The 44,521-nt window shown below is 50.6% G+C and carries 36 protein-coding genes, 2 tRNA genes and 1 pseudogene; 3 read left to right on the forward strand and 36 right to left on the reverse strand.

Annotated elements, in window-relative coordinates; translation table 11 throughout:
- Positions 1-9: 9 nt before the first annotated feature.
- The 9 genes from V7D78_RS05835 to V7D78_RS05875 all read right to left on the reverse strand — a co-directional run bounded on the left by V7D78_RS05835 (position 10) and on the right by V7D78_RS05875 (position 8,303).
- Complete coding sequence (locus tag V7D78_RS05835; protein ID WP_333607499.1) at positions 10-567, reverse strand: PqiC family protein; 558 nt, start codon at positions 565-567, stop codon at positions 10-12.
- Positions 564-2,222 (reverse strand): intermembrane transport protein PqiB, encoded by a 1,659-nt coding sequence (gene pqiB, locus V7D78_RS05840; protein ID WP_333607534.1) that lies wholly within the window; start codon positions 2,220-2,222, stop codon positions 564-566. The genes V7D78_RS05835 and pqiB overlap by 4 nt, the downstream gene beginning before the upstream one ends.
- A 5-nt stretch (positions 2,223-2,227) precedes the next feature.
- The gene (locus tag V7D78_RS05845) at positions 2,228-3,529 is read right to left on the reverse strand and encodes a PqiA/YebS family transporter subunit (RefSeq protein WP_333607500.1); all 1,302 of its coding nucleotides are present in this window, start codon (positions 3,527-3,529) and stop codon (positions 2,228-2,230) included.
- A gap of 180 nt (positions 3,530-3,709) precedes the next feature.
- Positions 3,710-3,786 (reverse strand) — tRNA-Arg (locus V7D78_RS05850).
- A gap of 12 nt (positions 3,787-3,798) precedes the next feature.
- Positions 3,799-3,888: transfer RNA gene (locus tag V7D78_RS05855), tRNA-Ser, on the reverse strand.
- Positions 3,889-4,049: 161 nt separating this feature from the next.
- A complete protein-coding gene (gene csrA, locus V7D78_RS05860) occupies positions 4,050-4,250 on the reverse strand; it encodes a carbon storage regulator CsrA (protein ID WP_333607501.1) in 201 nt (66 codons plus the stop codon).
- A 234-nt stretch (positions 4,251-4,484) separates the two neighbouring features.
- On the reverse strand, positions 4,485-7,103 hold the full coding sequence (alaS, locus tag V7D78_RS05865; RefSeq protein WP_442886503.1) for an alanine--tRNA ligase: 2,619 nt from the start codon (positions 7,101-7,103) through the stop codon (positions 4,485-4,487).
- A gap of 34 nt (positions 7,104-7,137) precedes the next feature.
- Positions 7,138-7,578, reverse strand: a complete 441-nt coding sequence (locus V7D78_RS05870; protein WP_333607503.1) for a regulatory protein RecX — start codon at positions 7,576-7,578, stop codon at positions 7,138-7,140.
- 2 nt (positions 7,579-7,580) lie between these two features.
- Positions 7,581-8,303 (reverse strand): hypothetical protein, encoded by a 723-nt coding sequence (locus V7D78_RS05875; RefSeq protein ID WP_333607504.1) that lies wholly within the window; start codon positions 8,301-8,303, stop codon positions 7,581-7,583.
- Positions 8,304-8,504: 201 nt separating this feature from the next.
- Between V7D78_RS05875 and V7D78_RS05880 the strand changes: the two genes are divergently transcribed.
- A complete protein-coding gene (locus V7D78_RS05880; RefSeq protein WP_333607505.1) occupies positions 8,505-12,065 on the forward strand; it encodes a hybrid sensor histidine kinase/response regulator in 3,561 nt (1,186 codons plus the stop codon).
- Between the two features lie 33 nt (positions 12,066-12,098).
- Here the strand turns inward: V7D78_RS05880 and metH are convergent, their stop codons facing one another.
- The 5 genes from metH to V7D78_RS05905 form a co-directional block, all read right to left on the reverse strand.
- Positions 12,099-14,720 (reverse strand): methionine synthase, encoded by a 2,622-nt coding sequence (gene metH, locus V7D78_RS05885; RefSeq protein WP_333607506.1) that lies wholly within the window; start codon positions 14,718-14,720, stop codon positions 12,099-12,101.
- On the reverse strand, positions 14,720-15,784 hold the full coding sequence (locus V7D78_RS05890) for a homocysteine S-methyltransferase family protein (RefSeq protein WP_333607507.1): 1,065 nt from the start codon (positions 15,782-15,784) through the stop codon (positions 14,720-14,722). Before V7D78_RS05890 ends, metH begins: the two co-directional genes overlap by 1 nt.
- Before the next feature lie 33 nt (positions 15,785-15,817).
- Complete coding sequence (locus tag V7D78_RS05895) at positions 15,818-16,744, reverse strand: homoserine O-succinyltransferase (protein ID WP_333607508.1); 927 nt, start codon at positions 16,742-16,744, stop codon at positions 15,818-15,820.
- Positions 16,745-16,968: 224 nt separating this feature from the next.
- Positions 16,969-18,333 carry a HipA domain-containing protein gene (locus V7D78_RS05900; RefSeq protein WP_333607509.1) on the reverse strand — a complete coding sequence of 455 codons (1,365 nt, stop codon included), beginning with the start codon at positions 18,331-18,333 and terminating at the stop codon, positions 16,969-16,971.
- Positions 18,333-18,617, reverse strand: coding sequence for a helix-turn-helix domain-containing protein (locus V7D78_RS05905; RefSeq protein ID WP_333607510.1), 285 nt, complete (start codon positions 18,615-18,617; stop codon positions 18,333-18,335). Before V7D78_RS05905 ends, V7D78_RS05900 begins: the two co-directional genes overlap by 1 nt.
- A gap of 414 nt (positions 18,618-19,031) precedes the next feature.
- Between V7D78_RS05905 and V7D78_RS05910 the strand changes: the two genes are divergently transcribed.
- Positions 19,032-20,021, forward strand: a complete 990-nt coding sequence (locus tag V7D78_RS05910) for an FAD:protein FMN transferase (protein WP_333607511.1) — start codon at positions 19,032-19,034, stop codon at positions 20,019-20,021.
- Between the two features lie 16 nt (positions 20,022-20,037).
- On the opposite strand, the gene V7D78_RS05915 is transcribed toward V7D78_RS05910, so the two are convergent.
- The 22 genes from V7D78_RS05915 to V7D78_RS06020 all read right to left on the reverse strand — a co-directional run bounded on the left by V7D78_RS05915 (position 20,038) and on the right by V7D78_RS06020 (position 43,698).
- On the reverse strand, positions 20,038-21,588 hold the full coding sequence (locus V7D78_RS05915) for a hypothetical protein (protein ID WP_333607512.1): 1,551 nt from the start codon (positions 21,586-21,588) through the stop codon (positions 20,038-20,040).
- Between the two features lie 11 nt (positions 21,589-21,599).
- Positions 21,600-24,029, reverse strand: coding sequence for a LamG domain-containing protein (locus V7D78_RS05920; RefSeq protein WP_333607513.1), 2,430 nt, complete (start codon positions 24,027-24,029; stop codon positions 21,600-21,602).
- A 2-nt stretch (positions 24,030-24,031) separates the two neighbouring features.
- A complete protein-coding gene (locus V7D78_RS05925) occupies positions 24,032-25,219 on the reverse strand; it encodes a hypothetical protein (protein WP_333607514.1) in 1,188 nt (395 codons plus the stop codon).
- A gap of 17 nt (positions 25,220-25,236) precedes the next feature.
- On the reverse strand, positions 25,237-26,163 hold the full coding sequence (locus V7D78_RS05930) for an AgmX/PglI C-terminal domain-containing protein (protein WP_333607515.1): 927 nt from the start codon (positions 26,161-26,163) through the stop codon (positions 25,237-25,239).
- An 11-nt stretch (positions 26,164-26,174) separates the two neighbouring features.
- On the reverse strand, positions 26,175-26,711 hold the full coding sequence (locus V7D78_RS05935; RefSeq protein WP_333607516.1) for an ExbD/TolR family protein: 537 nt from the start codon (positions 26,709-26,711) through the stop codon (positions 26,175-26,177).
- A complete protein-coding gene (locus tag V7D78_RS05940) occupies positions 26,708-27,229 on the reverse strand; it encodes a biopolymer transporter ExbD (protein ID WP_333607517.1) in 522 nt (173 codons plus the stop codon). The genes V7D78_RS05935 and V7D78_RS05940 overlap by 4 nt, the downstream gene beginning before the upstream one ends.
- Complete coding sequence (locus V7D78_RS05945; protein WP_333607518.1) at positions 27,213-27,884, reverse strand: MotA/TolQ/ExbB proton channel family protein; 672 nt, start codon at positions 27,882-27,884, stop codon at positions 27,213-27,215. The genes V7D78_RS05940 and V7D78_RS05945 overlap by 17 nt, the downstream gene beginning before the upstream one ends.
- A gap of 3 nt (positions 27,885-27,887) precedes the next feature.
- A complete protein-coding gene (locus tag V7D78_RS05950) occupies positions 27,888-28,241 on the reverse strand; it encodes a hypothetical protein (protein ID WP_333607519.1) in 354 nt (117 codons plus the stop codon).
- Positions 28,238-28,966, reverse strand: a complete 729-nt coding sequence (locus tag V7D78_RS05955) for a hypothetical protein (protein ID WP_333607520.1) — start codon at positions 28,964-28,966, stop codon at positions 28,238-28,240. Before V7D78_RS05955 ends, V7D78_RS05950 begins: the two co-directional genes overlap by 4 nt.
- Positions 28,953-31,892, reverse strand: a complete 2,940-nt coding sequence (locus V7D78_RS05960; RefSeq protein ID WP_333607521.1) for a tetratricopeptide repeat protein — start codon at positions 31,890-31,892, stop codon at positions 28,953-28,955. The genes V7D78_RS05955 and V7D78_RS05960 overlap by 14 nt, the downstream gene beginning before the upstream one ends.
- Complete coding sequence (locus tag V7D78_RS05965) at positions 31,889-33,763, reverse strand: hypothetical protein (RefSeq protein ID WP_333607522.1); 1,875 nt, start codon at positions 33,761-33,763, stop codon at positions 31,889-31,891. Before V7D78_RS05965 ends, V7D78_RS05960 begins: the two co-directional genes overlap by 4 nt.
- Complete coding sequence (locus tag V7D78_RS05970; RefSeq protein WP_333607523.1) at positions 33,748-34,251, reverse strand: AraC family transcriptional regulator; 504 nt, start codon at positions 34,249-34,251, stop codon at positions 33,748-33,750. The genes V7D78_RS05965 and V7D78_RS05970 overlap by 16 nt, the downstream gene beginning before the upstream one ends.
- A gap of 12 nt (positions 34,252-34,263) precedes the next feature.
- Positions 34,264-35,400, reverse strand: a complete 1,137-nt coding sequence (locus V7D78_RS05975) for a DUF3570 domain-containing protein (protein ID WP_333607524.1) — start codon at positions 35,398-35,400, stop codon at positions 34,264-34,266.
- Positions 35,387-35,647 carry a DUF4266 domain-containing protein gene (locus V7D78_RS05980; RefSeq protein ID WP_333607525.1) on the reverse strand — a complete coding sequence of 87 codons (261 nt, stop codon included), beginning with the start codon at positions 35,645-35,647 and terminating at the stop codon, positions 35,387-35,389. Before V7D78_RS05980 ends, V7D78_RS05975 begins: the two co-directional genes overlap by 14 nt.
- Positions 35,613-36,095 (reverse strand): TlpA disulfide reductase family protein, encoded by a 483-nt coding sequence (locus V7D78_RS05985; RefSeq protein ID WP_333607526.1) that lies wholly within the window; start codon positions 36,093-36,095, stop codon positions 35,613-35,615. Before V7D78_RS05985 ends, V7D78_RS05980 begins: the two co-directional genes overlap by 35 nt.
- A gap of 18 nt (positions 36,096-36,113) precedes the next feature.
- Positions 36,114-36,743 carry an outer membrane beta-barrel domain-containing protein gene (locus V7D78_RS05990; RefSeq protein ID WP_333607527.1) on the reverse strand — a complete coding sequence of 210 codons (630 nt, stop codon included), beginning with the start codon at positions 36,741-36,743 and terminating at the stop codon, positions 36,114-36,116.
- Positions 36,713-37,405: a hypothetical protein gene (locus V7D78_RS05995; RefSeq protein WP_333607528.1), complete on the reverse strand. Its 693-nt coding sequence runs from the start codon at positions 37,403-37,405 to the stop codon at positions 36,713-36,715. Before V7D78_RS05995 ends, V7D78_RS05990 begins: the two co-directional genes overlap by 31 nt.
- 23 nt (positions 37,406-37,428) lie before the next feature.
- Entirely contained in the window at positions 37,429-40,041 is a 2,613-nt protein-coding gene (locus V7D78_RS06000) for a hypothetical protein (protein WP_333607529.1), read from the reverse strand.
- Positions 40,042-40,340: 299 nt separating this feature from the next.
- Complete coding sequence (gene recA, locus V7D78_RS06005; protein WP_333607530.1) at positions 40,341-41,384, reverse strand: recombinase RecA; 1,044 nt, start codon at positions 41,382-41,384, stop codon at positions 40,341-40,343.
- A 53-nt stretch (positions 41,385-41,437) separates the two neighbouring features.
- Positions 41,438-41,938 (reverse strand): CinA family protein, encoded by a 501-nt coding sequence (locus V7D78_RS06010; protein WP_333607531.1) that lies wholly within the window; start codon positions 41,936-41,938, stop codon positions 41,438-41,440.
- A 105-nt stretch (positions 41,939-42,043) separates the two neighbouring features.
- Positions 42,044-42,964 (reverse strand): nucleotidyl transferase AbiEii/AbiGii toxin family protein, encoded by a 921-nt coding sequence (locus tag V7D78_RS06015; protein ID WP_333607532.1) that lies wholly within the window; start codon positions 42,962-42,964, stop codon positions 42,044-42,046.
- Positions 42,961-43,698: a type IV toxin-antitoxin system AbiEi family antitoxin domain-containing protein gene (locus V7D78_RS06020; protein ID WP_333607533.1), complete on the reverse strand. Its 738-nt coding sequence runs from the start codon at positions 43,696-43,698 to the stop codon at positions 42,961-42,963. Before V7D78_RS06020 ends, V7D78_RS06015 begins: the two co-directional genes overlap by 4 nt.
- A 185-nt stretch (positions 43,699-43,883) precedes the next feature.
- Here V7D78_RS06020 and V7D78_RS06025 point away from each other — a divergent pair.
- Positions 43,884-44,521, forward strand: a pseudogene (locus V7D78_RS06025) (DNA mismatch repair protein MutS); the annotation flags it as partial.

The following is a 44,521-nucleotide window of genomic DNA, read 5'->3' on the forward strand; positions in this document are numbered from 1 at the left end:
CTAGCCAGCTTAAATTGATAGTGTCAAAATTTCTTCGCTTAAATCCGTTACCAATTGCTGCCAGGCCAGACTTAATGCCTGCACCATGGCCGCATAACCATGTTCTGGCAACGGCTGACGATAACTAAAAGCCTGGGCTTTAGGCGCAGCATCATGGCCCAGCTGGTAAAAGCCACTGATCACTGCCTCACCCTGCTCGGTCGCATAAAACTGCGACAGCTGAATAGATAAGCTTAAGCTGCCAGCCGGTAGTTGTTGAAACTGTATCGCTGGCAGGGCGGCCCTTAGTTGTTGTTGCAATAACCGATTTAACTGCAGCTCCAGTGGCTCTGCCCATAAATGTTGGCGGGCAATATTCAGCTCAACCGCCGATTGCCGAAGTACCAGGCCAGTTCCATTTAGAAATGGGGCGACCTGCACCTGTTTTAGCTGGAGCGTTATTGGTGCCTGGCTTAACTCAGCTAATGGCTCGGTTAAGGCCAGCTGATAATAACGGACCTGATTTGTCGGGGCAGAACTGCAGCCGCTGAGCAGCACAGTACACAAAAATACAGACAGCAGTTTCATTGTTTCGCTTTCCTTGGCTCTGGATCGGATTGTTGGCTGGCATTAAAAATCAATGCATTGCTTTGTTGGTTTAACAGTTTGAGCAAAGGCTGCACATCTCGAAGCACCTGATCCAAAGATTGCAGGTTTTGATTCACCTGATTATAGGCCGCAGAGCCCGGGCTTAATCCCTGCATCATGGTTTGCATTTCTGCCAGACTAGCCTGCAGATTTTGCGGCAACTGTTGCAACGCCGGTTGCTGCATAAAATGCTGTACATCATTTAGCAGTAATTGGCTTTGCTGCACCAATTGATCGGTGGCGGCTAAGGTTTGCTGACCTTGTTGTAACACTTCGGCTAATGGCAACTGGTTAATTTTATCCAGTGCCAACAGAATTTTTTGTTCGATATTGCTAAAACCACTGCGCGCTGAAGGTAAACCAGGATAACCCGCCGCTAAACTTAAGCGTTGCTGCTCGGCAAACAACGCTTGATGCCGTTCTTCCTGCTGCCAATCCGGGTTAATGTCTAAATCGATAAAAAGCCCACCCGTTAACAGATTGCCGGTTTTTAAAATGGCATGCAAACCTTGCTCTACCGCCTGATCTAACTCAGAGCGTAGCTGGGCTAAACTCAGGTTTTCATACAAGCGGCCAGATTCAATGCGGATCAGTACCGGAATACCTTGATTTAACGACACTTCAAACGGCCGCTCCATGCTAAAGAAAAACGGCACGCTGGCCACAGTACCCACCCTGACACCGCGGTATTCTACCGGCGCACCGGCTTTTAACCCTCGTACCGATTCATCAAAAAACACCAGGTATTCGACATATTGGTTGTACATCCCATCCTGAATGCTTTGCTTATCGGCAAATAACTGAAATACCGTGCCATCTGCTGCCGGTTGCCCTTGCGGCCAGCCATCCATCAAGTCAAAACTGACGCCACCACTGAGTAAGGTGGCGGCAGAGCCAATATTGACCTTAAGCCCCTCAGCAGATAAATCTAACGACAAACCACTGCTGCGCCAAAAACGAATGTTTTCAGTCACCATGGCATCAAAAGGTTGGCGGATAAATAATTGATAACGGGTGCGCCGTTCGACTAAATCAAACTCACTGAGTTCAACAGTACCTACTTCATAGCCACGATACAACACAGGGTCGCCAATACTTAACCCTGAAGAATCGGCCGCGTCCAGCTTTATACGGATACCAGCTGCATCTGCTGAGGCTATGGGCGGGTTACTCAGAAGCGTATGCCTTAACTGCGTTTGCGCGCTATCTCCAGGTTTTAACTCAATATAGGCACCAGATAGCAAAGTATTTAAGCCTGTTACGCCACCACGACCAATTTGCGGTTTTACCACCCAAAATTGCGAACCTTCATTAACCAGAGGGGTGACGGCGGGTTTCATGCGGGCGGTAATCAGTACCTGCTTTAAGTCATCACTGAGCTCAACCGAAACCACCTGTCCCACATCGACACTACGGTTTTTAATTTGGGTTTTACCGGCAATAATGCCTTCGGCATCTTCGGCAATCAGCAGTAACATCGCGCCTTGTTGCGAAAAATGATTAAACAGCATCCACAGACCAATTAAAATAGCGGCCAGTGGTACTATCCAAATCGGTGACCACTGCCGAATTGGCGTCACCTTAGCTGTTAACACCTCACTCAACGACGTTCTCCTTCCTCGGTTACTGATGTATCCCATAATAATCTTGGATCAAAACTCACCGCTGCTAACATAGTGGTGATGACCACAGCAGCAAATAGTAAGGCACCCACGCCCGGATAGACACTCATTAACAAGTCAAACCTGACTAACGCTGCCATAATCGCCACCACCAGCACATCCACCATAGACCAGCGTCCGACCCAGTCTACCAGACGGAATACCCGGGTACTCAGATGACTTTTACGGGCTAAAGGTTGACTGGCCAGATAACAGAGCCAGAACATGATGATAATTTTCAGCACCGGTATCACCACACTGGCCAGTAAAATGATCAGAGCAACCGGGTAGGCGCCATCCTGCCACATTAAGATAACACCACTGATAATAGTCGAGTCCGTAATATTGCCAAAGGACACTGTGCGCATAATAGGCAACAAATTGGCTGGTATATATAAAATACAGGCGGTGACCAGCAGCGCCAGTGTCCGTTGCAGGCTGGCAGGAAAACGGGCATTGACCTTTGTATGACAGCGGCTGCAATGTGTTTGTTGCACGGGAACAAGCGCAGTACAACAAGGGCAGAGTTTTAACTGCTGCTGCAGACCATTTTGTCCGGCTTTTGCTAAAAACTGTGGTTGTGGGTTAGCGGCGATTCTGGCCCATAGTGCATGGCGATCTAATACCTGAAAAGTACGCAAATGAAATAAGCAAAACAGGCAAAAGGCCCAAAAACTTGCCCCCAGTGAAATATCGGCACTGCTGACTAACTTGACAAAACTTATCAGCAGGCCCATTAAAAAAATATCGACCATGCTCCAGGGTTTAAGCATATAGAGCACCCTGGCAAACCACATCCGAAACGGTAACGCATAGCGCATGCCAAGGTGCAGGTAAATCACTGCCGCCATACAAAATGCCGGAATAGCCTGAATAAACAGCCATACCAGAATAGCTAAGCCTTGCTGAAATTCACCAAAGAGTACCGCAGAAGTATCAAAAAAATGGATTTCGCTACGGTTACCCGCCACCCCCATACTCACAAAGGGAAATAAATTAGCCAGTAATAACATTAACAGCGCTGAGCTGGCATACAGCATAGGTCGCAGCATTGGCTCTGGCTGGCGGGCATCCAGTTTTAAATCACAGCGCTGGCAATGGGCTTCTTGCCCCATTTGCAATGGCGGCAGGTATTGCAGTAAATCGCAGTGTCGGCAAAGCACCAGTTCATTCGTTGGCGCTGAGCTGGGCGTCTTTACCTTGCCTTGAAAATCAAGAATATAGTTGCTACTGACAGACACCTGACACCCTAAGTTGTTGTGTTAGTAAGCCTGAATAGAATAATACTGTTATAGCATAATGAAGCTGCACTGGCGATGAATGAAAAAACAAATCGCTTCTCACCCTGCCTGCGTCAAGTAGCATCTGGATATCATAAAAAAACCCGCTTAGAGTTGCCTCTTAGCGGGTGTCTTCGTATATGGCGGACGCAGGAGGATTCGAACCTCCGACCGCTCGGTTCGTAGCCGAGTACTCTATCCAGCTGAGCTATGCGTCCGGTCTAAAAAAATGGCGGAGAAAGAGGGATTCGAACCCTCGATAGAGTTTCCCCTATACACCCTTAGCAGGGGTGCGCCTTCAGCCACTCGGCCATTTCTCCGCGCTATGTTGCGGCGTGTATATTAATGTCTCAGGAAAATAAGTCAAACAATTTTTGGAACCGAGCCGGCTGTTTGCCGACCTTTTAAGCAATTCGTACAATAATTAGCAGCTAACCGCTAATATTAGCAGAAAACCAGAAAAGTCCAGATAACAACAGTATTATGAATTGTCGCCGAAATCGCCACCGCCGCTGTCTTTCTCAGCTTGAATACGCATGTAGATTTCTTCACGGTGGACTGACACTTCTTTAGGAGCATTAACGCCAATCCGAACCTGATTGCCTTTAACGCCTAATACAGTCACGGTGACTTCATCACCTATCATCAGTGTCTCTCCAACACGACGAGTAAGAATTAGCATTGGTTTGCTCCTTTTCCTTTAACTAACAGCATTTTTTTGCTGTCGCAGATGTTTTAGCGCCGTATCATACCTCAGCCAATGCCAGCTTGAAAAGCCAGCAATAGGCTTTTACCGATATAACGCGTTGAACTGTATACAGTGTAGCTCGAATGTAGCACCTTTAGGCAAAGTTTTGCGCCCTACTTCGTTAAATTCAGTAAAGGCCAGGTTAACTGGCCTTTTGTACTAGCCTGTTCAGGCCAGTTTATCGGCAATATATTGCTCAGCTGCCACTAATACAGCGGCTAAATCGGCACTATTGCTGGCGCCGGCCTGAGCCATATCTGGCCGACCACCACCTTTACCACCCAACTGAGCTGCCGCCCAGGCGACCAGCTGCCCGGCATGCACTTTATCTGTCAGCGTTTGACTGACACCAGCAATCAGGCTGACTTTGTCATCATTTACCGTACTTAGTAAAATAACCGACTCGCCCAGCTTATTTTTAAGCTCGTCTAACATAGTACGTAAGGCTTTGGGATCCGTTGCTGGCAACTGCTGAATAAGCACTTGTACGCCGTTAACGTCTTGCGCCTGGCCACTGAGCGAGGCCCCTGCCTGACTAGCAAGCTTGGCTTTTAATTGCTCCAGCTCTTTCTCCAAGCTTCGGCTTCGCTCCAGGCTTTGTTGTACTTTGTCACTTAAGCTAAACAGATCGCCTTTTAACAAGGCTGCGGCTTGTAAGGCCTGCTGCTCGACCTGCTGAATAAAGTGAATAGCCGGCTCACCGGCGACCGCCTCAATACGGCGCACACCAGAGGCAATGCCACCCTCGCTGATAATTTTAAATACGCCAATATCGCCGCTACGGCTCACATGAGTACCGCCACATAATTCTACCGAGAAGTCGCCCATCGATAACACCCGAACTTCGTCGTCGTATTTTTCCCCAAACAACGCCATAGCGCCAGCAGCCTTAGCTTGTTCAATTGGCATTAGCCGGGTTTGCAGCTGATGGTTTAATTGAATTTGCTGGTTGACCAACTGCTCAATTTGGTTAAGTTCCCCCGGGTTTACCGCCTCATGATGACTAAAGTCAAAACGTAACCGTTCCGGGCCGACTAAAGAGCCTTTTTGCGTAACATGCTCACCTAACACCTGGCGCAATGCGGCATGCAACAAGTGCGTGGCTGAGTGGTTGCGTTTTATGGCAGCACGACGTGGCGCATTAATCTGTGCGGCTACAGCATCACCTACAGCAATGTCGGCAGTCGCCACGCCTTTATGGCCAAAGGCTTTGGCAATCTTTACCGTATCATTGACAGTAAAACCTTCACCTGTTGCCAGTAAGAGTTGGCCACTATCCCCGACCTGGCCACCTGACTCGGCATAAAAGGGGGTTTGATCTAAAATCACTACACCCGTTTCGCCGGTCGCCAAACGATTCACTGCTTTACCTTCAGCCAGAATCTCTACAATTCTGGCATTGCCAAATTCATTCTGATAACCGGTAAACTCGGTGAGCTGAGCTGAAGTTAACGCAGCATTATAATCGGTGCCAAAATGTGATGCCTGCTGCGCACGTTTGCGCTGCTCGGCCATAGCGGCATCGAAGCCAGCCTGATCAATGGTCAGGCCGCGCTCACGCGCCACATCATTGGTTAAATCCACCGGAAAACCATAGGTATCATAGAGTTTAAATACCACATCACCAGGAATCACCTGAGTGCTGAGGTTAGCCAGGCTGTCAGCTAAAATAGTCAGACCGCGCTCCAGTGTTTTGCCAAATTGCTCTTCTTCCTGTTTTATCGCTCTTTCAATGATGGCTTGTTTCGCTAGCAGTTCAGGATAGGCATCGCCCATCTGACGCACCAGCTCTGCCACTAACCGGTAAAAAAACGCACCCTGAGCCCCTAGTTTATGGCCATGACGCACTGCCCGGCGAATAATCCGCCTTAATACATAACCGCGGCCTTCATTAGCGGGCATCACCCCGTCGCTGATTAAAAAGGCACAACTGCGGATATGATCTGCCACCACTCGCAGCGACTTATCGGATAGATCGCTGGCACCGGTGATCTGAGCGGCGGCATTGATCAAGCCCACAAAGGTATCAATTTCATAGTTGCTGTGGACATGTTGCAATATCGCCGCAATCCGCTCCAGCCCCATACCAGTGTCAACACTGGGTTTAGGTAAGGGCTGCATCTCGCCATTGGCCTGACGGTTAAATTGCATAAAGACGATATTCCAGATCTCGATAAAGCGATCGCCGTCTTCTTCGGCTGAGCCTGGTGGCCCACCCCAGATATGCTCACCATGATCATAAAAAATTTCGGTGCAAGGGCCACATGGCCCGGTATCGCCCATGGCCCAGAAGTTGTCTGACGCATAGGGCGCACCCTTGTTGTCGCCAATACGCACAATACGCTCAGCCGGCACGCCAATTTCCGTTAACCAGATATCGTAGGCTTCATCATCGCTGGCGTATACCGTAACCAGCAGCTTCTCTTTGGGCAGTTTTACCACTTCCGTTAAAAACTGCCAGGCGTAAGCAATGGCTTCGCGCTTAAAATAATCGCCAAAACTAAAGTTGCCCAGCATCTCAAAAAAAGTATGGTGGCGCGCGGTATAACCGACGTTTTCCAGATCGTTATGCTTACCGCCTGCCCGCACACAGCGTTGAGCCGACACGGCACGGCTGTATGGCCGTTGATCCTGTCCTAAAAAGACATCTTTAAACTGCACCATGCCGGCATTGGTAAAGAGTAAGGTGGCATCATTGCCGGGGATCAGCGAGCTGCTGGGCACCACGCTATGTTGCTTACTGGCAAAGTAGTCAAAAAAAGCCTGCCTGATGTCGGCTGAAGTCATGCTCATGAAAATATCCGTCCGGTTAATGCTCAATCTAAGGGTTAAAAATGGCGTTTATTTGCTCGTAACTAAAGCCACGCCGTTGTAAATAGGCCATGCGCTTTTGTTTATCTTTAAAGTCAGCGCAGGGTTTATCGCCAAATTTTTTGTTATAACACTGTGCTGCCAGCTGCCACCAATCTAATTGCTGCTCGGCCACCGCTGCCGAAAGCAACTGCTCATCCAGTTGATGCTGACGGCATTCTTGCTGCAAGTAACGGTAACCGTAGCCCTGGCGACTGCGGGTACGCACCAGCATGGTTAAAAACCGCTGCTCATCCAGATAGCCCGCCTTCATACTCCAATCAACCACTGCCGTTAATTGCTCAGGGCTGGCACCTTTTTCCTGCAATTTCTGCCGTAACTGCGCTGCGCTGTGATCGCGCCGGCTTAACCACTGCAAAGCCTGCTGCTGTAAGTCTTTAAGCTCTGGCATGGCTAGACTTCAAGTATATCATCGCGCTCATTACTCACTTGCAACGCAAACAATTGCTGAAATGACATAAAAAAAGCAATTTTTAACAGCGGCATCACCACCAGTAACGCCAGCAACATGGTGGGAATACTTAACAATGTCAGGGCAATCGCTATTAACGCAAAAAGCACCAGTGGCTGAATATTACGCCAACAGGCGGTAAAACTCGCCTGTAAGATAGGCAGTAAGCGTTGCTGCTTTAAAAAGTAAGCGATGGCGACAGCGTAGGCAAACAACATCCAAATCATTAATTGATACACCACCAGTAGCAATACGGTAACACCACTTACCGCCTCATTACCGATTTGCGCCTGTAGCTCATTTAGCAACAATACACCGGGCATTGAGGCCAATAAGTGCAACGCCGCAAGGCGCAATAATACTGCCCGGCAAACCGTGTCGCTCAAGGGTTTAAACAGCGTAGCCAGATTAATGCTCTGCTCTTGCTGCTTTAACGCCACGGCCTGGTAAAAGCCCGCAGTTAAAAAATAATTTAAAAAGAAAAACGCTATCATAGTCAACTGATGTATTTGCGCCAGCAAGCCCATTAAAGCAATGGTAACAAACATCTGGATCCACACCAGTGGTGCCTGCTTAAACAACTGCCACGCTTGCTGCAGCCAAGTTAATGCGGCCTGTACCGGCACCCGGCGAATGATAAGATCTAACTGATACGGCTTATTCACGCAATCTCCAGCCAACAACGGCCATTTGAGCCTACTCTACAGGTTAAGTGCGGCTATGATACTGCAAATACAAGCCGATTAAGAGCCCAGAGCCGAAAAAAGCAAGACTGCCATCACCAGAATGCTTGGCTCCACTGCAGACTCCAGCTAAGATAGTCTGCTAGTCAGTCTGCCGGCACCGGCAAAGAAATGGAGTTCACTGTGCCTGACCTTATTCTGTCACGCTATCACTGGCATGGCTTGCTGAGCCTGGTCATTGGTTTTTTTGCCATGTTGACTCCGCTGTCACCCGCGCAAGCCGCAGCCTTCGAGCAGGGTATGCCGATGCTGCATAACCTTAAACCGAAAGATTATCACGCCGGCACTCAAAACTGGGCTGTAGTGCAAGATCAACGCGGTCTGCTCTATGTCGGTAATAATGTGGGGGTGCTGGAATACGATGGCCAGGTTTGGCGTACTTTGCAAACCGGTAATAAATCGGTTGCCCGCTCCCTGGCGATGTCGCCAGATGGTCGGGTATATGTGGGTGCCAAAGGCGATATTGGCTATATCGATCATAGTGATGGCCAATCCCGTTATCAGTCTTTATTGCATTTAGTACCGCCCAGTTTCCGCGATTTTCAGGATGTAAGACAAACTTTTGCCAGTGCTGACAGTGTCTACTTTACCAGCCGAGATTATGTATTCCGCCTGCGAGACGACAAAATAGATGTCTGGCGCACTAACAGCAGCTTTTTAAAAGCCTTTTGGGTTAACCAACAGCTGTATATACGCGAAGAAGGCACTGGCTTGTTGAAAATGCAGCAGGACAACTTTCAGTTAGTGCCAGGCGGCGATCACTTTGCCCAGGAAAGCCTGTTTGTGCTGGAAGCCTTTGACGACAACACCCTGCTGGCAGGCAGTCGTGAACAAGGGCTGTATTTAATCAACGACCAAGGGTTACAACGCTTTACTACCGCTTTTGATCAGCAATTGAAAGACGCTGTATTATACAGTGGCCTGACACTGAACAACGGTGATGTTGCCTTAGGTACAGTGCAAAACGGTGTCTTTATTATTAATAAACAAGGTGAGCTCTCCGGCCATTTTAACAGCAACTCAGGTTTACTTGATCATAATGTCAGAGCCTTGTATCAGGACCATCAAGGTGGTCTCTGGCTGGCGCTGGATCATGGCTTATCCAGGGTGGCCTTAAATACCGCCATTACCGGACATCATGGCATTAGCGGCCCGGCTGGCAATGTGCTGGCATTAACCCGTTATCAGCAACAACTGTATGCCGGTACCAGCCTGGGCTTATTCCGCTTAGCGCCGCGCGAAGATGGCGCGGGTCACTTTGAACAGTTAGCGCCACTGCAAAAGCAAACCTGGGGCTTTGCCGAATTTAACCAACGTTTATTAATTGCTAATAATGATGGAGTCTATCAATTAATCGATGAGCAATTAACGCTGGTCCGCCCCTCAGCTCAGGCCAGCAAAATTTTGCAGGTGTCCCGTTTACAACCCGATAGGGTTTATGTTGGCTTACAGGATGGTTTAGCCACCATGCGCTTTGTCGATGGTGCCTGGCAAGACGAAGGCCGGTTACCCGGGGTCAGTGGTAATTTAAACAGCATTGTTGAGCTGGCCGATGGTCAGTTATGGCTGGGCACACTGGCGCATGGCGTTTATCAGTTACAACTGCCCGCAGCCTGGCAAGGTGGGGCGTCGCTGCCCCTGGCGATAAAACGCTTTACCAAGGAACATGGCTTACCCAGCCTGAACCGCAATTCGGTGCATCTTTTTAACGAACAACTGCTGATTGCCTCAGTCCGCGGCATGCTGAGCTTTAATGACAATGTGCAGCAATTTGAGCTGGCTGAGGCGTTTAAAGCGCTGTTTGGTGCTGAGCCGCCCTGGGTGCGCAATCCGACTATTGACGAGCAAGGCCGGGTGTGGATGTTACTCTGGGATAACATTATTGGCACCCGCTCTGCCGGCGTCGCCATTCCTGATGCCAAAGGGCAGTATCATTGGCAAAGTAGCGCCCTGCAGCCGTTGTCTGATATACCGCTGGATACCATACTGGTGGAGCTACCACTGATATGGTTTGGTGGGGCTGAGGGTATCTTTCGCTTTGCTGACGATCAATATCAGCTGCATCAGCCAAAACCGCCTTTGCTGCGCAAAGTATTGGTTGATCAGCAACAGCCTCTTTACAGTGGCGGTGTGCTGCCAGAGCTGATGCAATTGAATAGTCAGCAGCGTAACCTGCGATTTCAGTTTAGCAGCCCTAATTACAACCCATTGCAACCCGATCAACTGCAAGTCAGGTTGGTTGGTCACGATACCGAATGGTCTAATTGGCGTCATGAACACTATCGCGATTACACCAATCTGAAAAGTGGCCACTATCAGTTTCAACTCAGATCGCAAAATGCCGCAGGTCAGATCAGTGTTGCCGATAGCCTGTATTTTCAGATAGCCAGCCCCTGGTACTGGCACTGGAGCATGCTGCTGGCCTACCTGCTGCTCAGCATCACTTTGCTGTATTTGCTGCACCGCTGGCGCATGCATAGTGCCATTACCGAACAACAGCGTTTAAGTCAGCAAGTCAGTTTGCGTACTCAACATCTGGAGCAGACCATGGCGCAGCTGCAACAAGCAAGGGAAGCAGCAGAAAGCGCCACCCTGGCCAAGGCACAGTTTCTGGCTAACATGAGCCATGAATTGCGGACGCCGCTCAATGCGGTACTGGGTTTTGCCGAGCTGGCCGAAGCCACCAGCGCCGTGGAACGCAAACAGCATTACCTGTTGAAAATACGCTCAGCCGGTAAAATTTTACTCAGTGTCATTAATGACATTCTGGATTTTTCTAAAATAGAAGCAGGCAAGATGGCACTGGAGCAAACTGACTTTTCACTGCGTGATATGCTCAGTCAGGTGGAAGAGTTGTTTAGCAGCCAGCTTAGTCACAAAGGGCTGGACTATCAACGGTTGTTGCCCAAAAACATTAGCGACCGCCGCTGTGGCGATCCGCTGCGCTTAAGCCAGGTGTTAATGAACCTGTTGAGTAATGCCATTAAGTTTACCGAAAAAGGCCGTATCACTTTACAGATTAGCGCCCTTAATGACGAGCAACTGCATTTTGCCCTGACAGATACCGGTATTGGCATCAGCGCGGCAGAGCAAGCACAGCTATTTCAGCCGTTTCATCAGGCCGATAATTCGGTCAGTCGTAAATACGGCGGCACCGGCTTAGGCCTGACCATTTGTCAGCGATTGGTACAATTAATGGACTCTAAGCTGACACTAAGCAGTCAGCCTGGTGTTGGTAGTACTTTTAGTTTTACGCTGAGCTTGCCAGTCACTAAAGCCAGTCAGTCCAGGCTCCCCCTGGCCGTGAGTACAGGTCGGCAAATACTGGTGATTGATGATAATTACTTTAATCAAAATCTGTTAAAACTGATGCTGGAAAAACTCGGTTATCATGCCGAAGTGGTCAGTAGTGGCGAGCAAGCCTTGGCCTGGCTGCAGCAGCACAGCACCGCGCTGATTTTGCTGGATATTGAAATGCCGGGTATGGATGGTTTTGCCACTTTACAGGCGCTGCGCCAAAACCCCGCGCTGGATGAGGTACCAGTGTTAGCCCTGACCGCCCACCATTCAAGTGAGCTGAGCGCACAAATCCGCGACAGTGGTTTTACCGATATGCTCACCAAGCCGGTGGAGCTGGCGGTATTGGCGGCAACACTTAATCAGGCATTAGTCGCTGCAGAGTAATGCCCGGTTAAAAAATTATCCTTTTTTCTGTTATCAGCGCAAATTTGGGGCCAGCCAGTTTTCAGCCTGCTCACGGCTCCAGCCTTTTTTGGCGGCATACTCGCTGAGTTGATCGTCGCCAATTTTACTGACCGCAAAATACTTGCTGTCGGGATGGCCAAAATACCAGCCACTGACCGCAGCGCCGGGCCACATGGCATAGCTTTCGGTTAGTACTATATTGGTTTGCGTCGCCACATCGAGTAACTGCCATAGGGTGCCTTTTTCGGTATGCTCCGGGCACGCCGGATAACCGGGTGCAGGCCGAATGCCCTGATACAACTCACGGATAAGTTGCTCGTTAGCCAGATTTTCATCGCTGGCATAGCCCCAGTACTGACGCCGTACTTGTAAATGCAGGTACTCGGCTAAGGCTTCTGCTAAACGATCCGCCAACGCTTTTACCATGATACTGTTGTAATCGTCATGCTCGGCGGCAAATTGAGCAGCTAATTCATCGGCGCCAAAGCCGGTACTGACCGCAAAACCACCAATATAATCTTTAACACCGCTCTCAAGCGGCGCGATAAAATCGGCCAGGCTGCAGTTAGCGGCATTGTTGCGTAATTGCAGTTGCTGACGCAGGTTATATAAACGGGCTTTTTCAACAGTGCGTGTCTCGTCGCTATAGACCACAATATCGTCACCCACACTGTTGGCCGGGAACAAGCCAAATACCGCTTTACCTTTAACATGGCCGCCATTAATCATGGTGTCGAGCATGGCATTGGCATCTTTAAATAACTTGCGCGCTTCTATGCCGACTTCGGCGTGGTTTAAAATGGCCGGGTATTTACCCGATAACTGCCAGGTTAAAAAGAACGGCGTCCAGTCGATATACTCGCGCAGCAGATTTAAATCCACATCCGGCCACAGGTGCACACCGGTTTGTTTCGGTGCCGGCGCTACCTTAGTTAAATCAAGTTGAAATTTATTGGCACGGGCCTCGGCTAAGCTCAGCAGTTTCTCGCCGGGGCGGGAACGGGCATGCTGCTCACGCGCCACCACATAGTCGTTTTTAATGCGGGCTAAATAATCGGCTTTGCTATCCGGGGTAATTAACGACTGCACCACAGAGACACTGCGTGAGGCATTGGGCACATACACCACGCCATGGGCGTAATGAGGCTCAATTTTCACCGCAGTATGGGCTTTAGAGGTGGTAGCGCCGCCAATCAGTAAGGGTTGAGTAAAGCCCAGGCGGGTCATTTCTTTGGCGACATGCACCATTTCATCCAGCGATGGCGTAATTAAGCCAGATAAACCAATAACATCCACATCCCGCTCTTTGGCAACCCGCAACAGCTCAGCACAGGGCACCATCACACCTAAGTCAATCACTTCAAAATTATTGCATTGCAGCACCACGCCGACGATGTTTTTGCCGATATCATGCACATCGCCCTTTACCGTGGCCAACAGCACCTTGCCCTGGGCGCGGCCGCCTTCTTTTTCCTGCTCAATAAAGGGCTGCAAGTAGGCTACGGCTTTTTTCATCACCCGGGCCGATTTAACCACCTGCGGCAGGAACATCTTGCCTTCACCAAATAAGTCGCCAACCACATTCATGCCGTCCATCAGCGGCCCTTCAATCACATGTAAGGGTTTGTCAGCTTGCTGGCGGGCTTCTTCGGTGTCGATATCAATAAAATCGGTAATGCCTTTGACCAGCGCATGTTCCAGCCGCTTATTCACCGGCAGGCTGCGCCAGGCATCGTCTATTTTCTCCGCTACGCTGCCATCGCCTTTAAACTGGGCGGCAATCTCCAGCAAGCGCTCGGTGGCATCATCACGGCGGTTTAAAATCACATCTTCCACCCGCTCTTTTAGCAGTGCGGGAATATCATCATAGACGGTCAGCTGGCCGGCATTAACAATGCCCATATCCATACCGGCGCCAATAGCATGGTATAAAAATACCGAGTGAATGGCCTCGCGTACCGCATCATTGCCGCGAAACGAGAACGACACATTAGATACGCCGCCAGAAATTTTCGCGTGCGGGCACAGCCGCTTTATCTCACGGGTGGCTTCAATAAAATCTACTGCGTAGTTGTTGTGCTCTTCAATGCCGGTGGCGACGGCAAAAATATTCGGGTCAAAAATGATGTCTTCTGGCGGAAAACCAATTTGTTCGGTCAGTATCTTATAGGCTCGCTGGCAGATCTCTACTTTGCGCGCCTTGGTATCGGCCTGACCTTGCTCATCAAACGCCATCACCACCACGGCAGCGCCATAGCGGCGTAATAAGCGGGCTTGGTGCAGAAAGGGCGCCTCGCCTTCTTTTAGGGATATCGAGTTCACCACCGCCTTGCCCTGAATACATTTCAGTGCCGCTTCAATCACCTCCCACTTGGAGGAGTCCACCATGATAGGCACCCGCGAAATATCCGGCTCAGAAGCTAACAAGGTTAAATAGCGCACCATGGCAGCCTTGCTGTCGAGCATCGCCTCATCCATGTTGATATCAATAATTTGGGCGCCGTTTTCAACCTGTTGTCGCGCTACATCCAGCGCAGCTTCAAACTGGCCATTTAAAATCAGCTTTTTAAATTTCGCCGAGCCGGTGACATTAGTCCGCTCGCCGACATTAATAAATCGGGCCTGTTGTCTCATTACCACTCCACAGAAAAGGCTTCAAGGCCAGAGAGATGAAAACTGTGATCCGGCTGTTTCGGCTGGCGCGGCGCAGCATCTTTTACTGCATCGGCCATGGCTTTAATATGCTCAGGCGTGGTGCCACAACAACCACCCACGATATTTAAAAAGCCCTGCGCCGCCCAATCGGCTATTTCTTTGGCCATCTCAGTGGCGTCCAAATCATATTCGCCAAACTCGTTGGGCAGGCCGGCATTCGGATGCACCGACACATAAGCTTCGGATATCGTCGCTAAGGTTTCGACATAGGGCCTGAGTAAATCCGGGCCCAGCGCACAGTTAAGACCAAAACTTACCGGCTCGACATGGGTCAGGCTGTAATAAAAAGCTTCGGTGGTCTGGCCCGATAAGGTGCGCCCCGAGGCATCGGTGATGGTGCCGGAAATCATCACCGGCAGCTTGTAGCCCACTTCATCAAATACTTTGAGCACCGCAAAGGCCGCCGCTTTGGCGTTTAACGTATCAAAGATAGTTTCCAGCATAATAATATCGGCACCGCCCTCAATTAAGGCATGGGTCGATTCGGTATAAGCTGCCACTAATTCGTCAAAGCTGACATTGCGAAAGCCCGGATCGTTAACATCCGGCGATATCGAGGCGGTGCGGTTAGTGGGGCCGAGCACACCGGCGACAAAACGGGGTTTTTCAGGCTGCTGCGCTGTGATTTCATCACACACCTGACGCGCCAGCGCGGCGGCTTCACGGTTAATCCGCGCCGACAACCCTTGCATCTGGTAGTCAGCCATGGCAATGCTGGTGGCATTAAAGCTGTTGGTTTCAATAATATCGGCGCCAGCCAGTAAATATTGGCGGTGAATCTCGGCAATCAGTTTTGGCTGTGTTAACACCAGTAAGTCGTTATTGCCTTTGACATCACTGGGCCAATCAGCGAATTCCTCACCGCGATAATCAGCCTCTTGCAGTTGATGCTGCTGGATCATGGTGCCCATAGCGCCATCCAGAATAAAAATGCGCTGGGCCAACAGCTGGCGAAAATGCTCTGGGGTAAGTCTTGCCATCATAAGGTTCTCAACCATCATAACTTTCTCAATTAGTTAAGCGCTGCGGCCAATTTGGCTCAACTCAAAGGGTGTGGCCTGATATACATAATAGTTCAGCCAGTTGCTGAATAATAAAAAGGCGTGACTTTGCCACAGTTTTTGCGGCCCCTGCAACGGATCATTATTACGGTAGTAGTTCTCAGGCAGTTTAGCGCTAACGCCAGCGGTTAAATCGCGCTGGTATTCATCATTCAGGGTAGTCAAGTCATATTCCGGATGGCCGGTAACAAAGACCCGGCTACCACTGCTATTTTGTAACAGGTATGCGCCGGTGACATCGGCTTCAGCAAGAATATGCAAATCATCATGCTGCTGATATTTTTGCTTGGGTACCTGGGCATAGCGTGAATGCGGCACTAAAAACGCATCATCAAAGCCACGTACCAAAGGACACAAGGGCTGCGTAACTTGCTGCCAGTATACGCCTGAGAGTTTCTCACCGCGAATTTCACGTTGCAAGCCATAGTATTGATAGAGCGCAGCATGCGCCGCCCAGCATAAAAATAAGGTAGAGGTCACGTTATTATCGGCCCAGCGCAAAATATCGCCAAACTGCGCCCAGTAAGTGACATCTTCGTAATCGACCAGCCCCAAAGGTGCGCCGGTGATAATCAGGCCATCATATTTTTGCTGCTGAACATCAGAAAAATACCGGTAAAAGCAGTTTAAATGGCTCGGTGGCGTATTTTTACTGACATGATCATCAATGCGCAGCAAATCAATATCCACTTGCAACGGGCTGTTCGCCAATAAGCGCAACAACTGAATTTCAGTGGCAATTTTATTGGGCATCAGATTTAAAATGGCGATTTTCAGCGGCCGGATATCCTGCGCCTGCGCCCGGCTTTCGGTCATGACAAACACATTTTCGGCCGACAAGGCTTCCACCGCCGGCAATTGATCGATCACTTTAATAGGCATAGCCACACCCGGTTAACTGACATAGCCGCTACTTTGCGCAAAACACCGCAGAAAGTCAACTTCTATACGTTTAGATGGCTAAATAAAGCGGCAATCTGTTCTCCTCCCTGGGGGTCAGGCCTTGCTTTTTGCGTTGCTCATTAGCAGAGCAATAAACATAAAGCCCCCACTGTGCCTAAGGACGCTGGATTTACCCAATTAATGCAAGATGCATGGCCAGATGACTATACCCTGATTACTGGAATAGTGATTGCCTGTTTTTTTAAGTAGATTGCTTTTTCCAGGATGTTGTTACTTAATGCCTTAAAATACGCAATATCACTTGCTGTGATGTAAGGCTGCTCTTTTAAATGATCGATAAAAATATTGCTATGGCCTTGTGCAGAGAGTTGCTGAATGACTTTATCTGCGAGACGGGTTAATAATCGTGACAATAACTTCTTATCGATATGGCAAGTTTCTGCAAAGTCGGCCAACTGATAGGCATGTATAGCTTGTGGTTCAAACTCGTCTCCAATCCCCATCGCTAACAAAGGCTTAAACTGAGGAAACATCGCGATATTTACCAAGTCATAGGCTGGTGTGAATCGGGTGCTATGCTTATCAAAATACAGTGAGACGTTTTTACCATGACTGTCGAAATTACTGATCATTAAATTAAAAAGTTGCCAGTGGATAAGCCAATGTGTGCTTTCTACCGGAGAGCTCGTACTCTGGCAAAACTGAAAGAGTTTTTGCAGGCTCACACCATCCCGAATGTGCTTAACGTCTCTGCCATCTCCAAGATTACGTTCATATTTGTGTTCTCTTGATAAGTTTAACGCCTGACAACCGTCTATCACATGTCGCCTCATGACTTTATCGGCATTTGCGACGTATTTACGGTCAAAGCGTTTGACGATAAGCGCTGGATGAGGTCCAAACCGTTTAAAATGAACCTCTGCCGTGGGCAAACCAATCGCAGAGGAAAGCATCATGCAAAAAAATTCATTTAACACGAGGTTGGGACTATGTTTCCTTTCAAATTTCAGGATATGCGTAGAACAAAGTGAGCCTTCACCAAAGCCAAGGCTACCGGCCTCATCAATAAAGACATTTAATTTATCCTGTACGCCAGCCACACTGAGCCGCGGTTTGTCATCCCAGGTGAGCAAGCCGAACTCTTCTTTTATATTTAGCCGGTCGATGAGCTCAGTTTGTTCAAGTCGTCTAAAAATCGGCCGTGTCTCATCAGTCTGACGCTGTTTAACGGGTCTAAAGGTTAGCGCCCCCGCTAAATCATGGCCAATAGCCATAACCTGAGAGTAGACATTTTTTTCAGATACCCCGAGGTTTTCAGCAAGTAACCTGCGCGCTTCGCCCTCTGGTAGGGCGTTATCAAGATAGTTGTAGGCAACTCCTGGCGAATGCTGATTATTTAGAGGCAGATGAGGCGAAATGGCGAAGCCATTTTGCTGCCACTGTGGCGTATAGCTAAGTTTCAGTAAATGCGTGGTGTTATCCAGTGCCAATGTACCGATGACATCATCGCCATAACTGACATTAAGTTGGTAGGCATCTACATTTAAAGCCTTAGTATTCACCATCATCAAATCCACTCGTCTTGATGACTTGAAGTAGTCGGGCTCATCACATTTGAAGTCAGTTTAATGCCTAAGCCATGTAAGACTGAAAATACCGCCGCAAGGGTGCAATTCGCATTCCCGTTTTCTATACGCGACAAGGTATTGATGCCAATTCCACAAAGTGCTGCACAATCGGCTAATTTAAACCCGAGCTCTGTCCGCTTTGCTCTAATGAGTTGCCCTAATATCTCTGCATTGTCGATAAAATCGGCGCAAGGCATATTTGAAACAATGACTCTTTTGGCCATGATAGGATTAGCCCTCACATTATTAGTCACTACTTTTGGTGATTATAGAGCGAAATGGACAGAGGTCAAATATAATCACCAATATCGACGATATTACAGCAAGATGGCAGGGCAGCACGAATAAATAACCCATTCCGGTGATTTATTTGCAGAGTTGTTGAAGATCTTTGGTTGAAGGCCGACCGTGAGTATGAACTAAAGCTGTTGCAGATTTGTCATTCAAGTGTCGTGACGCTACTGAGCCTCTTTGATAGTCCGTGTAATGAACAAGCAGGGCAAACTATAGTCCCCACCACTGCAACTATAGCCCCCACAAAAGGCTTAATCTCTATCCGTACTTGAGGGTAAGCCTTGCTTTTTGCAGCAATGCTCTGCAACAATCGCGTTATCACCTGCCTGGCTTAAAAGAATGCGATGTTTAGCTTATTCATTACCACGAAGATATGGCCTAAGGCGCTAATCGGCGCCAGCTGCCTGTTGCTGATACTGCCTGTGCAGGCACAATGGCACCGTCTGGCCTTTGAAACCATGGGCACTCCGGCGTATCTGGAGTTCTGGACTGAACAACCGGCCCTGGCCGAGTCATTATTAAACGCGGTACCGGCAGAGTTTGAACGCATTAACCAGCTGATGAGTACCTATATCAGCAGCAGCGAAGTGAGTCAGCTTAACCAACGGGCTGCCACTGAGCCGGTAAAGGTATCGGCTGAGCTTTACCAGTTAATGCAACAAGCCGCACAGATATCCAGGCTGAGTGCCGGCGCTTTTGATATTACCTTTGCTTCTGTCGGCTTTTACTATGATTACCGCCAGCGGCAAAAACCCAATGCGGATGAGGTGTTAAAGGCACAACCGCTGATCAATTATCAACATATTGCCTTTTTGGCTGATAACCAGATCCGCTTTAGCCAGCCTGGCGTCAGAGTAGATTTAGGCGGCATTGCCAAAGGCTACGCCGTTGAGCAGGCGGCGCAATTGCTGGTGGCCGCCGGCATTGAGCATGCCCTTGTTACAGCAGGGGGGGATACCCGCTTAGTCGGTGATAAACGCGGCCGGCCCTGGCTGGTGGCGGTAAAACACCCCCGGCAGAGCGATAAGCAAGCGGCGCAATTACCGCTGCAGAATACCGCCATTAGCACCTCAGGCGATTACGAGCGCTACTTTATTGAAGATGGCGTGCGTTATCATCATATCTTGGATCCAAAAACCGGCCACAGCGCCAGTGGCCTGCTCAGCGTGTCAGTGATTGGGCCTGATACCAGCACTACCGATGCGCTTTCAACCACCCTTTTTGTACTGGGCTTAGAAGCCGGGCTGGCGCTTATCGAGCAACTAGACGGCTACGAAGCCATTATTATCAGCGATGAACACCGGTTATATGTCTCTTCCGGGCTGGCACCTTAGCACCAGCCCCTGAGATTTAAATAATCGGCGCGAAAGCCGTTAACCGGTCAATACTGGCTGCATTGCCCAAACCATGGAACGGCGCCACCTCGGCTAAACGCCCCTGCTCGCCATGCAGTGCTAAATAATTTAGCAGCACCGTTTGCACCAGCAAGTTCACGTTATTCGCCGCCATTGATGAGCCGGTTTCCACCGAGCCATCCGGGCGCATAAAGCCCAGTTGCTGCCGTCTGGCTTGCTCCAGCGGTGAGCTGCCAAGCAGCTGCGGCCGCCCCATAGGGTTATACACCATCATAATAGAGGCCGCTGTGGCCGAGCTATCCCCGGTCCACTCCCCTTTACCGCGACCATTAACACTGTCATCAATGCGGCCATTACTTGACACCGAACCATCACTGTAAATATAAATCATCAGCGGCTGATTCATCCTGGCGGCATACTCAAGGCAGGCACCAATGCAGCGCCCCGCCCGTAAGTCACGCAGCTCACCGGTGCCACGCTCACCAGTATGGTAATCATAACCACCAATGGTTATCGTACCCGCACCGGCAAAGCCATTGACCACCAGCTTCATCACTGATGCGGTCTTGCGAAACTCAGCATCGCCATTAAATTCAGCCACACTGAAAATACCGGCAGCACCAACAATATCAGGATCTGCAGCCGGGTCCAGCGTGGCCGGATTACCAAAACGATCGGCCAGATCTGCACTTTTCACATAGCCACATCGCATCAGATCTTTAATCACCTCATCACGATTGACGCCAGTATTCACCCGGCCCATCTTCTGATGGCTGATCCGTTGAATCGACTCCATCACCGCCACCGCATCAGACTGATCTAACAAGCCAAACAGATCGCCGACATCCACTAAGCCGGTGACATCACTGGGCCGGTCAATCTTGGTGGGCCGCCACTCCGGGTTATAAAACTCGGTTGGCGCCATCGAATTGGCACCTGAATCAGAATTGCGCGAGCCAATTAATGGCATTAAAGAGCCATTTGCACCGGCTTTCGCGATGGCATACATCGGGTTGTGCGGATTATTGCCGGTATCATTTTCAGAGCGGGACGGAATAACACTGCCATTCACCTGCGCCTGGGTCGCGCCGCTGGTACGCTCTAAAATACCCCGCAGCAACTGTGAGTCGCTATGAAAGGCCAAGCCTAACTGCTGATCAACCAAACCGGCAGAGGGCAGCATATCTGCGGGTAAGCCCTGTCGGCTATAGCCCTGGGTGGAGATAAAGTCCAGTTGGCCGCCGGCTCCGCCGATCAACACATTAGAGCCCGCAAAGTTAGCACCACCGGCTAAATCAAAACAAATAAACGGAATTTTACCGGCGCCCTGCACATTAATGCCGCACTGCAGCTTTAAGGCTTCCAGATCCGGTGACAGCTGTGCATAAGCCTTGCCCGGATTGGCAAACAAGCCAAATAATGAGCCACTGGTCAGAATACCGCCGCCCAGCGCCAAACCACAGGAAATAAAATCGCGCCGGGTAACCGGCTTACTGTGACAAGCATGCAGTAACGGCTCATCTGGCTGTAAGGTTCTTTTTTTCATGTTAATACTCCTTACTGGATCAGCACTTCAGCGCTGGCCAGTACCGCGGTACAGGCGGCTTTCGCCATCGTTAAACTCCGCTCGGCATTACAGCTGCCGGCACATTGCCCCAGTCGGGTTAATAAAGCATCCAACTCAGCCGTCACCTCTGTCACAGGAGCAGAACTGGCCGGTGCCAACGGCATTAACCGCCCCAGTAATTGCTGGATAAACACAGTGCGGTTTGGCTCGGCGTACACCACTGACGGGCTGGCCGAAAAGTCGGTGGCACCAAACCAGTTTTGTCGTAACGCGCTGTCGTTTAACGCCGCATTACAATAGGCGATACCCAGTTGGGTAATGGCCATTTGCTGCGCCGAGATAAAGGTTTCGATATCACTCATGGCAGGCAGTTGCCGACGGATTTGAGTATAAGTAGCTGCCACCGCCGCTTGTTGTTGCGGCACCCCGGTCAGCTGGCTCATGCTGGCATGAATTTGCCCAAAACTACGCAAGCCAATATCGGCAAATTCCCGCTGGCTGGCTTGCGGGCTTAACAGCGGATAACTGGGGCTAAGCCGCTGATTAACAAAGCTGCCAATTTCAGCAAAGGATAAGAAAAACTCATCACTGGCTGGCCCGGTTTCGGCAGCAATAATGGTACCCAGCTCAGATAACCTTACGGCCTGCTCTAAGTCGGTGCCAGCTGCCACTGAAAATTGCTGATTAATCCAGGCCTGACCACTACTGGCTTCACGACCATTCATACCCAGTGCCATGCCTGTAATACTCAGATCGGCAGGTAAAGCGGCCCCTTGCAGATTAATCAGATAAGGCTGATTAAACAGGTAGGAATAATTGTCAAACTGCGCCACTTCAAACACCAGATAGGTTTCTGGTAAGCCAATTAACTGGCCAATAGCAAAGGGCAAATAAAATTTTTGCCCTACGCCCACGTCAAAGTTAGCCACAATCTGCTCTGCTGTCATTGCTCTGTTATGAATGGCCAACATGCGCACTGAGCCCTGCCACTGGCGGTCACCATTGGCTTCGTTACCCAGCAACAGCGCAAAACTGCTATCCCAGTTATGGATAGCGGCGGGGCTATTGTCACGGCTGCCACTGTCAGCACCATTAACATAAATACGCCGACCATTTACCGGATCCTGAGTCACCACCACATGCTGCAATGATGCCTGCAGTAACTGCAGGTTATCGGCAGTGCTCAATACCGGAATACCGGAAAAATTGCTATTAGTGCTGCGCAGCAAAAAGTCATAATTATACTGGCTTTGGCCTAAGGTAAAATTACGTGAAATATTACTGCCGGCATAGCTGACAATAGCGGCTGGTCCCATTTGGGTCACATTAGCTGGCACTACCCAGGCCTCGATACTGAATTCGCCGGTGGCACTGATCAGTTGATGTAATTTGCGGCTGCTTTGGGTACTGGCCTGAGCCCGACCCTCGCGCAGTTGTATGCCCCAGCCGGTGATCCAGTCAAAATCGCCCTGAAACTGCAAATTGGCTGCCGGCTCCACGCCTGAGGTATCAAAAGCAATATTGCCCTCGCCTTCTTTGAATTGATAAAAGGCAATCTGATTCGCTTCAAAACGTCCGCCACTGGAGGCAATCACACCATCGCCTAACCGTAACGCCTTTGAAGGCACCAGTTGCGGATCCAGCTCAGTTAAAGGCACTGCAGCAGCAAAGGCCTCTACCGCACTAAGCATTTGCGCCGCATTGTCCTGACAATCAGACCAGCAGTTGTGGAACTCGCCGCCCAATCTGGCGACCAGCCGCGATAACTCCGGCCGATCCAGATTAATCAGATTGCGACTGGCCTGATAAGCCAAATCAATATTGGCATCAGCAAAAAAAGGTGCCTGTGCAACCGGCGCATTGCCCGCATGGCAGCTGGCACAGTATTGCCGCACTATCGGATAGAGTTGCTGGCTAAATAAGTCAGCAGATTCAGGCAAGGCTTTACTGGCACCCGGATCACGCAGCACAGGCGCCACCAGTGTTACACTGGCCGCCTCCACTTCAGCCGCTTGCGCCCATTGCCGCACCCATTGGGTCAGCGTATCAGCACAGGCACTATTACTGCTTAACCAGCAATTATGGCCACCGGCCACTTTTTGCACCAGCGCAGAGCGGGCCGGATCAGCTAAATCGACTAACGGCAGTGCTGCGGCATAGGCCAGGTTAATATCATCCCTGCGCACAAAATAAGGTGAGGTGTTGCTTTGCTGATGGCAACTGCCACAGCGATTATCGGCCACCAGATTATCCCAGACACTGAGTTTAAACTGCTGTACGTCCGCCGTCAGTGGCACAGGCCCAAAGTAATTATTCGAATTGTTTTGCACTGGCGGCGGTGGGTTTTGTTCTACCTCGGCGCCACCACAACCCAGCAATAGCAGACTGACTGCCAATACGACAATATGACTAATACGCATCGTCAGTCTCCCATACAATAAGTGGCGGTATCGGCAAACAACGCCTTCATCCGATAACCAGAATGCTGAAATCGCTCGGTCAGCTGCTGAATATGACTGACATCGGCCAAGCTTTGTGGCTCACGCAGGCACTGACTTTGAAACACTTTTTTTACCTGACACTGGGCAAAGGCATGCGAATTCGCCAGCTCTTCGCCAAGGCTACGGGCACCATAGCCCTCTCCCGGCAAGCTGTTATCCCAGCCTAAAGATTGGTTCACCCCCTGGCGCCAGTAGTTTTGCCAATGATCATTCTCAGTGCGGTAGCCATAAGGGAAATTACCGGCATTAACAAGGTTTTTAGGTTGCACCCGGCTACCGGTAGTGTCGTTTACCGTGCCGCTGGCCTGATAAAAAATCCGGCCATTAGTGCCGTCTTCATCAGTAAACTGATATTCATAGTAGGCAAAAGCCTGTGCCAGCGGATCCATACCGGCATGGCAGCCCTGACAACGGTTATGGAAAATCCGGCTATCGCCACCCGGGCTGCGGCTGACATCCTGACGGATGCGATCCACCGGCGTGGTATTGTCTTTTAATGGCTCCAGATCCGTGCACAGTTGGCTCATCAGCGTAAATCGCAACATGGCCCTGTTAGTGCCGAGGTAAAAAAATGCTTTGGCTGCCGCCCGGCTGGTCATCACCCCGGCGCTGGCATCAGCGGGTATCCCGGACAACTCTGCTTGCGAGCGTGGCTGCAAGTATTGTCTTAAATCGACCGCTTGCTGCTCCAACGCCTGATAATGCAGGTTGTTGTTGGTCGCATAAGGCGGCAAGCCCAAACTGTCAGCGCCAACATAGAGCACATCGGTTTGCAGTAACTGCCTGAAATCGACATCATCGCGAATGAGCCCTATCACCGTTGCCGTATAATCGTTCAGCGGCTCAAACACATCTAAATCGCGGTTAGTCCAGGCACTGGCAAATATTTTAAGGGTGGTGCGGTAAAAATCCGGATGGTCCATAGCCAACTGGGCAGCAGCAGTGGCATTGCCTGCCGCAATCAAATCGGCCATCTGCTGTAAGGTATCGGCGTCGGCCGGCACCCCGGCTAACCGGTCATGCAGGCGTTTAGCTTGCTCCAGCTCTGCGGCTTGCAGCGAACCAAAGAGTAACAACACCACTAACAGGCCCTTGCTTATTAGGTTCATACATACTCCTGTGCCGGCTAACCCGGCAAAAATTCTATGGTCCAGCGCGAGCGGGTTAAGGCTACGTCAGCGGCACCAAAATCGACCGATTGTAAGCGCAGCTGTAACTGCCGCTCCAAACGTTCATCCTGCAAGTCACTTTGCACTATGGTGACCTCAGCCAGACTACCGTCAGGCCTTATCACCAATTCAAACACTACCTTGCCCCGTAATAACGGGTTACTGCGCAGCGCCCTGTTGTACAGGCTGTACAGGCTGCTTTTATTACTCTCTAACACCTGACGGATCGCCGCCTCAGAGCGCCCACCCGTGCGCTGCTCATCGTTACTGCTGGTGCTGCGGGAGTTTGCTGTGCCTGCCGCAGCCAAATCAGCCATCTCGGCTTGCCCCAGCTGCGTTTGGCCATCACTGGCTAGTTCAGCCCGTTGCACTGATCCCAAGGCATCACTGGTTTGCGCTGCTACCCGGGTCGCCAACGTCGGATTAGTCAGCAATTGCGATTCGGCAGAACTCGCCTGGCGCTCAGTGCGCCGCTGCAGTTGAGGTTGCGCACTGGTCGGCTGGGTCAGCTGACGCAACGCCGTCAATTCATCCTGCAACGCCAGTAAACCTGCCTGTTGCGCCTGAGCCCGCGCTTGCTCTACCGTAACACTGGGTGCTACCGCTACCTCAGGCTCCACGGCCACAGGCTCTGGTACCACTTCTGGTACTGGCGCCTCTGGCTGCGGTTCCGGCTCGGGCGGTGTAATCTCTCTGGGTTCGATCGCGACCTGCGCTAATTGCGGTAAAATGCGCTCGACCGGAGGCCGGCTTAATTGCGGTACATGCAACAAGGGAATGCTGACCGACAATAAAAGCAATATCAGCAAACCCGGTAATAATAAGCGGTAAAATAGCCGATCTTCATCTTGCAAGTCGTGCCGGTCTTGCTTTGCTAAAGGCATGCTTAGCGCCGTCATCCAGCACCTCCACTGCCGCTATCCATGGCCGAGCTATAGTGCTCAACTGCCAGTGACAAGTCCCGATAACCATTAGCAGCACTGACGCTGATCAAACGCCGCAACAAGGCATAAGGGACAGCGGCATCACCCAAAATAGTTAGTGAACGCCCTGTCAGTTGCTGCTTCTCAGTCAAGGGGCCAGCCTGGCTGGCCAAATAGGCCAGTTCAGTGTTAAGGGCCGCAGCTAAACTGTCCTGCCATACTTCAGGTGACTGCTGCCAGTCACCCTGCCAGACCTGTTTACCCTGTAACACTATGCCATCGGCGGTAATGGTCATCATGACCTGCTCTGTAGGCAATTGCTCTGCAATAGATTTTGGCAAACTCAGGTTTTTATTGCTTTGCAATATCTGCACATCGGACTGATTTACCATCAGGAAAAACACCAGAATGGTAAAAATATCCATCAACGCCACCAGGTTTAGCTTGCTGCCCTGGCCCAGGCGCTGATTTTGCTTTAATAACCGTTTAGCCCGAATGGATTGCTTCATGGCACCTCCGCAGCATCAGGCGGTAATTGCCCAAGCGATATCAACGGAAACAACTCAGCATCCACCAAAGATGCTGCTACCACCGCTTTAAAAGAGCGTACTGTATCCATCGCCGTAATCAGCGTCTGATAATCTACTTGCTCAGCGGCCAGAATACTGATGTCACGCTTATCCATATCGCGCTGTTGCCAGGTGAGCTTTAAATCCTTTAAAAACGCTGCCAGGCTGACAAAATCAGGCTGGCCATCAGCGAGATGCGCAAACTGCCGCAATGGCTCGCCGGCCGGATAATTCAACTGCATACGATCAGCGTGCATTTCCAACTCAAGTCGCTGCACTTCTTCATGCTGTTGTAGTATCTGCTCGGCAAGATCAGGCGGTAGCTGGATCTGTAACACCCGAATTTGCGCAAACACCAGGCTTAACAGCAATACCGGCACCAGCACGATCATCAGGTTCATAAAAGACGTGATATCCAGCTCGGCCTCGGCCTGCATCCGGCTACGCTTGCTGTTCATCCCGGGTACCTGCTGCCTGACGGCTATTATGGTGACCAATGGCATTCATCAGCTTAATGCCGGCCATTTCCATGGTATCAACAATACTGGCGGTTTTGCTTTGCAGCAGCGCGTGCACAAACACCAACGGAATGGCCGTTATTAAACCAAAGGCGGTGGTATTCATCGCCACCGAAATACTCGATGATAATAAACTGGCTTTCTCAGCCGGATCGGCATTAGCCACCGCCGAAAATGCGGCGATAAGGCCAATAATGGTACCTAATAGACCCAGCAAGGTGGCGACATTGGCTAGCGTTGCTAAAAAAGGTGTGCGCTTTTGCAAACGCAGGCTGTACTCCAGCACCACCTCTTCCATCGCATATTCCATGTCTTCACGCCGCTTCGACGACCCCATACGGGTAATGCCATTGGCCAGCATCGTCATTATCGGCGCCTGATTTTGCGCGGCTAACTGCATAATGCCCTGAGTATCAGCCTGACTAATAGCCTGACGTACCTGACGATAAGCCCTTTGGTTAGAGGCATAGACGCTGCGCAAGCTCCACCAGCGCTCTATGGTGATAACGATGCCCAGCACCAGAATAAAGGCGATGGGGTAAATAAAATAACCGCCCTGCTGTAAAAAACGGATGATGCTGTTAAAAAACTCCATCGACTAATCCTCTTGCTCAGTATTGTTGGTATTAGGAACACTCAGCGGCAATGACGCTGGGCTGCTAGTGCTGATAAAACGTAAAAAATGCTGTCTATCCAGTGGCTGCCAATCGACTGCGCTACTGGGTAAGTCTGCACCAGGCAGACGAATTAATGCCACTGGCTCCTGCCAGGGTAATACATACAAGGTACGGGCCTGTTCCACCGTCCCGGTGATAGTACTGCTAATCTCTACCTGGCTACTGAGCGCTTGCGCGTTAGACTGACTGTTAACAGCAAAGGCCGTAACAGCTAACAAGGTAACACTCAGCCATGCGGTGACTGGCAATAAGTGCTCGACCGATGCGTTTTTCATGGTGTTGTTGCCTCCAGTTGTTGCTGCAAAATACGGATCCAGCCCTCAGCCCGTGGATCAGCAGTAAGCTGCTGGTAGCGCTGATAATGGTTCAATGCCAAAGTGGGTTGCCATAAATAGAGTTCATACAACAGCGCCAGGTTAAGTTGGGCCTCAGCAAAATCCTCCTGTTGCTGCAGCGCTTGTTGGTACCAGCGTTCTGCCGCAGCAAAGTCACCACGCTGCCGCGCCTGGATACCCAACAAGTTTAATGCAGCCGGATAATGCTGCTGTGCTAAGTCCTGCAGTAATGGCTCGGCTTGGTCGTGCTGCGCAGTGTGCTGCAAAATCAGTACCTGATTGTAGCGCACCGCCGCAATTGCCGGCAGTCCTTGTAATAGTGCCAAGGCCTGGCCACCCTGACCTTGCTGCCAGAGCTCACGGGCTTGCTTAAATTGTTGTAACTGTTGCTCTGTCAGGCTGGCTTCATCACGCAGCTGCGCAGCAGTTTTCACCAAGGGCGCAGCGGTTTTCATCGAAGGTGCAGCGGTTGTGACCGAGGGCACAGCGCTATCGACAGCGGATTCAGCCAGCTGCTGTTGCGCTATCGCCGGTTCATCTTTGTCTAACGGCGCACCCTGGACAATGGCCTCTTTGCCTGACTCAGGCGCAGGTGGCGCCACGCAAGCCGCTAAGCTTAACAGGCAGGCAAAGACCAGCAGGCGACTTACTTTACTCACTGACATCAGCCCACTCCAGATAGCGTTCTTGCTTTAAAAAACGAGCAGGATATAACTCGGCCAGACGGGTTAAACTCAGTTGCACCCAGCTGTCATATACCGCGTGAGCACTCAGCGCCGCCGTGCTCTGGTAAAGCTCAATGGCCAGCTCTTCAAACGGATAGGCTTGCTCTTCCAGTAACATGTCATATTGCTCTAACGCCAGCGCAGATAAGCCCCCTGGCCGGTCCGACTGCAGTAAGGCGCTGGCCATTTGCTGATACAGCTGCGCCAACTCAAAACTGGCCCGGCTGTAAAACTCCGCCTGATTAAACGCCATGCTTTGCTCAAAATGCCGCACTGCCGCCGTCATATGTCGCTGCTTGCGCTGTAAACTGCTGGCCAGCGGCTGACGCAGTGGCACAGCTCTGAATAAGCCAGCCTCATGCAAACCCAGCTGAAGCAAGGCGTCAGCTGCCAAAGCCTGCCCTTCAGTACTGTTTTGTTCAACACTGTTTTGCGGCTGTTGCTGCTCTGCCGTCGCCAAGCGTTGCAACCAGAATAACTGGCGCGAACTATCTTGCTGCGAATGATATATCTCAGCCAGCCGCCAGCGACTTTGCTGGGCTACAGCATGCGGTTGTGGATAACGATGCGCATACTGGCGCAACAGCAAGCGCTCTTGCTCCATATCGCCAGCCTGTTGCCAGAATGCGATGGCTTGCCACCAGTCAAGGCGTTGCTGCTCCCCCTCTGGCAGTGCCGCTGCACGGGCCATGAGTAAGGTGGCGGCTGCAGGCCATTGCTGCTGCTGTTGGTATAATTGCAATAACACATCATTTAATTGATAACGCTCAGCGGCCGCAGGATAGGCGGCTTTGTAATCCAGCAATAACGCCGTGGCAGCTGGCCATTTCTCAAGTTGTAAATGCAGCTGTAATTGCTGATAACGCGCCGCTTCAACTAATTCCGGTGCTAAGGGCACACGCAACGCAGATTTCGGCAGTTGCAGTAACCGCTCAAGTTGCGCCAGCTGCGCCACTTCGTCAGTTTCGGCCTGTGCCTGTTGGTAAATACTGCTGGCCAATTGCTGCTGCAATAAACGCAAGCGTTCTGCCGGCTGCTGCTCGCTCAGTAACTGACGCAAACTCTGCTCCGCTGCCGGGTAATCAGGCAACGCCAACTGCGCCTGACTGCGAATAAAACGAACCTCGGGCAGCAAGCCTGCTGATGCTGCCGGCTCTGGCCAATCAATTAATACTTGTGCCAGCACAATGCTGTGCTGGTAGTCTTGCTCATTGTACCGTTGTTGCAGTTGCTGTAATGCCACCTGCACCGCCGCCGGATGCTGACTATGACCAACAATAAAGTCCTGCTGGTGCTGCCACAACTGGGCTGCAGTGAAGATACCCTCTGCATGCAGTTGCCCGGCCAGCAGTAGCGCCCGGTATGCCGCCTGGCTGGCATTAAATAAGCTGGCTTGCAGCGGCTGCGTTGGATAAGCCAGCTGTTGATAACGCTCAAAAGCCGCTAGGGTTAACTGCAATTGCTGTTCTGTTTCCGCCAGCAAAAACCATAAATCATCGCGACTGAGCTGATTCTCTGCCAAAGTTAACTCAGGCGTGGCCGCCTGCACTTGCAGCAGTGCCAACAGATACTGCTGTAACTGTTGCTGCATGTTGTTATCTGCCGCAGCTTGAGCCGTTGTTACCAACTGATATTGCTGGCGTACCAGATAATCCAGATATTGGCGCAAATAAGGCGCCACCTGCAGCAACTCCTGCAGATTGGCACTATGCCAAAATGCCGTATCAGGCCCAAACAGGCTGACATATTGCTGCTGCGCCTGCAACGCTGCGTCGGCATCACCGGCTGACAGGTAGTACTGAATAATTTTTAACTGAAACTCCGAGGCCAGCAAACTGTCGGCATGAGCGCTGATGAAGCCGGCATAACTGCGCAGCGCGGCCTGATCTAACTGCCGGTCAAATAAGAAATCTGCTAACGCTTGATACAAAGCCGCTTGCTGCGACAAAGGTCGTTGACTGGCATCGCCATCCATATAGGGCGTCATTGTGAGCAGTTGTGTCAGACTCTCAGCCTGTTGCTGCATACTCAGTGACACACTGAGGATCCGCAACAGCTCCTGCTGTAAACTATCCGTCTGCTCTGGCTGCGCCTCATACTGTTGTGAGTGTCGCTCTTGTAAAAGATACCTTTGTGACAAGTATTGCTGGTCAAGCGCCAATAAAAACTGTTGATCAGCGCTCTGGTATTGGCCCAGCTGAAACTGGCTCCAGCCCGCCATATAATGAGCATGCTGCTTAAGCGGCCCCTCACCTTTAGCCATTACTTGCTCAAAAGCATCCAGCGCGGCGTCATAATCACCTGCGGCATAATAAATATCGGCCACTCTGAACCAGCTCTCGGCGGCAAAATCGCTATAGGGATATGCCGCCAGTAGCTGTAATAATTGCTGCTGACTGGCCTGACTTTGTCCCAGTAAATCGTAACTGCGTGCCAATTGATAATGAATAAGTTCGTTGTTTGGATCTTCCGGGTAGCTTTGTAACAAGTGCTGATAGTCAGTGATTAACTGCAGAAGGGCTGCACGCTCTTGCTCCAGCGGCAGCTCCTGCCGCTCCAGCTGACTAGTGCGCAATTGTGATAGCCGGTATAACACTTTTTGCCGAACCGCAGGCGCCGGTGCAAGGCTTAGCAACTGCTGATAAACTTGCTCCAGTTGCTGCTCGGTTACCCCCGATTCAGCCTTTGCGGTCAATGCTGCTTCATTAAAAGCGGGCAATTCAGATAACACCGGGCGCAGTACTTGTGGTTCAGGCGCACTGCTGCAGCCTTGCAGCAGTGCCACCATCACAGCACCACAAAGCAGGCTTTGCTGCAACGCTCTACCACGAACAGCGCTGACGCGGGACGATGTAAGCTTGCTCATGGCGCGCCCTCCCCGTCCAGCAACACTTGCTCTAATAACCGGGCAATAGCCGCAGTATTTTGCTGTTGCCATAACTTGAGTAACGCCATTTGCTGTTGTTGCAACGTCTGCAAACGGTTTGCCAGCTGCTGCATCAACTGCTGCTCAGTGGCGCTTAACAGCTGTAACTGTCGCCCTTGTTGCTCACTCAGTTGCTCAAGCGCTTGTTGTTGTCGCTGTAAAGCGGCTGTTTGTCCGGACAAACTGCTCAGTTGCGCCAGCTTGGCTTTACCCTCAGCTAATGTAGCTGCCAGTTGCTGTTCCGCTTTTTGCCATTGCCAGCGTCGCTCAGCTCTGTCTTGCTCAAACTGCCAACTGAGTATCCCTTCCAGCAAACGTAAACGCTGCTGATATTGCTCAACCTGTGGGTGCTCACCCTGCTGCAACACCGGCAAACGTGCCTGTGCCCGCTGCAGGCGGGCTAAGCGTGACGCGCGCTCACCTTGCCAGAAGACTTGCTGCATACCCTCGTTGTCTGCTTGGCGCATCAGCGCTTGCAGTTGCTGATGTTGCTCTTGCATAGCAGTCATCTTTTGTTGCAAAGCAGGCAACTCACTGGCCAACAATTGCTGTTGTTGTGCAAGTTTATGGCTTAGCACCTGTTGCAAATAGTCAACCCTTTGCTGTCGTAGCTGCTGAGATTGTTGCAACGCCTGATGTTGTACCAGTTGTTGCTGCAGCAGTGCCAGTTCGGGTAACTGTAATTGTTGCGCCAGCCAGCTATTGGCAGGGTGCGTCTGCAAAATCATGGCGGGGGTCAGGCTCAATTCAGTAGTTAAAAATTGCGCTCTTTGCTGATAAAACTGCTCAGCAGAGCGATGTGCAGCCAATGCCAGACGATATTGCTGGCTTAATACAAATTGCTCACCCAACTGATAAGCCGCTTGCCAGCTGCCGCTGTGCCAAGGGTATTGCTGAATTTGTGCCTGCAGCACCGCCTGTAACGCTGGTAATTGGCGATTGTGTTGTAACACTTGGGCATACAGCTGCATAGCAGGCTGGGCTAACACGCTACTACTGGCAAATTGACTGAGTACCCTTTGTGCATCGGCATAGCGTTGCTGAGCAATATACAGTTGTGCCTGCAGTAACTGTTGGTAATCCTGCAATGCCAGCCGCTCGGCCGGATCGCTCACCTGAGCCTCGGCCTGACCAGCAAATAATTGCCGCCAAAATCCGCGCTGCCCAGGCACCACTAAAGTTGAATTCAGCTGCTGTAACTGTTGTTGCGCCAACCCATACTGGCCAAGCTGCAGCGACATTAAGGCCTGATTACTCAGCAAATAAGGTGTTTCATCCAGCTGCTCTACCGCATTCAACTCAGCGCGCGTCAAGGCACCATCAGGCCATAACAGCAACTGGCGTAACAAATAATATTGACCGGCAAAATCGGCATAAGGTGGCTGTAACTGGCTTAAATAGTCGGCGGCAGCTTGCCGTTGACCCTGGTCCAACTGATAACGGGCAAATTGCAGCAAAATAATATTTCGTAGCTGCTGGGACAGCGCATCCGCTGGCTGATCTTGCTGCAGTAACTGTTGCAACCTGGCCATAGCCGCCTGAGGCATGTGCAGCTGCAACAACAACGCTGCTTGCAGCAAATCTGCTTCGACCTTTGACGCCTGTGCCAACTGAAGCGTTAGTAAGGCATTGGCAGGGTCATCCAAAAACACATGCCAGGCCGCCTCACGGTAATGCTTTTCTGCCTGCAATGCCTGAGGCAAAGCGGAACGGGTGTCAGCACTGGCCAGCAGTGGCCTTGCCGCCAACAGCAACAGCATCAATGGCAGCATCAGGCGCATAATGGGCGGCGTGCTTAGTTGACTGGCCATAACTCTGCTACAAACTCAGGTTCAAACCGACCGCTGCTATCACGAATTTTCAACTCCAACTGCACCCGTTGCTGGCCTTTGTTAAAAGGTACGGTCAAGGCGCGCCGATATGGCTGTTGTTCAGGACCTATACCAACGAATACTGCAGTCAAACGATGTTCTCCCGCACGGATATTGTCTTTATGCAGCGGTTGTATGGCTCCACGTTCCAGCGCACTGCGCTGTGCCTCTGTATATAAATGGCTACTGATTGGCTTATCATTTAACAGCAGTTGCACGCTATCCAGTTGAAAAAACTGACCGCTATCTACCGACAAATAGACCGCTAACTGAGTTTGCGCCGGAAACAGTAACTCTTCTTCCAGGATAAACAATTCGCGATTTAGCTGCGTAGCCTGCTGACGCATTTGCTCCAACTGTTGTTGTAACGAGGGTTCAGCCCAGGCTGCGGTGCTCAATACAAACCACAATAATAAAAGTTTTTTCATTGGCTTAACCTGTTAAAAATAAAGACTCATAAAGGCCCTGATGACATTGGCTTGCATCTGATACAGGGGTTCTTCACCCGCCTCAAAACCGCTTAATGTCACATTCCGAAAATTCTGATAATCATAACGAACATGGTTCAACTGCAGGTTCAATTGTGGCTTGGCTGCGCCCAGCCACGCCAATGCAGGCAATTGATAACTGACACCCACCCCTAGTGTCAGGTTGGAAAACTCGCTCAACTCTTTGTTTCGCGCCATAAAGTTTTGCTGGTTGGCAAAACCGAATAAATCCTGATAAAACTCGGCCTGCCCCTGCTGATACCAGCGAACATGAGCATCAAATAACCAACGCTCAGCAAAGGGGTGAATGTATTCCAATTCAGTATCAAAGGCCTTGATATCCCAGCTGTCCTGATAATGCCGCAGTTGCCAGGACAATGCCGCCCGGTAAGGCAAAAACCACTTGTTAACAAGAGCGACGGCTAAACTGTTGCGGGTACGGGGGTACACTTCTGACTGATAGCTATACCCCAGTTCTGACAGCGGATCCCGGTAACGAATTTGCCGGTACGGATTATTTAAAAACCCCTGCTCCAGACTCACTTCGGTATTTAGCGCCGCCATCCAGGAGGTGGTCAGCACCTGTGTCAGGCCAATACTGTATTTGTTGCGTCTGATATCATCGCTAAAACTGTCATCACCAGTGCGGCTTACCTTATCCCGGCCAATCGCCGTACCCAGCGATAGCGTGGTCATACCGCCAAAGGTATCGTGCGAAAAATCCAGTGCCAGTGATTTTCCGTTGTAATCGCTTTCATCGCTTTGTACATAATTAACAGAAACAATACTGTCTCCGGCCAGATAATCTATGCCCACCCGGGTTTCTACCCGGGTCTCAGTGTAAGCAGATGCTGTCGCCAGCACATCAATAGAGGCGCCCGATACGGTATCAACTAAATAAAACCCAGACACCGACACCTGCTGGCCAATATTACTGCGCAACATTAAGGCCGGGCCGTCAATGGATACACCACCCCCCTGATAAGAGTGATACATTAGATCTGCCCGGTTATCAGGTAACACGGCACTTTGTACACTGAGGCTCAACACACAGAAGCACAGTGTTAGAATGACTCTAATTACAGCCACAACCACCGCCTCCGCTGCCATCGGCACCTTTAGCCGCTTCCCGGGTATCACGAACCTTTGAGCTATGTGCCAGTGCTATCGGATGCCGGCCGAAAGCCATGATGGGATCAGCCAGATTTTCACGCTCATAAGGCTTAACCCAAGGCTCTACCGTGGCGCAGGCAGAAAGCAACAAAGCTGGCACCAGCAACAACAGGCGATGGCAGCGACCTTTACTCACGTAATAAGCGTTTGATATCTTCTTCATATTTATGCTCATAGCCTGGTTTATATCCGCGATGCAGTGCCCGAATCTGGCCGTCTTTATCAATAATGACAGTGGTCGGCATGGCCTGTACCTGATAGGCCTTTGACACCTCATTCTGATCATCAAACAAAATAGGGAAATCGACCTTGGTTCGTTGTAAATAAGCCTGAGCAGCTGTGTTGTCAGACTCCACATTCACGCCCCATACCTGTACACCTAAGGGGGCATATTTAGCGGCTAAGGCATCCAATGCCGGCATTTCCTGTAGACAAGGTCCACACCAGCTGGCCCAAAAATTCAACACTATAATGTCGCCACGTTGCTCAGCCAGTCGTAAATTAGAGCCCTCTAACGATTTCAGCGTAAAATCCGGCGCCACAGCGGCTTGGGTTACCCAGGTTGCCGACAACAGCCAGCCAGTCAGTACTGCAGTTAATAACCACTTCATTGCTGTTACTCCTTAAAACTAAAAATACACGGCCAAACCCAAAGCCAGGCTCAGGTTATGAGTGCGTTTGCGCTCGGCCAGTATGGTGGTATCAAACATATAATCTGTAAACACCATATCCAGAGCCAACCAATCCGTCACATAGATGCGCCACTGTGAACCCAGTTTAAGGGCGAACACATCATCACCGGCAAAACTGACAGTCCCGCCACCAGCAAACACCGACAAACTGCTATAAAAGGCCGTATTGCCAAAGGCAAAACCCCGGCCCGGCAATAGCACATAGCCCAGTTCAGCACCATAAAAACGCCATTCCCGCTGCTCATCTGTTAACAAAGGCGCTGAGCCACTGAGCCGCTCAAAAGAGGTAAGTCCGGCTTCCGCCTGTGCTGCACTGGCAGCCAGATAAAAATCTTCCGTCAGGTGATAGGCTAATTGCAGCCCCACTAAACCACTGCTGCCAAAATCTTCAATCGACAGCACACCGCCCTTTAAAGCTATGCTCCAATTTTCAGTATCCAGTTTGGCGGGCTCAAGCCGGGATTGCTTAATTTGCGGCTCAAGCTGCTCCGTTACTGATTGGGCAGCGAGGGCGCCGCTACACAGCGCCAACAGTATTAAAAATGTACTTTGAACACGAGTAGCCATGTAGTGGTCTCTTCATTTTGTGATAACTTGGTGGTCAGTACGCCGCGCCGGCCACTTAATTGCAAACTGTATTGCGGGTTCAACTGATAACGCAGCCCTAACTCCACTGACGCCATCGCCGTTTCTCTATCAGGTGTTTTTACCAACACGGTGCGTGGTGACGTAATCAGCACACCACCGCCCAGCGCCAGATAAGGCGAAAGCATCCATTCTGGCCAGGGCTGTAGCGACAATTGCAACAGAGCCAATTGATAACTGGCATTAACGCCGCTAGCCTGCCCGCCCAGTAGCTCAGCCTGAATATAAGGTGTAAAGGCATAACCCACGCCCAACTGGTAGTAACTGGTTCCAGCAAAGTCGCCAAAGCCAGCACTCAGCAGGTAACTGCGCGCCGGGCTGTCTGCCTTATCTATAAAAGGTTGCTGGCTATCTGCATACAGCAAATAAGCTAAATCGGCCTGATGTAACCAATAATGCTGTTGCCGGTATGCTACTTTTACCCATTGGGTGCGCTGCTTCAGCAGCTGCAGGGTTTCACCTTTTAACGCTATCTGCTCAATCGGGTAACCGCGCCCCGGGCCGGCATGCAACTGCACAAAATCACGATCTACGGTCAGTTCAATAGCCAGTAGTGCACCAGACCAAGCCACCAACACACTCAACAATATTGCCTTACCAATACGTATCATGGCATGGGCACTGCAAAAGGAGAGTTATAATACTGAGCACCTAAATCCAGCCAGGCAGCAATAACACGCAATTCAGCGGCACTCAGATAGCCCTGATGGCTGCCTGTCGCAGAAAATTGCCGGAAAAAACGCTGACTGTTATTGGCACTGCCCACCCGCATACTGGCAGGTACGGTAACTGTCACCATCACAGGTATGGGTTGGCCATCTTCATCAACAATTAAATCACCATTGCTATCACGTAAAAATACCGGTTGGCCATTGGCGTCCAATGCCTGCACCAGCCGATCTACCAGTACGCCACCAATCAGTTCCTGCTCATTGTCATTGCTCAGTAATTCGCGAAAACTGGTTATCTGCTGCGCTTGCAGATCGGATGGCTGACTGGTCAATTCAAGCTGGCCCGCCGGTACTTGTGCATTACTGGCCGCATCGGTGCGGCTATGACAAGCAATACAGGTGCGATCGGCCAGCACCTCATTAGTCACCTCATCTATCACTACCCGGGCTAACTCCCATAGCGGCTGTATATGTGTCGGATAATCAATGCGCAACCTGCAGCTGGCTTGCCATTCGTTATAGCATTCAGCCCCCGCAGGTAAGGCTGTTTCTAATTGCTGGTAGCTAAGGGTAAGGGGCGCTTCTGGCTCAGCCTGAGCCGGGTTGGTCCACCAATCGACAATTTCTAATGCTTCACTCAGTGCCGGCATGCCAACTAAACGCGCTAGAGTCTGGGCCATGGTTTCGCCTGCCAGCGGCGGTAAAGCGGGGTTGGCATTCGGATAGGACGTCGCATCCTGTGCCGGGCCCGGGTTGATACTGGGCCATTCACCCGCTAAGCGACCATGTGGCCGGGTATTGGCTGCCGTATGGCAGCCATGGCAAGTCACGGTTTCACCGGGTCGCAAGGTAATCCACTGCTGATGTTGCGGCGATACCGCGACACCTTGTGCATTGAGTAAGCTCAGCGCCAGCGGTACATTGGCAGGCACTCTTACCATGACGGAACCGTCAGGTTGCACCGCGGTATAGCCAACCACTTCACGCATCAACTGCCTGCGGTTTATGCCAAAAGCAAAGTTGGGTACATCCAGCACTTCTTCAGGCGGTATCGGCACACCTCGAAGTAAGCGCAGATAATGCACCGGTCTGTCCGCCCGCTGACTTTGCGTGGGGTCGGCTAAACGGGCAATACCCAGTGGATCAGTCCCCGATATATCATAAACACTGCGTATATGCAGCACAGCTTGCTGTGCTTCGGCTAACTCAAGATCCAATTGGTCGCTCACAGCTAAAAATGCCGGGCGCGGGAAGGGTTGCGCTACTCTTGGCTCTGTCAGTAACCAGCCCTCTTCGGCTAACCTTACCGGCACCTGCGTATCGGCAACCGGATCTAACAGCCATAAACCATATAAAGGCGGGGCCGCTTCTGCCTCTGTTAAATCAGTAAGCTGGGCACAGCTGATAGGCCCCTGCGCGGACTGAACACGACAAGGTGACCAACTGATCAAAAAACGGCCGCTATTATCTTGCAACGGTTGATACTGATGCAGATAACCAGCGCGGTTTAATTCGTCACTATTATTGTAGTCACGGCTGAACAATGACTGTTGCGCCGGCACATTTAGCACTTCTTCAAATAACGGCTGATTATTATCACTGGCCAGCGCCAGCTCAATACGTTGCGGCCAGCTCTGATAATAGCGGGCATTGTTTTGCGCCAGAGCGATTGAAAGACCACCATCTTCCAGCACCACAGCCTTGGCAAACTCGACCCGGCTGTTATTGGTGCCAGTAAGGTGTGAATGCCAGCCATAGACCAGCTGATGCTCACTGCCGTCAGGTCTTAGCTGGTACCAGTTAAGCATAGAGCGATCGCTCTGGTTATCCCAACGGCTATATAAAATGTGACCATCTGGCAAGACTACCGGATAAAGATCATGACTAAGATTAAAGGTCAGCTGCTCAATATCAGTACCATCAGCATTCATCAGATGCAAGTTAAAGGTGGGGCCGGATAAGTCTTCATCCAGTGCAGTGTATTGGGGTTTAAATTCATCTAACAGAATTTGCCGGCTTTGTTGCTGCCGGGTCGAGCTAAACACAATTCGGCCGTCGGCTAAAAAAGCTGGCGCAATATCCTGCCCTTGCTCAGCCAGTTGCGGATCAGCAATTAATGGCGATAATTCAGCGGTGTCCAACTGATAACGCCACAGGCTCCAGCTAGGCTGCTCCAGCTCAGACAACGCCGGGTCGGCCTGTGGTCTTAGCGCAAACAGCAGGGTCAAACCATCGGGCGACAGGGCTAAATCTTTTACATCATAGGCTTGCTCAGCACTAAACAATGACGAGAGTAAATCGCGCTCTGGCGAATCCGCAAAGGCATTTTGTTTGAGTATCAGGCGGGCGCCTGGCTGAAAAGCTGCAGGCTCAAACCAATCTTGTTGAAAGGGTGTCTCATCGGCATTCAGTAAAGGTCTGGCGACAAAAAATAACGGGTACTCTTGGGCAACCGGATCCGGCACCTCAGATTGCACGCTGATATCTGCTTTACAAGCCAGTAATGCAATACTCAATAAGGTTATGGCCAGTAACTTCAATCTATACATGTTATTAAGTACCTGCTACTGCAACAACTTATCCGATGCGGGTGTGAACGAAAGGTAATATCATTTTAGCTTACCGTTACCGCTAAAACAGGGCAAGCTAAAAAAATTGCCGCAAAGTTGGTTCACATCGCTTCATCCGGTTATTGAATAGCCGTGGTTAGGAATGTTGATTTTTTTCTGTTTAAATTCATATAGCTAATATTGGCTATCCTAAAAATAATCAACCCAGCTAACAAGCTGGGTTGATTAAAAAAAAGTGTTATCTGTTTGTACTAATGCACAGGACTAGTACAAGAGTATTAGTCCTGTAATTCAGCCACTTCATCTGCGGCATCGGTTACCATCGACTCACCTGGTTTCAATAGCAAACGGCTGCGCAATTCTTTTTCAATTTCATCAGCGACAGCCGGGTTATCCAGTAAAAATTTAATGGCATTGGCTTTACCCTGGCCAATCTTATTGCCCTGATAGGCATACCAGGCACCGGCTTTATCTACCAGACCTTGCGCTACACCTAAATCGACCAGTTCGCCTTGCTTATTAATACCGGCACCATACTGAATAATAAATTCTGCTTGTTTAAAGGGCGGTGCCACCTTGTTTTTAACCACTTTTACGCGGGTTTCGTTACCGGTGATTTCATCACCCTCTTTTACCGAGCCAATGCGCCGGATATCTAAGCGTACTGACGCATAGAATTTCAGGGCATTACCACCAGTAGTCGTTTCCGGGTTACCGAACATTACGCCTATTTTCATGCGGATCTGGTTGATAAAGATACACAGCGTATTAGAACGTTTGATATTAGCGGTCAGCTTACGCAGTGCCTGCGACATTAAGCGTGCCTGTAAACCCATGTGGCTGTCACCCATGTCGCCTTCAATTTCGGCTTTAGGGGTCAGTGCGGCGACCGAGTCGACAACCACCACATCTACCGCCGCAGAGCGCACCAGCATGTCACAAATTTCCAGCGCCTGCTCACCGGTATCCGGCTGTGATACCAGTAATTCATCGACCTTAACGCCGAGTTTTTTGGCATATACCGGGTCAAGAGCATGCTCGGCATCAATAAAAGCACAGGTTTTACCGGCTTTTTGTGCTTCGGCAATCACTTGCAAGGTTAGCGTGGTTTTACCTGATGATTCAGGGCCGTAAATTTCAACAATACGACCATAAGGCAAGCCGCCTATGCCAAGCGCGATATCCAGGCCCAGTGAACCGGTTGATACTGCGGCAATATCCAGCGCCGTGCTATCGCCTAAGCGCATAATAGAACCTTTACCAAACTGGCGCTCAATTTGAGTCAGGGCGGCGCTGAGGGCTTTTTGCTTATTGTCGTCCATTTGAAACTCCGGAAAATGCTGCGAATAAATACACTGTATGCTCGTACAGTAGTCTAGTTTGTATAGGCTGTCAATAATAAGATACTTTGCCGCAGTGCATAATCGATTGACTGCTGACGCACCTGCTGGCGATCGCCCTCAAAATGCAAGCGGTTACTGCTCAGCACCCCCTTTACCGCAAAGCCAAAACACACAGTACCAACCGGTTTCGCCGCACTGCCGCCCCCCGGGCCGGCAACACCGGACACTGCAATGGCCAGCTCAGCTTTGGCATGAGTGGCCGCGCCGCTGGCCATTTCCAGCACGGTTTCTTCGCTGACCGCGCCAAACTGTAATAAGGTGGCACTGCGAACGCCCAGCAACTGCTGCTTGGCTTTATTGCTGTAGGTCACCACGCTGCGGTCCAGATAGGCTGAACTGCCGGCAATAGCGGTTAAATGATAGGCAATGCCACCACCGGTACAAGATTCTGCAGTGGTGACAGACCATTTTTTCCGTAATAATAGCTGACCAAGTTCAGTCGCCAGTTGCCAGGTGTCTGTTACCATTGTCATAGCTTATCCAACACAGGATGATTTTTCGTATTATGCCGTCAGACCAGAAACCGGAGCAAGCCTTAAGCGCGCACACTGCTGCGGTGACGACAATTTTATAAATGCTTAGCTAACGCCATAAAGTAACATTGTCAGTACATCTACCTGCTTGGCAAATTTCTTCGCATTGCTCTTTTTTAACTGTGTCAGGTTGTGCAGTTTCCAGCGAATGCCAGGCAGATGTTCAAGGTGAGCAATACCCAGCAACGCCCATTCGGGTTTACCGGCCACCAGCGATAGTAGAAACTGCCGCTCGTTGTCGTCCAACCCAGCCTGAAGTACCTTAATCATCCGTTCACGGGTTATAAGCAATGTCTCAAGCGATACGGCATCTTTCGTCATGCCCACGAAGTTATGTTGGTAATCATGGCTAATGTTCTTTAACTGTGGAAACAATACTTCATGCACCGGACGATTGTGGCAAGCCAGATAGACGACAAAAGCTCGCCGAATATCTGGTGTAATGCCTTCATTTTCGAAAAGCTGCATCACGTCAAACAAGTCACGAGGATGCTGGCGATCCAGCGCAGCAACTAACTTGCCTCCGTATACATCTGCCAAGGAAACCACCGGTATCTCCAGGTCAGCCATCAGTACATCACGGGCTACAGGCATCAAGGATGCCTGCCGCACCGACTGAACCGTGCCTCGTAACACAAAATTAGCCTCGATCTTAACTTCAATTCGGTCACGACGTACCAATAGTTTAGTTTCACCAGCGGCGGCTGGCGGTACATGTACCTCAAAGCCACGCTTTTTGAGCCGTTCGCTCGCTTGTAAAATTGCGTCGTTAATGCCAACCAGTGCCTGTTCCCGCGGCAATGTATGATCACGAAAAACCAGATCAAGATCGACCGATAAACGAGGCATATCACGTATAAAAAGATTGATCGCAGTACCGCCCTTTAATGCGAAGGTATCATCCACGAAAACCAGAGGCGCAATCTGCGTTAACAAGCGGGCAGTATCAAGATAGACAGAATTCATGACTTAAGTACCAGAATGCCATCGGCTGAGCGGGACACCCAATTTTGATCACTACCTGTTGGTAAGGTAGCGGGATCGAGCTTTTTCGCCCAAGGCAGCGAACTTTCCCGTCCGAGCTGCAAACATAGGCGCACCGTCTTAATACTCTTGCAATGTTGCAATAGTTCGCGCAGTACATCGGCACGCAAATTATAGGTACTATCAACCAGATCACGAGCTTCCTGCAACGACTGGCGTACACCGACTTCGCTTAACAGCTCTAGCAGCGCCCGTTCCGGTGCAGAGACCTGTGGCGATCCAATGCGTTTTTCAAAGGACGTAACATGCATCAAGGCTTCTGGCTGTTCTTCAAATAAACGCTTGCGCCGGTAGTTAGCTGTAAAACGCTCAGTAAACCACTCCGGTAATTGGCCTGCAGTCCAGCCATACAAGTGCAGCAACGGTTGCTGCGAAAGGTACTGACGCAAGCCGTACCAATCAAGCGCAGATTTACCTCCTACATGCAGCCCCGGGAATTTGCGTTGCAGGAGTAACAAACTGGGATGAAGAGCTAAGGTATCATTTGGTCGGCAGTACACCCCTCGTGCTATGCGCTTTAGCCAGCCAGCCCGTACATAGTGAACGGCAAGATCAGCAGAAATACCCAGCGCCGCCAGATCTTCCGATGCCAAAGGCGCTCCCGGCAGCAAACGTGTATAGAGCAGATTTAATTTGTTTAGATTAGTCGTATCCATACTACGATTATTGCAACTTATCTAAATATGTCAATTTAGATTTATTGAAATAATCGTAGCCAAACTACGACAATGACAACTTTTCTAAATATTCTTGCTTGTGTCTGACGATGACACGCCTTGGCTGACTTCTGTTATAATCCCCTGCTTTATCAACGCTAACCGTCGCGGATAAGAACATCTGTATGAATACAATCAAGAACCTGGATTCTCACACCCCGATGATGCAGCAATATCTGGGGTTAAAAAGTCAACACCCTGACATTTTGCTGTTTTATCGGATGGGTGATTTTTATGAGCTGTTTTTTGATGATGCAAAAAAAGCCGCGGCACTGTTAGATATTTCACTGACCAAACGTGGCCAGAGTGCCGGTGAGCCAATTCCTATGGCCGGCGTGCCCTATCATGCGATAGAAGGTTATCTGGCGCGCTTAGTAGCCTTGGGTGAATCGGTGGCTATTTGCGAGCAAATTGGCGATCCGGCCACCAGTAAAGGCCCGGTAGAGCGCAAAGTGGTGCGTATTGTCACCCCCGGCACTGTTACCGATGACGCCCTGCTCAATGAGCGGCAGGACAATTTACTGTGCGCCCTGTACGAGCAACGCGGTCAGTATGGGCTGGCCCAGCTCGATCTCAGTGCCGGCCGTTTTTTAATTAATCAGGTGGCCAATAGCAGCGATCTGGCCGCGCTATTGCAGCATTTAAACCCGGCGGAGTTGCTGTACTCCGAACTATGCAGTCAGCCCGAGTCGTGTCAGCAACGCCAAGGGGCACGCCGCCGCCCGGAATGGGAATTTGAACTGGCTACCGCTAAACGGTTGTT

Origin of the sequence: Arsukibacterium sp. (genome assembly GCF_036735525.1) — a bacterium.
Lineage (GTDB): Bacteria > Pseudomonadota > Gammaproteobacteria > Enterobacterales > Alteromonadaceae > Alishewanella.

Coding starts and splice junctions, on each gene's coding strand:
- V7D78_RS05950 (WP_333607519.1), bottom strand. CDS start 28,241: ATGAAAAACGCATCGGTCGAGCACTTATTGCCAGTCACCGCATGGCTG.
- csrA (WP_333607501.1), bottom strand. CDS start 4,250: ATGCTAATTCTTACTCGTCGTGTTGGAGAGACACTGATGATAGGTGAT.
- V7D78_RS05970 (WP_333607523.1), bottom strand. CDS start 34,251: ATGAAAAAACTTTTATTATTGTGGTTTGTATTGAGCACCGCAGCCTGG.
- V7D78_RS05940 (WP_333607517.1), bottom strand. CDS start 27,229: ATGAACAGCAAGCGTAGCCGGATGCAGGCCGAGGCCGAGCTGGATATC.
- V7D78_RS05925 (WP_333607514.1), bottom strand. CDS start 25,219: ATGAACCTAATAAGCAAGGGCCTGTTAGTGGTGTTGTTACTCTTTGGT.
- V7D78_RS05895 (WP_333607508.1), bottom strand. CDS start 16,744: ATGCCTATTAAAGTGATCGATCAATTGCCGGCGGTGGAAGCCTTGTCG.
- recA (WP_333607530.1), bottom strand. CDS start 41,384: ATGGACGACAATAAGCAAAAAGCCCTCAGCGCCGCCCTGACTCAAATT.
- V7D78_RS05930 (WP_333607515.1), bottom strand. CDS start 26,163: ATGCCTTTAGCAAAGCAAGACCGGCACGACTTGCAAGATGAAGATCGG.
- V7D78_RS05955 (WP_333607520.1), bottom strand. CDS start 28,966: ATGTCAGTGAGTAAAGTAAGTCGCCTGCTGGTCTTTGCCTGCCTGTTA.
- V7D78_RS05915 (WP_333607512.1), bottom strand. CDS start 21,588: ATGAAAAAAAGAACCTTACAGCCAGATGAGCCGTTACTGCATGCTTGT.
- V7D78_RS05935 (WP_333607516.1), bottom strand. CDS start 26,711: ATGAAGCAATCCATTCGGGCTAAACGGTTATTAAAGCAAAATCAGCGC.
- V7D78_RS06010 (WP_333607531.1), bottom strand. CDS start 41,938: ATGACAATGGTAACAGACACCTGGCAACTGGCGACTGAACTTGGTCAG.
- V7D78_RS06015 (WP_333607532.1), bottom strand. CDS start 42,964: ATGAATTCTGTCTATCTTGATACTGCCCGCTTGTTAACGCAGATTGCG.
- V7D78_RS05905 (WP_333607510.1), bottom strand. CDS start 18,617: ATGGCCAAAAGAGTCATTGTTTCAAATATGCCTTGCGCCGATTTTATC.
- V7D78_RS05920 (WP_333607513.1), bottom strand. CDS start 24,029: ATGCGTATTAGTCATATTGTCGTATTGGCAGTCAGTCTGCTATTGCTG.
- V7D78_RS05980 (WP_333607525.1), bottom strand. CDS start 35,647: ATGAAGAAGATATCAAACGCTTATTACGTGAGTAAAGGTCGCTGCCAT.
- V7D78_RS05965 (WP_333607522.1), bottom strand. CDS start 33,763: ATGGCCAGTCAACTAAGCACGCCGCCCATTATGCGCCTGATGCTGCCA.
- V7D78_RS05990 (WP_333607527.1), bottom strand. CDS start 36,743: ATGGCTACTCGTGTTCAAAGTACATTTTTAATACTGTTGGCGCTGTGT.
- V7D78_RS05900 (WP_333607509.1), bottom strand. CDS start 18,333: ATGATGGTGAATACTAAGGCTTTAAATGTAGATGCCTACCAACTTAAT.
- V7D78_RS06000 (WP_333607529.1), bottom strand. CDS start 40,041: ATGTATAGATTGAAGTTACTGGCCATAACCTTATTGAGTATTGCATTA.
- V7D78_RS05835 (WP_333607499.1), bottom strand. CDS start 567: ATGAAACTGCTGTCTGTATTTTTGTGTACTGTGCTGCTCAGCGGCTGC.
- V7D78_RS05890 (WP_333607507.1), bottom strand. CDS start 15,784: ATGATGGCAAGACTTACCCCAGAGCATTTTCGCCAGCTGTTGGCCCAG.
- V7D78_RS05870 (WP_333607503.1), bottom strand. CDS start 7,578: ATGCCAGAGCTTAAAGACTTACAGCAGCAGGCTTTGCAGTGGTTAAGC.
- metH (WP_333607506.1), bottom strand. CDS start 14,720: ATGAGACAACAGGCCCGATTTATTAATGTCGGCGAGCGGACTAATGTC.
- V7D78_RS05945 (WP_333607518.1), bottom strand. CDS start 27,884: ATGGAGTTTTTTAACAGCATCATCCGTTTTTTACAGCAGGGCGGTTAT.
- V7D78_RS05910 (WP_333607511.1), top strand. CDS start 19,032: ATGTTTAGCTTATTCATTACCACGAAGATATGGCCTAAGGCGCTAATC.
- V7D78_RS06020 (WP_333607533.1), bottom strand. CDS start 43,698: ATGGATACGACTAATCTAAACAAATTAAATCTGCTCTATACACGTTTG.
- V7D78_RS05960 (WP_333607521.1), bottom strand. CDS start 31,892: ATGAGCAAGCTTACATCGTCCCGCGTCAGCGCTGTTCGTGGTAGAGCG.
- alaS (WP_442886503.1), bottom strand. CDS start 7,103: ATGACTTCAGCCGACATCAGGCAGGCTTTTTTTGACTACTTTGCCAGT.
- V7D78_RS05985 (WP_333607526.1), bottom strand. CDS start 36,095: ATGAAGTGGTTATTAACTGCAGTACTGACTGGCTGGCTGTTGTCGGCA.